Genomic DNA, 57,671 nt, shown 5'->3' with positions numbered 1-57,671 from the left:
TTTTTTCGGTGGACACAATTTTAAGGAGGGGAAAAGTGTTGGGATTCACTTGGAACCTGGACCAGATGGTGGATTGGTTATGATTGATGATACTACTGTTTTAGAGCGAGCTTTAAAAATTTTAGATGAAATGGCAGGTAAGACTGAAGAAGCTGTTCGAGCTTAAGAAGAGAAAGTTAGATAGAATCCCAATTGCTGACAACAATTGGGATTTCTTGTTTGTTTTAATCTCAAAATCAATGATATATGGAAGATAAATTAGTTACTTTGGCAATCTTAACGTACGCGAAAGCTCAAATATTGAAAAATGTTCTTGAAAATGAAGGTATTGAGACTTATATTCACAATGTAAACCAGATACAACCGGTTGTTTCTTCTGGCGTACGTGTACGTATTAAGGAGAGTGACTTACCTCATGCTCTGAAAATTACTGAAAGCTCTGCGTGGTTATCTGAAGAGGTAGTGGGGGGGAAGTCACCTAAACTGGAGAAGGTTAGTAATAAAGTGCTGATTCCAGTGGATTTTTCCAATTATTCTTTGAAGGCTTGCGAGTTCGGTTTCAATTTCGCTCAGAATATAGGTGCAGAAGTTGTTTTGCTACATGTTTATTTTACTCCTATATATGCAACTTCTTTGCCATACGGAGACGTATTTAACTATCAGCTAAGTGATGAGGAGAATGTAAGGAGTATCTTACAAAAAGTTCATGCTGATTTGAATGCATTATCTGATAAAGTAAAAGAGAAGGTAGCTTCCGGCGAGTTTCCAGATATTAAATATACTTGTGTTTTGCGTGAAGGTATTCCTGAAGAAGAGGTACTCCGCTATACCAAGGAATATCGGCCACGCATTATCATAATGGGAACTCGTGGTAAAAGTCAGAAGGATATTGATTTGATCGGCAGTGTAACGGCTGAAGTGATTGAACGTAGCCGTGTACCGGTATTGGCCATTCCTGAAAATACTCCATTCAAGCAATTTTCTGAAGCTAAGCGTATTGCATTCATTACTAATTTTGACCAGCGTGATTTAATAGCTTTTGATTCGCTAATAAATAATCTGAAATCATTTAAGTTTTCAGTGTCTCTGATACATCTTTCAGATGTTCAGAATACATGGAATGAAATAAAACTGGCTGGTATTAAGGAATATTTTCAAAAACAATATCCACAATTGGAAATATACTATGATGTGGTAAAGAACGATAATCTGCTTAGTAGTTTAGACAGTTATATCAAGAGTAATCATATTGATATTATAACATTAACTTCTTATAAAAGAAATATATTTTCGCGCTTATTTAACCCTGGCATTGCCAGAAAGATGATTTTCCATTCTGATACACCATTGTTGGTAATTTATGGAAGACCGAATTAGGTGTTGAATATGGATAATATGGTTTCTATTCAATATCAGCATTATGTTTAATATAGCGCTGGAATAATTTAATCTAATTTTAATTTCTTCTCTCCCTCACTTAAGAAATAACATTCTTTACTTAATGATATAACAATAATAAAAGCCTAATTAATAATTTAATTAGGCTTTTATTATTATGAAAGTATTACATCAACTTTTCAATTTCTTCGAATTCAGGGCCCATTTGCAAATTATAATACACTCTATACAGACCATTTAACCACAAATCTTTTTGATCAGGTTTCAGTTCTCTTGCCTTTTCATAATAAGGTTTTGCCTTTTCATAGAAAGTCTTCAGAGTAGCCTGGTCTTCTTTATACTTCGGATCATTAATATCTGTAGTTGCTTTTTCTGAGAAATCTTGTGCTTGTAAGCAGTAAATCAAGCCTAAATTAGAGTATGCTTCTGCATAATTAGGATCTACTTCTATAGTTTTTTTATAGAATTCAATAGCTTTATCATAGTCCTTCATATTGTGATAAAGGTAGCCTTTTACATACAAATAGAATGTATTGTTAGGATCTTTAGCCAACATATCATCAGCAAACTGCATAGCTTCGTCATATTTGTTGTTATTGCTATAATAATCAATCAAGTGACCGAAGAAGAATGAATGTTCAGGATATTTCTGGATACCTTCTTTTAAAGAAGCAATCCATTTAACAGTATCACCTTCAGCTTTCAATGCAGTAGAGATAAATTCCATTGCGTATTTCCCAACTTCTTTATCATCTTGCGCATAAGGAGCATACTTCAAAATACTAGGATAATCTTCCATCTTAGCAGCTGCTAAACTTGCATAATATGCTATTTGGGGTAATACAGTATCTGTTTGTAATAGATTTTCCTTTTCAAACATCGGGTTGATAGCAATATCAATGTATGTTGCAAAGAAATCTAATGCTTTTTTATTGTCTTCATTGGCTGCATCGCCTTCTTTCTGTGAGGCCAAATTAAAGAATTGGATACCGCCATTGATCAGATTACCGCGTTCTGCTAAAATTGTAGCAGAATTAGATTTTCTATATTTATTCTTGATTTTGCCCTTTTCATTGGGAATTTGTGCCAATTCGTCACATTTGAAGTAGAATTTACACATGTTCAATGCGCTATTATATACCTGAAGAGTGTCATAAGGTTTTCTCAGATAGGCATTTTCCATTTCTTTTTCACTTCTTTTTCTTTGGATAAGACCTGCTACATCCCACGTTTCGGCATTGTCCTTTGTTTCGGGATTGGTTAAAGCCTGATTTATCAGTTCCTCTGCTTTGGCAAAGTCAGGATTTACTCCGTTAGCAATACTTTTAGCCTCTTTTACGTTCTTTTCTTGGGCGAAAGTAAAGCTTGCGACAAGTAGTAAAACCATTGAAAATAATACTCTTTTCATGATTGTAGAAAATTTAAATTAATATTATGTCTATTCTTCATTTTCATTGTTTACCTCGTTCTGAGGGCTTTCAAGGGTATTTTCTTCCCCCTCCTCTATAAGTTCCTCTTCATTTTCTGAAGTGACTTTACATACAGAGCCGATTTCGTCATTACGTTTCTCAAGGTTGATTAGACGCACACCTTGTGTAGCACGTCCCATGATACGAACATCGGCGACTTTCAGACGGATGGTAATACCGGATTTATTAATAATCATCAAGTCATTTTCATCTGTAACAGACTTGATAGTTACTAATTTACCCGTTTTATCGGTGATATTCATTGTTTTCACACCTTTACCTCCACGATTGGTCTTGCGATAATCTTCAATATCCGAACGTTTGCCATATCCTTGTTCCGATACAACCATAATTGTTTCCGCTTCAGGATCTTTGATGCATATCATACCTACTACTTCGTCTTGACCGTCTTCATCCAATGTCATACCACGTACACCGGTGGCAGTACGTCCCATAACGCGCACAGCACTTTCATGGAAACGAATGGCACGTCCGTTACGGTTGGCAATGATGATTTCATTGTCGCCGTTTGTCATACGCACTTCGATTACACGGTCGTCTTCACGGATAGTGATAGCATTTACACCATTTTGGCGAGGACGTGAATACTGCTCAAGCAATGTTTTCTTAATGACACCATTCTTAGTACAGAACAATACATAATGGCTGTTGATAAATTCTTGGTCGTTCAGGTTCTTCACGCGCAAATAGGCGTTTACAGCATCGTCAGAGTCGATATTCAACAAATTCTGGATGGCACGACCTTTCGAATTCTTAGTACCTTCGGGGATTTCGTATACCTTCAGCCAGTAACACTTACCTTTCTGTGTAAAGAACATCATGGTATTATGCATGGTTGCAGGATAAATATGCTCTACAAAGTCTGCATCGCGGGTTTCGGTACCTTTGGAGCCTACCCCACCACGGTTTTGCGCACGGAATTCGCTCAGCGGTGTGCGTTTGATGTATCCCATGTGCGAGATGGTGATAATCATTTCATCATCTGCATAGAAGTCTTCCGGATTGAATTCTTCTGATGAATAGACAATTTCCGAGCGACGTTCGTCACCATACTTCTCTTTTACTTCAATCAGTTCATCTTTAATGACTTTGCGGCAGAGTTCGTCATTGACAAGGATTTCTTCCAAATAAGCAATCTGCTTCTGAATTTCCTCATATTCGGCGTGCAGCTGGTCTTGCATCAATCCTGTGAGCTGACGCAAACGCATTTCAACAATGGCACGTGACTGAATTTCACTGAGTTGGAATCGCTCCATCAAACCTGATATAGCATCATTCGGGGTTTTAGCAGCACGGATAATCTTGATTACTTCGTCGATATTATCAGATGCAATGATTAATCCTTCCAGAATATGTGCACGTTCTTTGGCCTTGCGCAAATCATACTGAGTACGGCGGATGACTACGTCGTGTCTGTGCTCAACGAAGTGTTTTATCAAATCTTTCAGATTCAACAGACGTGGACGGCCATGTACCAATGCAACATTGTTCACACCAAAAGATGTCTGCAGCATTGTCATCTTGTAGAGCTTGTTGAGTACAATGCTGGCATTTGCATCACGTTTTACATCAATAACGATACGCATACCTTCACGGTCGGATTCGTCATTAGCATTGGCAATACCTTCAATTTTCTTTTCGTTGGCCAGATCGGCTATATTCTTAATCAATTCAGCTTTGTTGACACCATAGGGAATTTCTGTCACAACGATTTTATCGTGCGTCGAACCAGTCTCAATTTCGGCTCTAGCACGCATTATGACACGTCCGCGTCCCGTGAGATAGGCTTCGCGAACACCGCTCATACCGTATATATAGCCTCCGGTCGGGAAATCAGGAGCTTTGACATACGTCATCAGCTCTTCTATATCGATGTCATTGTTTTCAATGTATGCAATACAAGCGTCAATAACCTCAGATAGATTATGGGTCGGCATATTGGTAGCCATACCTACGGCAATACCAGATGCACCATTTACCAAAAGATTCGGAATACGGGCCGGCATGACGGTAGGCTCTTGCAAAGAGTCATCGAAATTGTTCTGCATGTCAACAGTCTCTTTCTCAAGGTCTGTCATCATGTCTTCACCAATTTTTCGCAAACGACACTCTGTATAACGCATGGCAGCAGCACTGTCACCGTCTACTGAACCGTAGTTACCTTGTCCATCTACCAACATGTAACGCATTGCCCAAGGCTGAGCCATACGTACAAGAGCTCCGTAAACGGACGAGTCGCCATGAGGGTGATATTTACCTAATACTTCACCTACAACTCTGGCTGATTTTTTATAAGGTTTGTCGGAGGTATTTCCTAATCCCATCATTCCGAAAAGAATTCTTCGGTGAACGGGTTTAAAACCATCTCTAACATCCGGAAGGGCACGTGAAACAATGACCGACATAGAGTAGTCAATGTACGATGACTTCATTTCCTCCTCGATGTTAATCTTTATAATTCTGTCTTGTTCAAGCATTTAAAAAGATTATTAATTATACATTTTCGGGTTCGTGAAAAACCACGCTAAAGTACTGCTTTTTTACGATATACAAAAGTTTTCCTCCATAAACTTTGTTGCCTGCAACATAAATATGGAAGTACTCCCTCCCTTCCTCACCAAATTGCTATTAATATATAAGGTATAAAGTGGAAAAACAGATTTGAAATTTATGGCACGGGATTTGTATACTATTAAATCAGTTAAATATGATACGCTGAATTAATAAATGCGTATCTTTGTCGTGGATAACCTTTTTAATTGAGGAGAATTATAAAATATGAACAATCAATTTTCACAAAGAGTTTCAGACATAATTACTTATAGCAAGGAAGAAGCCAATCGATTGAGAAATCGCTATATTGGTCCGGAACACCTTCTGCTCGGCATGCTGCGTGATGGCGGAGGAAAAGCTATTGAAATATTGTTGAAACTTGATATAGATTTAAAACGAGTAAAAAGTCGTCTGGAGGGTTTCCTAAAGGATGCCGAGGACGATACTCTCTTGCCGGACGCTGAAGTGCCCTTGTCCCCGATGACGGCTAAGATATTGAAGATGTGTATGCTTGAAGCGCGTTTGCTGAAAAGTGCAACTGCCGATACGGAACATGTATTGCTGGCTATCTTGAAAGATGGCGACAATCTTGCTGCAACTGTTTTGGAAGAACACCGGGTGGATTATCAGGCTGTATTTGAACAGCTTTCGATGAAATCGACCAATCCGAATGCGGGAATGGGATTCACCGAGGATGATGAAGAGGATGAAGAAGATATGAATATGTCCCGCTCCTCCCGTACTGGGGGAGCTGGTTCGGCTTCGGCTGCACAGGCTGCATCCAGAAAGCCGTCCAATGATACTCCTGTGCTGGACAATTTCGGCGTAGACATGACGCGGGCTGCCGAAGAAGGCAAGCTGGACCCGGTTGTGGGTCGCGAACGCGAGATTGAACGTCTGGCGCAAATCTTGAGCCGCCGTAAGAAGAACAATCCGGTGCTTATCGGTGAACCTGGAGTCGGAAAATCTGCCATCGTAGAGGGTTTGGCATTGCGTATTGTGCAAAAGAAAGTTTCGCGCATTTTGTTTGAAAAGCGCGTGGTGATGCTTGATATGGCCTCTGTGGTGGCGGGAACAAAATACCGTGGTCAGTTTGAGGAACGTATCCGCTCTATCATCAACGAGTTGCAGAAAAATCCGAATGTCATCCTTTTCATCGATGAAATCCATACGATTGTAGGTGCCGGTGCTGCTGCCGGTTCCATGGATGCTGCCAATATGCTGAAACCAGCTTTAGCGCGTGGTGAAATACAGTGTATTGGAGCTACCACTCTCGATGAATACAGAAAGAATATCGAGAAAGACGGTGCTTTGGAACGTCGTTTCCAAAAGGTGATTGTAGAGCCTACCACAGCTGAAGAAACGCTTCAGATATTGAAGAATATCAAGGAGAAGTATGAAGACCATCATAACGTGAGCTACACGGATGAAGCCTTGGAAGCATGTGTCAAGTTGTCAGCACGCTATATAACCGACCGCAACTTCCCGGATAAAGCTATTGATGCTTTGGACGAGGCGGGTTCGCGTGTGCATTTGACGAATATTAATGTTCCGAAAGAAATTGAGGAACAGGAAAAGCTGATTGAAGAGGCACGTAGCCTGAAGGCTGAAGCTGTAAAGTCACAGAATTTTGAGCTGGCTGCCAGCTACCGCGACCGTGAGAAGGAACTTTCTGTCCGCTTGGAGGAGATGAAGGTTGAGTGGGAAGCCCGTTTGAAGGATGACCGCCAAACGGTAGGTGAAGAGGAAATAGCCAATGTTATTTCAATGATGTCCGGTGTACCCGTACAGCGCATGGCGCAGGCAGAAGGACTTAAACTGGCCGGAATGAAGGAAGAACTACAGGCGAAGGTGATAGCTCAAGATGCTGCGATAGAGAAACTTACCAAAGCAATCTTGCGTAGCCGTGTAGGGTTGAAAGACCCGAACCATCCCATCGGAACTTTTATGTTCCTTGGCCCTACTGGTGTGGGTAAGACGCATTTGGCAAAGCAATTGGCAAAATATATGTTTGGCTCTGCCGATGCCTTGATACGTATCGATATGAGCGAGTATATGGAGAAATACACCGTATCTCGTATGATTGGTGCCGCTCCGGGATATGTGGGCTATGAGGAAGGCGGCCAGTTGACTGAAAAGGTGCGTCGCAAGCCGTATTCCATTGTCTTGCTGGATGAGATTGAGAAAGCCCATCCGGACGTGTTCAACATCTTGCTCCAGGTACTGGATGAAGGTCGTTTGACTGACAATTATGGCAGAACCATCGATTTCAAGAATACGGTTATCATTATGACCTCCAATATCGGTACGCGGCAGTTGAAGGAGTTTGGCCGTGGCGTAGGTTTTGCGGCGCAAAACCGCACGGATGACAATGAACATTCGCGCAGTGTGATACAAAAGGCTCTGAACAAGACTTTTGCTCCCGAATTTTTGAATCGTTTGGATGAAATCATTACTTTCGACCAGCTCTCCTTGGAGGCTATCACAAAGATTGTGGACATTGAGCTGAAAGGCTTGTACGAACGGGTTGAAGCAATTGGTTACAAGCTGGTTGTGGAGGATGATGCAAAGACATTCCTTGCTTCGAAAGGGTACGATGTACAGTTTGGTGCGCGCCCATTGAAGCGTGCCATTCAGAACCACTTGGAGGATGGACTTTCCGAGCTGATAGTGGCGGCAGAGTTACAGCCGGGTGATACGGTAAATGTATCAGTAGACAAAGAAAAAGATGAGCTGAGCATCAAGAAGGCATAAGCAGTTCTTTATAAAAACCGTCAAAATGTCAGTCCTTATGGGCTGGCATTTTTTTTGTGCTATATCTGCCGGAATAATTAAAAATATAAATCTAAAAAATATAAATGTAGTATGCAAAAAGGTAATATTGGGGTAACTACTGAGAATATCTTCCCCGTCATTAAAAAGTTCTTGTATAGTGATCATGAAATTTTTCTCCGTGAGTTGGTTTCTAACGCGGTTGATGCTACACAGAAGCTGAAAACACTCTCCTCTATCGGTGAGTTCAAGGGTGAAGTTGGCGATTTAACCGTACATGTCTCGCTGGGAAAAGATACCATTACGGTGTCCGACCATGGTATAGGTCTTACGGCTGAAGAAATAGACAAGTATATTAACCAGATAGCTTTCTCTGGCGCCAATGACTTCCTTGAGAAATATAAAAACGATGCCAACGCCATCATCGGCCATTTTGGATTGGGTTTCTATTCGGCTTTTATGGTTGCCAAGAAAGTCGAAATCATCACTAAATCCTATCGGGAAGGCGCCCAGGCTGTAAAGTGGACATGCGATGGCAGTCCGGAGTTTACGATTGAAGACACTGATAAGGCAGAACGTGGTACGGATATCGTTCTTTACATAGACGATGACTGCAAGGAATTCCTTGAAGAAGCGCGCATTTCCTCTTTGTTGAAGAAGTATTGCAGCTTCCTCCCTATCCCGGTTGCATTCGGCAAGAAGAAAGAATGGAAAGACGGCAAGCAGGTTGAAACTGCCGAGGATAATATCATCAATGATTCCAACCCGTTGTGGACGCTGAAACCCAGCGAATTGAAAGATGAAGATTATAAGAAGTTCTACCGTGACCTTTATCCTATGTCCGACGAACCTTTATTCTGGATTCATCTGAATGTGGATTATCCGTTCCACCTTACCGGTATTCTGTACTTCCCCAAAGTGAAGAGCAACATCGAGTTGAACAAGAATAAGATTCAGCTCTATTGCAACCAGGTATATGTGACGGATTCGGTGGAAGGTATTGTTCCCGACTTCTTGACCCTGCTGCATGGTGTGCTCGATTCACCGGACATTCCATTGAACGTTTCCCGTTCTTATTTGCAGAGCGATGCCAACGTGAAGAAGATTTCTACATATATCACGAAGAAGGTGTCAGACCGTTTGCAGTCTATCTTCAAGAATGACCGTAAACAGTTTGAGGAAAAGTGGAATGACTTGAAAATCTTCATCAACTACGGAATGCTTACGCAGGAAGATTTCTATGATAGAGCCAAGGATTTTGCCCTTTTCACCGATACAGACAGCAAATATTATACTTTCGAAGAGTATAAGACGTTGATTAAAGATAACCAGACGGATAAGGATGGAAATCTGATTTATCTGTATGCCAACAATAAAGATGAACAATACAGCTACATAGAGGCCGCTACGAATAAAGGATACAATGTGCTGTTGATGGATGGACAGCTGGACATTGCGGTGGTGAGCATGTTGGAACAGAAGTTCGAAAAGGTTCGCTTCACTCGTGTAGACAGCGATATTATTGATAATCTGATTGTCAAGGAAGACAAGAAGAACGAAGCGTTGGAAGCCGGCAAGCAGGAAGTTCTTTCTTCCATCTTCAAGAGCCAGTTGCCCAAGATGGATAAGACGGAGTTCAACATCACGGCGCAGGCTTTGGGCGAAAATGCCACTCCTATCATGATAACTCAGAGCGAGTACATGCGCCGTATGAAGGAAATGGCGAATATCCAGGCTGGAATGAGCTTCTATGGCGAAATGCCGGATATGTTTAACCTGGTATTGAATTCAGACCATAAGCTGGTAAAAGAAGTTCTGGCAGATGAAGATAAGGAATGTGCTGCTGCCGTTGCTCCGGTTCAGGCAGAGATGGATGAAGTGAACAAGCAGCGTACTGACCTGAAAAAGAAGCAGGAAGGCAAGAAAGATGAGGATATACCGACTGCCGAAAAGGATAAAGTGAATGAGCTGGATAAGAAGTGGGACGAACTGAAAACACAGAAAGAAGGCATCTTCGCCGATTATGCTGCCAAGAATAAGGTTGTCCGTCAACTGATAGATTTGGCACTGCTGCAGAATGGTATGTTGAAAGGTGAAGCTTTGAACAACTTTGTCAAGAGAAGCATTGACCTGATAAAATAAGCCCCTTTAAATTTGCATTTAATATATGCAAGGGTATTGTGATTCTTCGGAGTCGCAATACCCTTTTTTTATTCATTTTCACCAATTAGGGTGTGATTTTCTTCGTTGAATACGGCATTTTTAGAAACTATTGTTTATATTTGGGGCAATGAACATTTATCTTACTCGGAATAGCATAGTTATGAAAAGAGTTTTATTGTTTTTTTCGTTTCTTCTATGTGGCTTTATTTTACAAGCTCAGAAAGTGGGGCTTGTACTGAGTGGCGGTGGAGCAAAAGGCATGACTCATATAGGCATTATCCGGGCTTTGGAAGAGAATAATATCCCCATTGATTATATAACCGGAACCTCTATGGGAGCTATCATCGGTTCTCTGTATGCTATGGGGTATTCCCCGGACGATATGGAGGCGCTGTTGCGCTCTCCCGACTTTAAGCGTTGGTATTCGGGCAAAGTGGAGCCTAAATACGAGTATTATTTTAAGAAGAATCGTCCTTCACCGGAATTTTTTAATATCCGTTTTGCTTTTAGGGACTCGCTGCATATAAAGCCCCAGATACTTCCCACAAGCATGGTCAACCCCATACAGATGAACCTGGTATTTGTGGAATTGTTTGCACGTGCTACGGCTGCATGTGGCGGTAATTTCAACAAACTGTTTGTTCCTTTTCGCTGTATAGCATCCGATGTGTACAATAAAAAGCCATTGGTATTGAGTAAAGGGGATTTGGGAGATGCGGTACGTGCTTCCATGAGCTTTCCATTTGTCTTCAAACCGATAGAAATAGACAGTACGCTTGCTTATGATGGCGGCATTTACAATAATTTCCCTACGGATGTGATGCGGGAGGATTTTCATCCGGATGTCATTATTGGCAGTGTGGTAGCGGCCAATCCCGGTAAGCCGAAGGAGAATGACCTGATGAGCCAATTGGAGAATATGATTATGCAGAAGACCGATTACTCCATTCCGGACTCGTTGGGTATAGTCATGACCTTCAAATATGATGATGTCAACTTGCTGGATTTTGACCGTCTGCAGGAATTGCACGATATAGGTTACAATCGTACCCTTAATATGATGGATTCCATCAAAAGCCGTGTTCATCGTAGGGTGAATGCTGATAATGTGCGTTTGAGGCGTCTTGTCTTCCGGAGTAACCTGCCTCAATTCCGTTTTCGGGATATTATTATTGAAGGGGCGAATGCCCAACAGCAAGCCTACATCAAAAAAGAGTTCCATGATGAAGAGCATGAAGTCTTTACTTATGAAGACTTGAAGCGCGGGTATTTTCGTTTGCTGGCAGATAATATGATTTCGGAAATAGTTCCTCATGCTGTGTATGATTCGGAATCCGATTTGTATGAGCTGCATTTGAAGGTGAAGATGGAGGATAATTTTTCCGTGCGTCTGGGGGGCAGTGTCTCTACCACGAGCTCAAATCAAATCTATTTGGGAATAGGATATCAGAACTTGAATTATTATTCCAAGGAAATCACTTTTGACGGTCAGTTGGGTAAGATTTATAATAATGCCCAGTTGATGGGTAAGATTGATTTGCCTACCAACATACCTACGTCCTTTCGTTTTATTGCTTCAATCAGTACCTTCGATTACTACAAGAAGGACAAGCTGTTTTCCAGGAATGACAAACCTTCATTCAATTCAAAGGACGAACGTTTTGTGAAGTTGATGGTTGCCTTGCCGTTTTTGGCCAATAAGCGTGCGGAGTTCAGTCTGGGATATGGCCAACTGGAAGATAACTACTTTCAATCCAGTGTAATAGATTTCGATAAGGACCGTTCGGACAGAAGTACCTACAAACTTTTGGGAGGTTCCATCGGTTTCTATGGGAGCACCCTAAATACGCGGCAATACGCGACAAAAGGTTATCTGGAGAAACTGATAGCCCAGGTATTTACCGGGAGGGAAAGATTTGAACCGGGGAATCCGCAAGAAGGGTACAGTCCTTCTCCGCAAGAGCGGCAATCATGGTTACAAATCTCTTATATGAAAGAGGCATATCACACGATGGGGCCGAAATTCACCCTGGGATGGATGGCAGAAGCACTGTATTCATCGAAGAATTTCTCTGAGAATTATACGGCAACCATGATGCAGGCAGGAGAATTTGCACCGACTCCGCATAGTAAACTGATGTACAATGAAGCTTTTCGTGCCAACCAGTATGTGGCTGCCGGTATCAAACCCATATATGTTTTGAACGACATGTTCCAGTTCCGGACAGAATTTTATGGCTTTACACCGATTTTTCCGATAAAAAAGAATGCATTGAATAAAGCATATTATGGAAAAGCATTCTCCCGCTTTGAGTATATGGGAGAAGTTTCTGTTATTTGTCATTTGCCCTTCGGAGCCATCTCTGCTTATGTAAATCATTATAGCTCACCGAGAAGGGAGTGGAATGTGGGGATGACCATCGGCTGGCAGTTGTTTAATTATCGCTTTGTCGAATAAATTTCTTCAAAAAAAGTTTGTATATCGTTTGCTAATTCGGAAAAAGTACGTATCTTTGCACCCGTTAAACAAAGAGGCCGCGTAGCTCAACTGAATAGAGTAGCTGACTACGGATCAGCCGGTTACAGGTTTGAATCCTGTCGCGGTCACAAGTTTTCATAATTTTTTTAAGGGTCGCGTAGCTCAACTGAATAGAGTAGCTGACTACGGATCAGCCGGTTACAGGTTTGAATCCTGTCGCGATCACAAAGAACCTCCGCAAGTTTTCTTGCGGAGGTTCTTTGTTTTTACAGCAATGGCATATAGTTGATGTTCTCCCCTTGTATGGCACTGGCGCGTGTTCTCTATAATGAAACAAACTGTTTCCCTTAACTAAACACTTTGTTTCATTATGGAGAACACTTTGTTTCCCTTGACAGAACACTTTGTTTCCCTTGACAGAACACTTTGTTCCATCATATAAAAACAAAGTGTTTTTCTCTGCTGAAACAAAGTGTTCAGTGTTGTGAACTAATAGATTAGCTGAAATAATAGTCTTGTCTTGATTGAGCTAGAGATGTCTTTTTCTCGATTTAACCAGATGTCTTTTTGCTTTATAACGTAATCAGTAGACTGTTTTGGGATTATTGTACTGATAAATATAGTCACATAGGAAAAAAAGAAGGAGTTAATTCCGTGTTTCCACAAAATTAACTCCTTGCATATCTGATATTAATATGTTGTATACTGGAAATTAATATCCTATAGGGGCGGTATAAGACCTTAGCATTTGATGTTCAATTCATCCAGAATCTTGCGCATGGCTTCGAAAGTAGTGATTCTGGTCGGCACCAATGGCAGGCGGAGCTTGTTCTCAATCATTCCCATTACATTCAGCATGGCTTTTACTCCGGCAGGGTTGCCGTCTACAAACAGAAGCTTGAATAATTCGGCAAATTTGTGGTGAATGGTCAATGCATTGGCATAGTCCCCTTGCAGTGCCAGACGTACCATACGGCTGAACTCACGTGGGAACGCGTTTCCGATGACCGAGATAATGCCGACGGCCCCCAGGGTAATCAGAGGGAAGGTGATGCCGTCATCGCCCGAAATAACGTCGAAATTGGCCGGTTTGTTTTTGATGATGTCATCCATCTGCGTGATGTCGCCCGAAGCTTCTTTGACGGCTATCACATTCTTGAAATCACGTGCAATGCGCAGGGTTGTTTCTGCCTTCATGTTCACGCCGGTACGACCGGGGACATTATAAAGCACAATCGGCAAATCCGTTGCTTCAGAAATGGCCTTATAATGCTGATATATACCTTCTTGTGAGGGCTTGTTATAATATGGAACAACGGAGAGAATGGCATCTACTCCGGTGAAATCGTCATTTTTCAGTGTTTCCACTATGGCCCGGGTGTTGTTTCCACCTACGCCCAGCAGGATAGGAATTCTTCCGTTCACTCGCTCGATGACCATTTTCTTGATTTTCTTTTTCTCTTCTTCAGTCAGAGTCGGAGTTTCTGCCGTGGTGCCGAGCACACATAAAAAGTCGGTATTGTTTTGAAGTTGATAGTCTACCAAACGCATCAACGCATCGTAATCAACGCTTTCATCCTCTTTAAATGGAGTAATCAGCGCTACCCCCATTCCTTTCAATCTTGTCTGTATCATGAGTATTATAAAGTAATCTCTAATTAAATGACTCGCAAAAGTACGAATTTTTTCGATTTACCCTACAAATATAAGCCATAAAAAAGCTTTTTGTGGAAATTTGTTAGGATAGCAATGCCAAAAACTCATCTTCGCTCATAATCTTTACTCCCAGTTTCTGCGCTTTCTCCAGTTTGGCAGGTCCCATATTTTCTCCGGCCAGGATAAAGCTGGTTTTGGAGGAGATACTGCCGACGTTTTTCCCACCGTTCTTTTCAATCATCTCTTTGTATTCGTCCCGTGAGTGGTGGGTGAATACGCCGCTGATGACAATGGACTGGCCCGCCAGTTTGTCGGTGTATCCGCTGAGGTCTTCTTCCGTCCGGTGGAGTTGCAGACCGTTCGATTTCAGCCGTTCCACCAGCTCTCTGTTGGCAGGATTGGAGAAGTAGGTTATAATGCTCTGCGCTATTTTTTCACCGATTTCATCGATGTTTTTCAGCTTTTCGAGGTCTGCGTTTTCCAGTTCTTCGATGTCCGTAAAGGACTTGGCTATCTTCTTGGCAACCGTTTCTCCCACGAAGCGTATGCCCAGTGCAAAGAGCACTCTTTCGAATGGCACTTCTTTACTTGCCGCAATACCGTTGACTATGTTTTCTGCCGATTTTTCGCCCATCCGTTCCAGGTTCTTGATGTCATCGGTTTTGAGCTGGTATAAATCTGCAGTATCCTTTATCAGCCCCAATCGGTAGAACATATCTACTGTTTCAGGTCCCAGTCCGTCTATATTCATGGCTTTGCGGCTGATGAAATGCTCTATTTTCCCTTTAATCTGCGGAGGACAAGCGGTTTCATTGGGGCAATAGTGGGCTGCTTCTCCTTCAAAACGTATCAGTTTGCTGCCGCATTCGGGACAATGGGTGATGAACTTCACTTTTTCACCGATAAGCATACTGCGGGCATCCTTATCGACACCGGTTATTTTGGGGATGATTTCACCGCCTTTTTCCACATACACCATGTCGCCTATATGCAGGTCCAGCCCCTCGATAATATCTGCATTGTGCAGGGAGGCACGTTTCACAATGGTGCCGGACAGTTGTACGGGGTCCAGATTGGCAACCGGAGTGACTGCGCCGGTACGTCCTACTTGGTAGGTAACCCTATTCAAGCGTGTCAGTGCACGTTCTGCCTGGAATTTGTATGCGATGGCCCACCGGGGGGACTTGGCTGTGAATCCCAAATTCTTTTGTTGTCTCAAGCTGTTGACTTTTAGTACAATACCATCAGTAGCTACCGGAAGGTTCTTACGCTCCGTGTCCCAATAATTGATGTATTCGAAGACTTCTTCCAGGCTGTGGGCTTTTCTGGTGTGCTCTGATGTTTTAAATCCCCAGCTGGCGGCGGCTTGCAGATTCTCGTAATGGCCGTCGCAGGGCAATTCCTCTCCCAATAGATAGTAGAGATAAGCATCCAGCTTTCTGGATGCTACGATGGCGGAATTCTGCAACTTCAAGGTACCGGAAGCAGCGTTGCGCGGATTGGCGAAAAGCGGTTCCTCACGTGCTTCCTTTTCCCGGTTCAGTTCTTCGAAAACCACCCAGGGCATCAGGATTTCCCCTCTGATTTCGAATGATTTAGGATAATCCCCATGGAGGACCAGTGGAATCGTTCGGATTGTCTTTACATTGTCCGTCACGTCATCGCCCTTTTCGCCGTCGCCACGGGTGACGGCACGCACCAGTTTGCCATCCTCGTAAGTCAGCGAGATGGAAGTACCGTCATACTTCAGCTCGCAGCAGATTTCAAAATCCTCATTCAACGCTTTCTTTACCCGTTCGTAGAAGTCGGTCACTTCACTTTCGGAATAAGTGTTTCCCAATGAAAGCATGGGATATTTGTGTGCCACTTGTGTGAAGTTCTTATTCAAATCACTTCCTACACGCATCGTGGGCGAATTATCATCTTGGTATTCAGGATGTTCTTTCTCTAAGTCTTGTAGCTCGCGCATCAGGTCGTCAAACTCCTTGTCGGATATTTCAGGAGCATTCAGCACATAATAATTGTAGTTGTGCTGGTGTAATTCCGCACGGAGCTGGTCTATTTTTTCTTTTACAGTCATAGGGTTTTCGGATTGTTTGAACGCAAAAATACGGGTTTCTCCCCGAATATTTGTACTTTTGCAGCTTGAAATAGCTAAAATAAAGTTATATGCGCATTGACATTATCACAGTTTTGCCGGAGATGATTGAGGGATTCTTTAACTGCTCCATTATGAAACGTGCTCAAAATAAAGGGCTTGCAGAGATACATATCCATAATCTTCGTGATTATACGGAAGATAAGTACCGTCGTGTAGACGATTATCCGTTTGGCGGCTTTGCCGGAATGGTCATGAAGATAGAGCCGATAGAGCGGTGTATCAACGCCTTGAAGGCCGAGCGGGATTACGACGAGGTTATCTTTACGACCCCCGATGGTGAGCAGTTCAATCAGCCGATGGCAAATACTCTTTCCCTTGCCCAGAATCTCATCATTCTCTGCGGGCATTTCAAAGGGATAGATTACCGGATTCGCGAGCATCTCATCACCAAGGAAATCAGTATCGGCGACTATGTGTTGACTGGCGGAGAACTGGCGGCGGCTGTCATGGCAGATGCCATCATCCGTATCATTCCGGGAGTGATTTCTGATGAGCAGTCTGCACTTTCAGATTCTTTTCAGGACAATCTGCTGGCCGCACCGGTCTATACACGTCCCGCTGATTACAATGGATGGAAGGTTCCGGATATTTTACTCTCCGGACATGAGGCCAAGATTAAGGAATGGGAGCTGCAACAGTCGTTGGAAAGGACCCGTAGATTGCGTCCGGATTTGTTGGGAGAGTAAGTTTACTGATGTAAATAAAAAGAAAAAGGACATTCGTCAATGAATGTCCTTTTTTATGAATATATATTGCGAATGGCAATCTCTTGTTATTCTTTATACCTCGAGTGCACCGATAATATCCTTTATAGACTGATAACCGTGTCTGTCAAGATAGTCATTTATTCCTTCTACCACTTTCACTGTAACCGCCGGATCAATGAAGTTTGCCGTACCAATCTGGATGGCAGAGGCACCTGCAAGCATGAATTCCACAGCATCTTTCCAGTTCATGATACCTCCCAAGCCTATGACGGGGATTTTTACCGCTTTGGCTACTTGCCATACCATACGTAAGGCAATGGGTTTCACGGCCGCACCGGACATGCCACCGGTTACAGTGGAGAGTATCGGACGCCTGCGTTCCGCGTCTATAGCCATTCCCAGCAGGGTATTGATGAGGGAAACACTGTCTGCACCGCCATTTTCGGCTGCGCGGGCTATTTCAGTGATGTCGGTAACGTTCGGGGAGAGCTTTACGATAAGTGTCTTTTTGTAAACTGAGCGCACGGCTTTCACCACTTCTTCTGCTCCTTTGGCAGTAACACCGAATGCCATTCCTCCTTGCTTCACGTTGGGGCAAGAGATGTTCAATTCTATGGCAGGAATTTTGTCAAGTTCATTAATGATTGCGGCTGTTTCGGCATAGTCTTCGATGGCAGAACCCGAAACATTTACAATCATGTTGGTCTGAATGTCCTTGATGCGGGGATAGATGTGTTCAACAAAGTAATGAACACCCTTATTTTGCAGTCCCACAGCGTTTAACATACCCGAAGGAGTCTCTGCCATGCGCGGATATGGATTGCCTTCACGTTTGTGAAGAGTGGTTCCCTTTACAATAATACCGCCTATTCGCGATAGTTCGATGAAATCGGCGAATTCTTCACCATATCCGAATGTTCCGGATGCAGTCATCACCGGATTATTCATTTGTAATTCACCAATATTTACACTTAAATCTGCCATAATAGTTTGTTTATATTAAAAACCGGACCTTCTTTACATACGCACAAATGACCTTCCGTGGTATTTTCTACACAGCATAGACAAGCGCCTATGCCGCACGCCATCATATTTTCCAAAGATACTTCGCAACTGATGCCTTTACTTTTGGCATACTTTGCTACTGCCATCATCATCGGTTTGGGGCCGCAAGTATATATCTGCTCAAAGCACACCTTATTTAATATGGAGTGTTGTGTTACGTATCCCTTCTCTCCGTGGCTGCCATCTTCGGTGGTGGTATACACCTCGCCATAGGCGGCAAATTGTTCCAATTGAAGCAAATCTTTGTCACTTCTGGCACCCAGCAGGAATGTTGGCTTGCAACCTTTCTTGGCGAGCTGTTCGCCTAAATATAACATAGGAGCTGTACCTACACCTCCGCCTACCAATAAGAGCTTGTCTGAGGGCTTTTCAGGCATTGTGAAGCAGTTTCCCAACGGAAGCACTACATTGATTATATCGCCTGCTTTTGCTTCGCCTAATCGCTTGGTTCCGTCGCCTACAAGTTGGATTAAGAACCAGACCTCGTTCCGTTGTCTATCTACATAATTGATGGAGATGGGGCGGCGCAAAAAAGTGGTAGGTGAGCCGTCCACGCGAATCTCTGCAAATTGTCCCGGAAGCATTTCCGGAAGTGGGGATGGAGAAGTCAGCTTCAACAACACGTAGTTGGCATGCAAGCGGAGGTTCTCTGTCACTGTCAGATCTAAAATATACTTTTTCATATCTATAAAGAGGGATGTTTTTCTTTCGGGTGCAAAGATAGTGTAAACCGAGTGCAGAATAAAATGAACCCATTTCTTTTTTATGCCGGGGCGTTAGTCTATTTCCATTCTCATTCCTTAATTTTCCGGTTTGAAAGTCTCGTAGGTATTGTCATCAAAGAAAATTCTTATTTCTGTGATTTTTCTGGGAGGTCTTTCTTTGTAGATAATCTCTTGTTTTACAATCTCTTTAGGCGATTTTAGGGCTGTCTCTAATGCAATTTCCTTGCGATTTTTAGATTCTTCCGGCCCGTTGGACAGATTTTCCGGATTCTCGGCGAATAAAGGATAGTCGAATCCATCGTTTTCGGGTGAATCTGGATTATTACTCATATTACCTTTTCCGGTAAGCAGCCACTCCAAGTTTATGTCGTTGTATCGTTGATGCAATCGGAGAATGACTTCCGTACTTGGATATTTGTTACGCGGACCCAAGATGTGAGAAATGGTGGCTTGGGCCACGCCGATACTCTCGGCAAAAGCTCCTGCTGTCAGTTTCTCCCGGTCCATAACCATTTTGAACCTGTCTTTTATACTCATGGTTTATGTGTTATTACAATTGTACATGTTATTTATTGGATTACAAAAGTAAAAAAATGACATCACAAAAGCAAATTAAAAATGTAATATTTTAAAGTTTACAAATGAAATGCTGTTATTACAATATTCATCATTACAAATGCTATAATACAAATTACGAGTAAAATAGGTGTTTATCGTAAGTTTAGTAAAATAATATATTTGTCTAGTTATTAGCATATTATATGGTTATTTTTTGATGGTAAATGCTGTATTACATTTGTTTGTCGCTCATTTTATATAATATATAATTTAATAATTTGATTAATCGTCGTATGTAATTGATATATACATATTTATTGCTTACAATTATATGGGTTAACCCCTACTCTATTATTTTTGTAAACCATCAGTTTGCGATATTAAATATTACTTATTACATTTGTGTTTTTCAAGTGTAATATCACATATATTATAGTGCACCCGTCATATAGATATTTATGTAATGTATTAAATTCACAATAGTCAATTATCCTAGTTGTGTATTACAACTATTGTACTCTTGAAAAGTGTAACAGATTTCATATATGACGATTTAAAGCTGAATTGCTCCATCTCTTCTTTTTACTAAAGGAGAAAAGATGTGACATAAATAAGAAAATAAGATGCTTTATTTATTTTCTAGTCTTCAAGACTTAAATCCTTGCTTTATTTCTGTATAATTGGTCGATTCGTTATAAAAACACGATTCTCAGAGCTTATAAATGAACGTAATTTACTGTAAATATGATTATTATCTCCTATTTTACTGTCTATGCTAAGGACCGAAATAGAAAAAAGGGGGATAAATCCCCCTAAAAATGACATAATGATATTAAATCAGTCTGTTTTATGCTTTTCCCCTTTTATGGAAAAGGATGCTGTATGGAAGTTAATGTAGAATCTTAAAGACCAATTCCCGGAGGATATCTCCATCGCTTAGGGAGGAATTTCCTACTCCTTTGGATTTGGCATCTGCATATCGAATTTCTCCGATTATCTGCATGGTCTTTACTCCGCTGTAACGGCGCATGGCACTTAGGTATTCGCGCGACTGCCAGGGAGTCTTTAATCCTATGAAACTGGCAATACCCTGCTCCGTCTTTTCGGGTGCATAATAAGCCAACATCAAGTTGGAGAAGAAGCCGAAAAGTAAAGATAAAGTCATCTGGATAGGGTTTGTTTTCGGATTTTCTTCAAAATATTTTATTATTTTATTGGCCTTTAGTATGTCTTTTTCTACAATGGCACTGCGAAGTTCAAAGTTATTATAATCCTTACTGATTCCGATGTTACGTTCTATCTGTTCGGGGGTGACGCGTGTCTGACCTTTTGGAAGAGTTATAATCAGTTTTTCCAGTTCTCCTGTAAGGCGGCTGAGGTCCGTACCTACGAAATCGGCAAGCATGGAGGTGGCTTTAGGATCCAAGTCTACACCTTTGCGCTTCATGTATGAGGTGATGAATGCCGGTAACTGGGCATCCTTCACCTTCTTGGATTCGAATAGAACTCCCACCTTCTCTATTTCGGCCGCCAGCTTCTTTCTTCTGTCCAGCACCCCATGTTTGTGGCATAGAACAAGAATGGTGGAGTTCAACGGTTTTTGCAGGTAGTATGAAAGCTCCTCCATGTTGCGGATGGCCTGCGCTTCCTTTACGACTACGACCTGGCGTTCGGACATCATCGGATAGCGCTTGGCCGCATTGATGACAGTGGCTATATCGACATCTGCACCATAGACTACGGTCAGGTTGAATTCCTTTTCGGTGTCAGTGAGAACGTTGTCTACAATATAGTCGGAGATGAGGTCTATGTAATACGATTCCTCGCCCATGAGATAGTAGACGGGGCGGTATTGCTTGGCTCTCAACTCTTTTAGAATATCATCACAGGTTGTTTCTTGTTTTGCCATATAATAAAGTAAGTGCTATACGAGGGATGTCCCGTAACGGATTACCAGTCGAACTTCAAGTGTTTTACGGTTTTCTTTTCATCAATAATCATGCGCAAGGATGCGATGCCGATTTCAACATGCTCCTTTACATAATTCTGGGTCACCAGATTGTCGCTTTTATCGGTTTTTACACCTTCCGGAATCATCGGTTGGTCTGAAACCAGCAGAAGAGCTCCCGTGGGAATATGATTGGCAAAACCGCAGCTGAATAGGGTTGCCGTTTCCATATCGACAGCCATGGCACGGGTTTTCTTCAGATATTCTTTGAATTCCTCGTCATGTTCCCAAATGCGGCGGTTGGTGGTGTATACGGTACCGGTCCAGTAGTCACGGGCATAATCGCGGATGGCAGAAGAAACGGCACGTTGCAGCATAAATGCCGGGAGTGACGGGACTTCAGGTGGGAAGTAGTCGTTGGAGGTACCCTCGCCACGGATGGCGGCAATGGGAAGGATGAGGTCCCCTATTCTATTTTTCTTGTCTATACCGCCGCACTTACCCAGAAACAGACATGCCTTGGGCTTGATAGCACTCAGCAAGTCCATGATAATGGCGGCATTAGGACTTCCCATACCAAAATTAATGATGGTCATTCCTTCTGCACTGGCAGATATCATGTTGGCATCTTTACCGAGAATGGGAACATTGAACTTTTCTGCGAAAATCTCTACGTACTTGTTGAAGTTGGTCAACAGAATGTACTCTCCAAAATCCTCCAGGTTACGCTTTGTGTAACGGGGCAGCCAATTGGCTACGATTTCTTCTTTTGTTTTCATAAGATTTCATTAAATTTGTGTTCCCAAAAGACGGGAACCATTATTTAACTTACAAATGTAGTAAATGTTATCGTTAAACCTACCAGCATTCGATGCTAAAATTGCCGCAAGGAACGGAAAAAATGTTATTTTCGATGTAATCCGTCGTCGTTATGTCGCCTTGACCCCTGAAGAATGGGTGCGGCAGCACTTCGTCCACTTTCTTCTTGCTCACAAGGGGTATCCGCAGGCGCTTATGGCAAATGAGGTGCAGGTACAGCTGAACGGTACAAAGAAACGCTGTGATACAGTGCTCTATCGACGCGACCTTACCGCCCGGATGATTGTGGAATACAAGGCGCCTGAAATAGAAATCACCCAAAAGGTTTTCGACCAGATTACCCGCTACAACATGGTGCTGAAAGTGGATTATCTGATTGTCAGCAACGGGCTTCAGCATTATTGTTGCCGCATAGATTACGAGCACAACAGCTATACTTTTCTGCAGGATATACCCGAGTATCAAAACTTATAGGAGGAGCTACCAATAGCCCCCTTGCCTCTCTCATCTCATCGCATCATATACCATGCGTGATATGCGGGCGATGATGTTCGCATTGTCCTCATCCGTCTCGTATGAGTCCATGACGAAGGCGGCAATGTAGTATTTCCGGCCGTCGGGAAGGATAACGAGGCCGGCATCATTATCTGCAGTTTTCATACCGTCGGCATTGCGGTCGGAAGAGCCGGTCTTGTGTCCTACTACGGTTTTGGCTGGCAACATACCTTTCAGTTTGTTGGCACCGGTTTCAGTATCTATCATGGTCTGCCACAAGAAGTCTTTCAGCTCCTTGTTGGAGAACAACTCTTTTTCATCAGCCGTTCTCAGTAGTCGGACCATAGCGGAAGGAGTACTCCAGTTGCGGTATACAGCCTCGAAGCTGGAGTGCATGCCGTCTTCTGTTTCCGAGAGGTTGAAGGAGTCGATACTCAACCGGTGGATATAGTCATTGATATGTTTGATGCCTCCTGCATATTCTATCAAGATGTCGCAGGCATTGTTGTCGCTTTGGGAAATGCTGTATTGCATCAGTTCCCTAAGCGTAATCGTGAAATCCTGGTCGGGAAACTTCTTCCGCAGGGGGCTGTAGGTATTGGGCGGCATTTGGGATGCCTTTATGGAAACAATGCTGTCCAGACTGATGCTTTGCTTATCCATCTTGTCCAGTACGGCCAGTGCCACATGGAATTTGAATACACTGAGCAAGGGGAAGTGTACATGGTCGTTATACCGGAGCATGTCTCCTTTGTCTGTCCATACGGCTATACCAACGGTGGCTTTCTTGCCATTGAGCAGACTGTCAATCCGGTTTTCAAGTTCAGACATTTGCTGCGCCCGGACGACGGTAGCTATACAAGTGAATAAGGTAAGTATGGCGATGAAATATGCTTTCATAACTTCAATTTCTTTAAGAGGCAATTCGCACGCAAAGATACAACTTTTAGCAGCAAGTTGCTAAAATGAGTTATGGATTATGAGCTATAAGTGTGATAGCCTATAACCCATAATCCATAACTTGTAGCTCATCCTCCCTATTGTTTCTTACTGAACTTCTCCTGCAACTTCTGCATCAATTCGTAGAAATTAGGAATATAGACCGTGGCAAGCAAGGTATTCAGTGCCATACCGAACACTACGGCGGCTCCCAGTGCAATACGGCTTCCCGCCCCTGCTCCGGTTGCAAAAAGCAGCGGCATAACCCCGAATACGAATGCAAGCGATGTCATCAGAATAGGTCGCAGGCGGATATGTCCGGCCTGGAATGCCGCATCGCGGATTGAATTGCCTTGTGCACGAAAGTCACGTGCAAACTCCACAATCAGAATACCGTTTTTGGCAGACAAGGCGACAAGCAGAATGATTCCAATTTGTGTGTAGATGCTGACCGGAGTCCCCATGACATAGCATCCCAGCATGGCACCGAGCAGTGCAACCGGAAGTCCCATTACGGCAGCTACCGGACTGGTCCAGCTTTCGTATTGTGCGGCGAGTACAAGGAAGGCAACCAGCAGTGCCATGACGAATACGACAGTCGTCGTGGTTCCCGCCTGCGTCTCCTGATAGGCTACCGAAGTCCATTCATAGCCGAACTCGTCTCCGAGATGCTCTTTGATTAGACTTTCCATTTGCCGGATACCCTCTCCCGAACTACTGCCCGGAGCCACATTGCAGGTCACGGCTGCTGTGGAGTACATGTTATATCTGTTTATCTGGTCCATGCCTAACTGCTCTTCCACCCGGGTGAAGGAAGAGAAAGGTACCATTTCTCCCGATGCATTGGGAACGCTCAATTTCAGAACATCGTCGATGACACGCTGGGCACGGTCGCCCGCCCCCAATTTCACTTGGTAGATGTGTCCGAACTGTACATAGTCGTTGACGTAGGCCTCCCCCATATAGTAACCCAAGGCGGTGAATACACTGTTCAGCGGGATACCCATCAACTGTACCTTGTCGCGGTCTATATTCAAAAAATATTGCGGTACATTGGCTTGGTACTGGCTGCTGACCGATGCCAGTGCCGGATAATTGCGGTAATGCTCCATCAAGGTCTCTACAGCACGCTGCATCTCGGTGGCGCCGAGGTTGTGGCGGTCTTCCAATTGGAGTTGCAGGCCTCCGGTAGCTCCCAGTCCGGGGATGGCAGGCGGGACCATGGCAAATATCTCTGCTTCCTGGATGCCATATACTTCCATATTGAAGCGCTGTACTACGGCTTCAGCCGTATGTTCCTTTCCCTTGCGTTCATTCCAGTTTTTCAGTACGATGAAGTAAGTGGCCGCATTGCTTTGCTCTCCACCTCCCATCACGGAGAAGCCGGATATGCCGATGTAGTCCTTTATTTCGGGGTAAGAATCGAGAATCTTATTTATCTGCTTTCCTACGGCTTGGGTGCGCTCCAGGCTCGATGCAGGGGGAAGCTGTACCACTGCGAGGAAATAGCCGTCATCTTCTTCCGGAACAAATGTGGACGGCCATTTGACAAACAGCAGGACAGCAATCAATGTGAAAACCGCATATGAAACGATGGAAGCGACAGGGCGTTGGAGCAGGTACTCCACTATCCGGTCGTAGACTCCTTGTGTCTTGTCGTACAGATGGTTGAACCCCCGATATAGGGGATTTTTGGAAGGCCGGGTAGGTTGCAGCATCAAGGCACAGAGTGCCGGAGTAAGGGTCAATGAGTTGAATCCGCTAAGTACGGTGCTGGCTGCAATGGTCAAGGCAAACTGTTTATACAGTTGTCCTGATATGCCGCTGACGAGTGTTGTCGGGATAAATACGGCAAGCAGCACCAGCACTACCCCGACAATGGGGCCGGTAATCTCTCCCATCGCTTCGGTCACAGCCTGGCGGGAGGTGTAGCGCCCCGTGTCCAGCAGACGCGTGGAGTTCTCCACCACCACAATGGCATCATCTACCACGATGGCCACGGCAAGTATCAGTCCGAATAGTGTCAGCGTATTGATGGAGAAGCCGAACAAGGACATGACGGCCAGTGTGCCGATGAGTGATACCGGAATAGTGATGCAGGGAATGACGACCGCCCGCCAGTTCTGCAGGAACAGGAAGATGACGAGAACTACCAGCAGGGTTGTTTCAAGGAACGTCACCATCACTTCGTCTATGGAAGCATGAATGACATCCGTAGTGTCCAGGGTTACATTGTATTGTATGCCTGCAGGGAAATTTTGCGAGAGTTCCTGCATTTTTGCCTTTACTCCTTTGGAAACGTCCAGCGAGTTGCTGCCAGGTTGCTGATAGATAGCGATGGCAGCGGTGGGTTTCCCGTCCAGTTGGGATACTACGCTGTAAGAGGCCGAGCCCAGGTCGATATGCGCCACGTCGCGCAGACGGAGTATCTTCCCTCCGGTTTCGGTACGCAGGATAATGTTGCCGAACTCTTCGGGTGAGGTAAGGCGCCCTTTTACGGTCAGGCTGTATTGATAGGCATTTTTATTGTCTGTGCCGATGGGTTGCCCTACGTTACCTGCGCTGACCTCCACATTCTGTGATTGGATAGCTTGGTATACATCGGCCGGCGAAAGATAGCGGATGCGCATGGCGGCAGGGTCGAGCCAGATACGCATGGAGTAGTCCCCTGCTCCCATCACATTGACGGCGCCTACACCGGGCACGCGTGTTAACTGGTCTACGAGATTCAGCTTGGCATAGTTGCTGAGGTAAAGTCCGTCGTAGTCTTTGCTGTCCGACGTCATCGTGAGGAACATCACGATGTTCGATGACTGTTTCTGCACAGTGACGCCTTGCACCACAACGGGAGTAGGCAGTGACGACTGGGCCACGCTTACCCGGTTCTGGACCTGCACGGTAGCCATATCAATGTCTGTGCCTACGGCAAAAGTAATGGTAAGAGAGTAAGCGCCCGATGAGCTGGAGTTGGAGGACATGTAAAGCATTCCGTCCACTCCGTTGACTTGCTGCTCGATGGGGATGCCGACGGTTTGTGCCACCGTCTGCGCATTGGCTCCGGGATATACGGCACTGACCTGCACGGTGGGTGGTGTGATGTCCGGATATTGGGCAATGGGCAGGATGCCCAGTGTGACCAGTCCTGCTACGACGATGAGCAGCGCCAATACGGTAGCAAAGATAGGACGGTCTATGAAGAATTTTGAAAACATAGGCTTTGGTATTAATCAATTCATATTAGTTGTCAATGGGATGTACTTTCATTCCATCCCTTACCTTCATCAGTGCTTTGGTGACGTAGCGCTCCCGGGGAGTGATGCCTGCCCTTATCTGGCGCAGGCTGTCCCCTATCAGTTGTCCGGTTTCTATATGGCGGTAGCGCACTATATTCGAATCGTTGACTACGTATATGTATTTCCCCAACTGGTCGGTACCGATGGAGGCGTCCGGCAGCAGGATGGCCTGCTGTTGCTCTCCGTAGGGCAAGGTGATGCTGACGTAGAGGCCGCTTTTCAACAGTCCTTTAGGGTTGTCGAGACGGGCGCGGATGTTCAAAGTTCCGGTGTTCAAGTCTACGTTGGGCGAAAGATAGTCCAGCTGTGCGGGATAAGTGAGGAGTTCGTCTTTACCCAGGCTGACACTCACTTGCCGGGGGATACTGTCTCCCTGCTGCATCAGCATGGAGAGCCATTGGTTGTCTGCCACATTGAAGTAGGTGTACAAATGGTCGTCTTTGTAGATGGTTGCCAATGTGACGGGCTGCACGCTGCCGCCTACATAGCCTCCGGCATCCACCAGGTTACGGCTTACGGTGCCGTCGAAGGGAGCACGGACGGTGCAGTAGCTCAGATTGGTGCGTGCTGTGTTCAGGGCTGCTTCCGCATTGCTCACTGCAGCCTGCGAAGTTGCCACGTTGGATTGTGCTTGCAGCACTTGTATACGGCTTACAGCATCGCTTTTCATGGCTTCCTGCATACGTGTGTAGTTGTTTTGGGCGTATTCCAGGTTGGCGCGGGCAGTGTTGAGTTCTGCTTCTGCCTGCCGCACATTGTCTTGATAGACTGTCGGTTCGATGACAAAAAGTACTTGTCCCTGGCGTACCCGGCTGCCGGGAGCGTAAGCGATGGTCTGTAAGGTTCCGCTGACTCTGCCTACCAGGTCTACGGTCTTTTCAGAAGTCAGGTAGCCCGGATATTCTTTCGTCAGCGTAATGTTCTGCACTGTCGGACGGGCCACGCTTATCTCGGGAACGGGCATCGTTTGTGCCGTTTCTTTCCTTCCCCCGCATCCCGTTGCCAGCAATGGCAGGATGAGCAGGGTGATGTACATTTGATTTTTCATATACGGTTCGGTTTAGTTTATATTCTTATTTCTGATTCATTTCATATCCACCTCCCAATGCCTGGTATAAGGCTATCAGATGCAGCAAGGAGCTGCCTTGTGCCTGCACCAGCTGATTTTCGTATGTCAGGAGTGAGCGTAGTGCGTCCAGTACGTTCTGGAAGGGAGTAAGTCCTTGTTTGTACAAATCGAGGGAGAGTTTCAGAGTTTCTTCTCCCTGGTTGCATACTTCGCGCATGGCAACAATCTGTTGGATGGAGTTGCGATAGGAGTTCATGGCATTATCCGTTTCCTGCACGGCGGTAAGCACTGTCTGGTTGAACTGGTGAATGGATTCATCGAGCTGGGCACGTGCCAGACGGGTGGCATTCACCAGTTTGGTACCGCTGAATAAGGTCCAGCTGATGCTTGGAGCAATTTCAAACGTCATACTGTTCCGTTTAGTCAAGTCCTTCAAGTCATGGGAGGAATAGCCGATGGAACCTTTTAGGAACACTTGCGGCAGCCAGTCACTTTGAGATGCGCCGAGTGTTGCCGCCTGCGCGTTGACTTGGCGTTCGGCTTGCCGTATATCGGGGCGGCGGAGCAGCAGGTCGGCAGGAACACCGATGCCTATGGGTTCCATATAGTCGGGCAGTTTGCCGGGCTTCTCCAATATGGGGCGGATATGCTGGGGGTAAGTACCGAGTAAGATTGCGAGCGTCGTGATGTATTGGTTGATGCCTGCCTCCAGTTGTGGGATGGAGGCTTTGGTACTGTAATATACGGATTTGGCTTGTGAAACGTCCAGTTTGGACACCAGTCCGGTTTTGTAGCGTACTTCGGTAATGTTAAGTACGGCTGCCTGGGTATGGCAATTGTGGGTCACTACACTTAGCTCTTGCTGCAGTTCGCGGAGTCCGATGTAGGCAGAAGCTATCTGGGCACAGAGGGATACCATGACAGAGGTATATTCCTCCTTGCTTGCCATGAAGGTTTCCCGCTGTGCCTTTACCCGTTGGCGGATACTTCCGAATACGTCCAGCTCCCAACTGGCGTTGAGCGAGGCACTGTATGCACCGGTAATGGATTGTGGAAGTGCGTTGACATTGCCGCTGCTTTGCTGCCGTGCCCATCCTCCGTCCAATGAGATGGAAGGGAAAAAGCTGCCGCGTTCTATCCGCAGGTTGGATTTAGCCATATCCATACGGGCCATGGCAGAAAGTACGGAATAGTTTTGAGTGGAGGCTACCGTAATCAATGAATCCAGCATCGGGTCATCGAAGGCTTTCCACCACTTGTCGTCAATGGGTGGTATCTGTCTGCTGAACAGATTGTCATCTCCGGGAATGGCATGGGAGACATCCTTTCCCCAGCCTTGTGGGAGTGGTTTCTCAAGATAGCGGTTGGCTTTCTGTGCCATAGCCGCAGGACATAGGCATAATATGAGCAACGCGGTGCTCCAAGCTTTTATATTCATAAATAAAGGTTTAGGTGGTTATCTTTTTATGGGATTGATAACAACCTAAACCTTTATTTGTTTATGAGTATTTACTCGGTATACCCGAGTATCTTAGAAGGCATACCCGAAACCCACATTCAAGTAGATGGGATACATGGCAAAGGTAATTGTATTGAAATCTTTCTTGAAAATATCATTCAATCCCCATGTAAGGTCGGCAAATACACTCAGATGTTTGAAGGCACGCCAGTCTACACCAGCTTGCACGCCCCAGGCAAACTTGCGCAAATCATCCGAAAAGTCGTAAGTGGCAATGGCACCGTCGGAGAAGTTGACTTTCTTTCCGGTAGGGTTACCTTCACGCAGATAACCTTCATATACATATCCGGAGAATTCCTCATCCATCAGGTAGGATACATATGCACCTGCTTTGGCTCGCAATCGTGAGTTGATTTTATATGCTCCAAGTACGGGGACAGTAATGTAGGCATTGCGTACTTTGGTTTTTACTCCTCCCGTCCAGTTACCTTTCAAGCGGTTACCGTCATTTCCTATGATTTCCATGCCATAGTTCTTTACTGTCGCTTTGGTAATCATATTTTTGGTTTCCAGTCTTACCCCGGTTATTACTCCCCATTTTTTAGTTTTTCCTAACCACTTGATGGCATTTCCTTCCAGCATAAGAGCTAAAGTAGGATTGTAGGCATCGATACTCCGTATTTCTACGGGCAATGGAAGCGGGGAAGTACCACCGATGCTGACACCGGCCCTTATCTCATATTCCCATCCGTGCAGGGCAGCGTTTATAAGCGTACGATTCTGATTCTCTTGAGCGTATAGGGCGGTTTGCATGTAAACTGCCAATGCGATAAATGCTACTATTTTCTTTATCATGTTGTATTCCAATTCTACAGGGTTCTTATTCGAAAATCAGTTCCACATCATCCACTAAAAGGGTACTTCCGGGCGCACCCTCGAAAGTTGCACCGTTCTTGCTGGATGCAAAAATGATACTTAGTTTATATTTTCCTTTTGCCAGTTTGGTTTCATCTATTTCTTTTCCATATCTCTGATAGTCAAAAGGAATGTCGAAAGCTTCCCAATCATCGGTTTCGTGGGGATTGGATATTAGAGCTAAAGCTACCATACTGGGATGTTCATAGTTCTGGTTTGGCAGATTTCCATCCAATATTACTTCCGTAACTTCTCCTGCTTCGTTGTAACTTTCGCCTTCATAAAAGATTGCATAGATGTTCATCACATCTTTACGGTCGGTGTATCCACCGTTTTCATAAAAACGTTCACCGGCTTTGTACTTGTACCAACCTTTTAGACGTGAGGGCTTATAACAGAAAGGAGTGCCGAAATGTGTGGCTTTCAATGGGCTGGTGAGAGCATTCGTCATATCAAACTCACCGATAAACAAATTTCCAGCAGCTATCGGCATACCTACCATTGCTCCCAGAGAGCCGGTAAGCCGAGTTTCTAATTTGGCACACTTTCCGTTTTTACCATTGTCATATTGTGACGTAGGGTAATTTTCAGTAGCTGATGAACTGGCTGCCCAGTTGAATCCTTCATTTCCACTGGCCCATGTCAGTTCCAATCCGTCTTGTTCTTCATAGAACTCCTGATATTTGTATTTGGGGTTAATTCCATTGATAAGTCGTATGTCTTCAAAATGGAATTCATTTGGGATGTCTGATACCGATTGTTCGCGTACACCGATGGAATATACTCGCTGCCAAGCCTTGTTCTCAGAAGTTACGGTATACTTTACCCTTTTTCCGTCAGAGAAATCGTGTTCACTACCACTTTCCGGACTAATGGTAGCGCCCGGCGTCAACTCAAACAGGGGGGATAGTTTGTTTAAAGGAGTGCCCTCTTTTACTTTTACTAATATGGGGTAGGCCTGCAGATTATCATTGTAAGACGGATTTAAATTGAAACGAGCGCTTGCCAGTACATCTTCTTCAAAAGAGATGCCTGTTATATCAGCTTCAGCATTGGGTGCTTCATCTTTTATGCACGATGCCATCAATATTCCGAAAAGTGAATAGAGTATGAATAATTTGTTTAGTCTCATGCTTTTTAATTTAATTCTATTAATTTTTCAAGCAACAAAACTACTTCTTTTTTCTCTAATAGCAGGTTTTTATGAGCTTATTTAACAAAAAAACGGCAATAGGTGCTTTACTATTGCCGTTTTATATATAGAAAATGTTCTATTTTTAATTATCTGAGCCGATATGTACGATTTTTCTTTTGGCTCTTACTGGCTTTTCCTTTACAACTTCCACTTTCTGTTCGGGAGTTATACCTGCTAATTCCGGGTCAATCATGATACGGCCACAATATTCGCAAACGATAATTTTCTTGCGTGAGCGGATGTCCAATTGTCTCTGGGGCGGAATCTTGTTGAAGCAACCACCGCAAGCATCACGCTGTACGTATACAATACCCAGTCCATTGCGTGAATTCTTACGGATACGTTTGAAGGACTGAAGCAGACGGGGTTCAATCTTTGTTTCCAGTTCTTTGGCTTTGTCTCTCAGCTTCTCTTCCTCTTGCTTGGTCTCGGAGATGATTTCGTCCAGTTCGCTCTTCTTTACGTCGAGGTCTTTTTGTCTTTCTTCCAGAGCAGCAGTGCTTTCTGCTACTTCTTGAGATTTTTCTTCCTCTTGTGCGGCAAATTCCTTGATACGCTTTTCGCAGAGTTCGATTTCCAATGTCTGGAATTCGATTTCCTTGCTTAAGAAGTCATATTCGCGGTTGTTGCGTACGTTGTCCTGCTGGTCTTTATATTTAGCTACAGAAGCCTTTGCGGTTTCAATTTCAACTTTCTTTCCTGCAATGGAGGATTTCAACTCGGCAACTTCTGCCTTGATTCTGTCTATACGGGTACTCAGACCGGCTATTTCGTCTTCCAAGTCCTGTACTTCCAGTGGAAGTTCACCTCTCAACGTCTTGATTTCATCGATTTTGGACAGCATTGTCTGCAATTGGAACAAAGCTTTCAACTTCTGTTCTACGGTTAATTCCTGAGGATCTTTTTTTGCTTCTTTAGCCATTTTACTTACATGTATTTTATGGGGTTTGTATTCACTTTGGTCATTTGGACCTCAAAATGAGGAAACAAATCCCGGATTATTGTATAAAATATTTCTTTCGTATATTGCTCACTTTCATAATGCCCTATTTCAGCCAATAATATATCGGTATCATGTCCGAAATAGTCATGGTATTTTATCTCGCCGGTGATAAAGACATCTGCACGGTTGCGGATGGCAAGCGGCATTAGGAAAGCGCCGGCGCCGCCACATAATGCAACAGTCTGTATTTCCCGCCCGAGGAGTTTGTTATGTCTGAGACACCCTACTTCGAAGGTTTTCTTTATCCGTTTCAGGAATTCAAGTTCTGTCTCCGGTACTTCCAATTCGCCAATGACACCGGCTCCGGCTTGTGGCCATGAGTTTTGCAAGGGATAAATATCATAGACCGGTTCTTCATATGGATGTGCCGCAAGCAGTGCCTTGACAGTTGCCGCTTTTTTGTAGGCGGGTATGATTGTCTCAATACGTACTTCACGTTCGGTATGCAGCTCCCCTATCGCTCCACAGTATGGGGTGGCACCTTCCCGGGCTCGGAATGTCCCCTCGCCTTCCATGTTATAACTGCACAAATCATAGTTGCCGATATTGCCGCATCCAGCGTCGAACAAGGCTTTCCTCACGTCTTCCGCTTGGGCGGTCGGTACAAATGTGGTCAGCTTTACCAGCGCATTTTCCTTGGCTTCCAGGATACGGACATTCTTCAAACCGATTTTCTCGGCAATCTTGAAGTTCACTCCTCCCGGTGCATTATCCAGGTTAGTGTGCGCAGCATAAACAACGATGTCATTCTTGATGGCTTTCAAGATACAACGTTCCACATAATCCCTGCCCGTGATGGATTTATACCCTTTGAAAATGAGAGGGTGATGTGATATAACCACATTATATCCCAATGCAATGGCTTCATCCAGTACAGCTTCAGTAACGTCAAGACACAACAAAGCCCCTGTTGCTTCCGCATCTGTCAATCCGATTTGCAGGCCGGCATTATCAAATCCGTCTTGCAATGGCAGAGGCGCGAACCGTTCAAGGGCGCTTACTAATTCCTTAATTTTCATTGTGAACAGAAAATTTGGTTGCAAATATAGTAAAAAGCAATGGATTGAGAATGTTTTTTATTCTTTTTATAAAATATCAGTAACAAATTTGAGTAATAGACGGTTTTCTTCCAACAAAAACTCTTATCGAAAAATGTTTTATCACGAAAAAGACTATCTTTGCGAGCGATTATTATAAAACTAAATCTATGAAAACTAAAAAACTATTCGGAATTTTATCGCTCTTGATTATAATTGGTGTGACCTCTTGTAACAGTGATACTCCACAAGACAATGTAGAAAACATTAAAATGAAGGTCTCTTCCGAGATTGGCACTTACCAGCCTTGGGGAAGTGATCATTTCATTGATTGTATGTTGGTAAAGGAGGAAGGTAAAAATGAATATGAAGCGTTGGACTTTTTAGGAATTGCCGGGTTTGATTATAGCAAGGGGTATGAATACACCTTATTGGTGAAAAAAACAACTTTGCTCAACCCTCCCGCCGATGCCAGTAATATTGCATACGAACTGGTCGAGGTGTTATCAAAAGTCGGAGTAGAATATGAATATACAATAGAGGTTGATGGACCCAATCCTTTTATTCTTTCTCCTGATGGAGGAAAATATGAGATTCCTTTTGCATGCAAAAGAAAAAAATATGTAGCAGGCGAGTTTACTGAAGAAGAATATGCTCCTTTAAAAGGATTGAGATATAATATGGGGACCAATTATGGAACCTATACAAGCATTATAAAAGATGGTGATACAGTTGGATTATATAAGTTTGTAATCGAGGGTATTGAGCCTTATAATATGGAAGGAACTCCCTGGTGGTATTATGGTATTTATCCTGCTGATGCAGATTTTTTCTCTGAAACAGAGCCGGAACCTATCTACAAACAATTGTTTGAACAACCGCAAACGGAAGGTGAAGAACATTTTATATATCCGATAATATATGCTTCATCGGGTACGTTTGATTAGTTGGACACATTAATCTCCTTTATTATGAAAACATTACTTGTTTTGTTTCTTTTCCTTTTATCGTTATTGTCTTGTCAGGATACGAACCGTTCCGGTAAAGATGTATCTGAGGATATGGAGGAGCCGGTAGATACTACTCCCAAGGCTACGGCTATCTTTTGGGTAGACAAGGATAAAGATTATCAGGCTAAGAAAAAAGACGGTCCTCTTTCTCTACGCACCGTCAAGGCAAGGGTAGAGATTGATTCGCTGGGAAAAGTTAATCTGTTGGCATATACCAAGCCGCAAAGTCAACGCATCAAAAGTTACCTGCAGTATAGGCTTGAAGTATTCCGTGTAAAGAAAGTGATGTTGGACAGCGGCTTTGTGAAACCGGGCGTACAATATGTGCAGCTACGCTATCTCCCCGGAAAACTGGATGCCCATCACCGTTGAAGTTATTTATGCTCCTTTTTTCCCTTCTTCTCTACCATCACCGGCAGTAGCTTGCCGTAGGCATCGAACGACTTGCGGGAAGCCAGAGAGATTGTAATCATCAGTGACAGCATGGAGGCGGTAAAGGTGATGACCATAATCATCATCTGATATTTGATGGCCACATTCGGGCTGCTGCCACCCAATATCTGGCCAATCATGGTTCCCGGAAAAGCAACCAGCCCCATCACGGATATATTGGCAATCAGCGGACTGAAGGATTTGATGATGGCTTGGCGGATGAAAGGTGCCTGTGCTTCCGCTTTTGTAGCACCATTGCCGAGAAGATACCGGTAAAGCTGTTGTTCCCGTTTCAGTCCACTATAATAGGTGTTGAGGGCTATGACGTTACTGGATAGCATGTTGCCCATCAGTATGCCGAAAATAGGGATGAAATACCGGGCGCTGAATACGTTTTCCACTCTCAGTACTATTCCGATAAAGTACAAGCCTACACATACTACACTGCATAAGAAACCTGCGGATATGGGCAGGAGCAGAATCTTCCTCTTCAATTGTGTTCGTGCCAATGCCGTCTGCGATGCTACAAATATCATGACAATTACCCATAGAAAGTTTATCCACGGGTTATCCCATAAAAAGAGGTAGTTCAAGTATATGCCGATGAAGAACAACTGGACAATCATGCGTGCCGTACCTATCACAGTAGCGCGCAACAGTCCGGTCTTGAACTTCCAGATGTAAAACAGCGGTATTAATAATAGCAATAATCCGATGCCCAGGCTGAGGTATGATATATCTATGGTTCCCAATAGTGTGTATGTTATTTCATGATTATATGTCGGTCACATCCGTTGGCGAATCTTTTGTCATGGGATACGGTCAGTATGGCACTTCCATTTTCTGTCTGCCTGCGGAAGAAAGAGAGTACTTTTTCCGCGGAACCGGAGTCGAGAGCGGAAGTCGGTTCATCGACAATGGTCAGTGGTTTGCCAATCATTGAGGCTACGGCTATCATCATCCGTTGGCGTTGGCCTCCGGATATTTCGTTCACCCGTTTGTAATATAACTCTTGTTCCAGACCCAAATCCTCGAAACATGCAAATAAACGGGTTTCAGAAAAGGGTGTACTCCGGTTTGCCTTTAAACCGAAGGGCAATTGTACCATGTCCTTTACCCATTCCAGCGGCAATGCCAGTTCTTGTGGAATCCATGCAGTCTGCTTACGGACAACGTCGACGTTTCCTTTATCCAGCAGAATGCCGTTCAAGACGATGCGTCCTTCTTTTAACGGAGTAAATCCAAGTATGGCATTCAGCAGTGACGACTTTCCGCATCCCGAAGGGCCGGAGATACTGGCTATCTCTCCCCTTTCCAATTGCAGGTTGAAACCCGAGAAAAGTATATCGTTGCCGTAGGCGATACTGGCATTTTCTATTTGCAGCATGGTGTTCCTTTAATCTTTCTGTATCGCAAAGATAGTGCAAAAAAATATTTGTGCTATCTTTGACGCACTAATTAATTCAGGAAAGAAAGACTATGATACAGAATGAACGGGATTGCCGCCACGAACATGTGCTTGACGTGGCAAGGCAAATGCTGACTGCTGCGCGCACGGCACCGAAAGGAAAAGGTATTGATGTGATTGAAGCTGCGCTGGTTACGGGTGAAGACATTAAGAAGCTGTCTGAAAAGATGGTCGCTATGGTTGAAGAGCACGGTATGAAGTTCTTTCTCCGTGATGCGGACAACATTTTGCAGGCTGAATGTGTAATTATAATAGGTACGCGCGAGCAGACGCAAGGTTTGAATTGCGGACACTGCGGTTTTCCCACTTGTGCCGGTCGTCCGGAGGGAGTACCTTGTGCCTTGAATACGGTGGATGTAGGGATAGCTGTAGGTTCGGCTTGTGCCATGGCTGCCGATTTGAGGGTGGATACCCGTGTGATGTTTTCTGCCGGACTTGCCGCCCAGCGTTTGGATTGGCTGAAAGAATGCAAGACAGTCTTTGCCATTCCGGTGAGTGCATCCTCCAAGAATCCGTTCTTCGACCGGAAACCGAAGGAAGATAAGTGATAATTGACGAGTAGAGGTTTACAATCATAGAGTAGAGGTTTAGAAGTCTGAAGTAGAGGTTTGGCAATTCTAAACCTAAGGTTTATTCTCCCTCTCTCTGCTAACTTAAAAAGTAACGAATTAGAAAAGATAAATAATATGGGATATTTTGTAGGACTGCCGCTGGGTGGTGCCGCAGAGAAGGACTGTCAGGTGCGTTTTGGCAAGAATATGACTTTTCAGGTAGAGACACGTGCTCCCCACTTGCCTGCCGAATGGGCTTTGCAAAGCGGCATACAGCTTACATGGCCCCATGCGGGTACAGACTGGACCTATATGTTGGACGAAGTGCAGGAATGTTTTGTAGCCATTGCCCACGAAATAGCCGCCCGGGAGACATTGCTGATTGTAACCCCAGAACCGGATGAGGTGAAGAAACAGATTCTCGGCAGGGTGAATATGGAAAATGTCCGTTTCCTGAAGTGTGAGACGAATGATACTTGGGCACGCGACCATGGAGCCATCACCCTACTGGATGCTGACGGTGTATCTCTGCTCGACTTTAAGTTCAACGGGTGGGGATTGAAGTTTGCATCCGATAAGGATAATTTGATTACGCGTCGTGCGGTGGAGTCGGAAGTGATGAAAGGAAAGTATGTAAATCGCTTGGGGTTTGTCCTTGAAGGCGGTTCCATCGAAAGTGACGGCATGGGTACGTTGCTCACCACCTCCGAATGCCTGCTTTCGCCTAACCGGAACGGACAGATGAACCGGGTGGAAATTGAGGAATATCTTCGTTCCGTTTTTCACCTGCAACGTGTTCTTTGGCTGGACCACGGTTATTTGGCAGGTGACGATACGGACAGTCATATAGACACGCTGGCCCGTTTCTGCCCTGCCGACACGATAGCCTATGTACAATGCAAGGATGCGGATGATGAGCATTACGAAGAACTGCATCGCATGGAGGAGCAACTGAAGACTTTCCGTACGTTGAAGGGGGAACCTTACCGTTTGCTGGCTTTGCCCATGGCCGATAAGATAGAAGAGGAAGGGGAACGGCTTCCTGCCACTTACGCTAATTTCTTGATTCTGAATGATGCAGTGCTTTACCCCACCTATCGCCAGCCGGAGAATGATGCCCGCGCGGGGGAAGTGTTGCGGGAGGCTTTTCCCGGTTATGAAATTATCGGGATAGATTGCCGTGCTTTGATTAAGCAACACGGCTCTTTGCATTGTGTTACCATGCAATATCCCGTAGGGGTGTTGAAGTAATGTCGATTATACATAGTAAAACAATAAACCATAGAATAAGATGACAAGAAAAATAAAAGTAGGTATTATCCAGCAGGCCAATACCAAGGACCTCAGGACTAATTTAATGAATTTGGCCAAAAGTATAGAGGCATGTGCGGCGCATGGGGCTCAATTGGTTGTTTTGCAGGAGCTGCATAACTCTCTGTATTTCTGTCAGACGGAAAACACGCAGTTGTTCGACTTGGCAGAACCGATTCCCGGTCCTTCTACGGGATTCTATTCAGAGTTGGCTGCTGCCAACGATATTGTGCTGGTCACTTCTCTGTTCGAGAAACGCGCTCCCGGATTGTATCATAACACAGCGGTTGTTTTTGAACGTGACGGCAGCATTGCCGGGAAATACCGGAAGATGCATATTCCTGATGACCCCGCCTATTATGAGAAATTCTATTTTACTCCCGGTGATATAGGCTTCGAACCTATTCAGACATCTTTGGGCAAATTGGGAGTTTTGGTGTGCTGGGACCAATGGTATCCGGAAGCGGCACGTCTGATGGCGCTGAAGGGAGCTGAAATACTGATATATCCTACGGCTATCGGTTGGGAAAGCAGTGATACGGATGATGAAAAGGCGCGTCAGCTCAATGCTTGGATTATCTCCCAGCGTGGACATGCTGTGGCCAACGGCTTGCCGGTTGTTTCAGTGAACCGTGTGGGACATGAGCCGGATCCTTCCATGCAGACCAATGGTATCTTGTTTTGGGGAAATAGTTTTGTGGCCGGACCGCAAGGCGAGTTCCTGGCCCAAGCAGGAAACGAACGGCCGGAAAATATCGTTGTAGAGGTGGACTTGGAACGTTCGGAAAATGTACGCCGTTGGTGGCCTTTCCTGCGCGACCGCAGAATTGATGCCTATGCCGGATTGACAAAACGATTTCTTGACTGATAACGACGGGGATCTCTGGGGGAGAACTAACGGAATGTCACCCGTTTGTTCATCAGGAAATTGACACTTCCGTAGATGAATAATCCCAGGAACTGGGCAAGGTATTCGTTGCAGTCCAGTCCCTCCACCAGCCCTATGAGGAAAAGGAATTGCGCTCCGTAAGCCATTCCGAAAGCTATAGAAAAGAGCAGCACTTGTCGCCAAGCGTTGCTCTTTTTTTCTGTAGGGAATATCCAATACTTGCACCAGATGAAGTTGTGTATCTGTGCAAGTATATATGCGGTTACATTGGAGAGCATATAGTTGATGTCCAGTTCGTCCATCATTACCCAAACGGTAACAGCCATAATCAAGGCATTCAGCGTGCCGATTACCGCAAAACGAAAAATGCGTGCAGACTCTTTCACTCTCCTACTCCGTACCTGCTTTTACTCTTTCACTTCAACAATCAGATTCAGTTCATCCAGCTGCTTCTGGTCAATAGCCGAAGGTGCATCCAGCATTACATCGCGTCCACTGTTGTTCTTGGGGAATGCAATGCAGTCGCGGATACTGTCGAGACCTGCGAAGATGCTGACCCAACGGTCCAGACCGTATGCCAGACCACCGTGAGGAGGTGCACCGTATTTGAAGGCATTCATCAGGAAGCCGAACTGCTCCTGAGCCTTCTCCGGAGTGAATCCGAGAATCTCGAACATTTTTGCCTGCAACTGTGCATCGTGGATACGGATGGAACCTCCACCCACTTCAATACCGTTGCACACCATGTCGTATGCATCTGCACGGACAGCTGCCGGGTCTGTATCCAGCAAAGGAATATCTTCGTCTTTCGGATGGGTGAACGGGTGGTGCATAGCCATCAGGCGGCCTTCTTCATCGCTCCACTCAAACATCGGGAAGTCAACCACCCAAAGGCAGACGAACTTGTTCTTGTCGCGCAATCCCAGTTGGTTACCCATTTCAAGGCGCAACTCGTTCAGTTGCTTGCGGGTCTTCATGGCGTCGTCACCGCTCAGAATCAGAATCAGGTCACCCGGCTTGGCGTTGAAAGCAGCCTTCATTTCCTGCAATACTTCCTGCGCATAGAACTTGTCGACACTTGATTTTACGTTGCCGTCTGCCTCTACGCGCGCGTATACCATACCTTTGGCACCGATTTGCGGTCTTTTCACGAATTCGGTCAGTGCATCCAGCTGTTTGCGTGTATAGTGTGCGGCGCCTTCTGCGCAGATACCGCCGATGTAGGCGGCATTGTCGAATACCGGGAATCCGTGTCCCTTCATGATGTCCATCAGTTCCACGAACTTCATGCCGAAACGGAGGTCGGGCTTGTCGCTGCCGTAATATTTCATGGCGTCTGCCCATGGCATGCGCATGAACGGCTCGTTCATCTCTACGCCACGGATTTCCTTGAACAGATATTTGGCCATGCCTTCGAAGAGGTTGATGACGTCATCCTGCTCCACAAAAGACATTTCGCAGTCAATCTGTGTGAATTCCGGCTGGCGGTCGGCACGCAGGTCTTCGTCACGGAAGCATTTGGCTATCTGGAAGTAACGGTCGAAACCGGAAACCATCAACAACTGTTTCAGTGTCTGCGGGCTTTGAGGCAAGGCATAGAATTGTCCCGGGTTCATGCGTGAAGGAACGACGAAATCGCGTGCACCTTCGGGTGTGGAGCCTACCAGAATCGGAGTTTCCACTTCGATGAATCCCTGGCTGTCCAGGTATTTGCGTACTTCAATTGTCATTTTATGGCGAAGCTCCAGATTGCTGCGTACATTGGCACGGCGCAGGTCTAGATAACGGTACTTCATGCGGATATCGTCGCCACCGTCCGTATTTTCCTCGATGGTGAAGGGAGGGGTCAGCGATGAGTTCAGAACATCCAGTTCCGATACGATGATTTCAATGTCTCCCGTCGGGATATGCTGGTTTTTGCTGAAACGTTCGTTGACGGTACCCTTAACCTGGATTACGAATTCACGGCCCAAGCGGTTGGCACGCTCGCAAAGTTCGGCATTCACCTCTTCGTTGAACACTAATTGGGTAATTCCGTAACGGTCGCGGAGGTCAATGAAAGTCATGCCTCCCATCTTACGGCTGCGCTGTACCCAACCTGCCAGCGTCACTTGCTTGTTAACATCGGAGATACGGAGTTCTCCGCAGGTGTGTGATCTATACATCTTTTTATTTACTGTTTGACGATTTACTTATTTACTATTTTGAACATGCAAAAATACATAAAACATATTATATGGCGCATCAAAAGGGGAAAGTTATTTTCAGAAACTCCTTTAGTACCTTTTTTACAACATTACATTTTTGTCAGTTTCTTGAATTGCCTTTTGCCTTTATCCAGTATCATCTTGTTTTTATGGGCGATGTCTTCCACAAAAGCATCATTAATTTGTTTCAGTCCGTTGATATAGTCTTGTGCCCGCTGCAAGACATTCGAAGTGTCTTTTTCCGCATCCCGGGGAACAATGACCTGCAGTCCTTTCTTCATAATCTTTACATCTACATTCTCTCCCATCATCATCGGGTCGCCGTCAAAGTGGACTACCCCCGGTTTAGAACGGTGAATACGGAGTGTCTGGCAACGGAACGTCTTAATCCGGCTGTTCTGGTCAATGGTCTTGTTGAAGAGCTGGAAAGAGAGCGACGGTACATCGAGCACAGTGAACGGCTCGAGTATGGTGACGTCCAGCAGTCCGTCGTTCAAGGTGGCTTGTGGGGCAATATACGCATTGTTTCCATATTGCGATGCGTTTCCGCAGGCTATTAGGAACGCCTTGTATCGCAGGGTGCTGCCGTCCATTTCCAGTTCATAGGTTTCCGGACGGTACTTCAGGCTTTCGAGCAGAGTCTTTTCCAGATAAGTGAGTGGTCCTCTCCTTCCCGCCTTGGAGAATTGCAGGCTTACAAATGCGTCGAATCCCACGCCGCAGGTGCAGAAGAAAGGGACATCGTTGATTTTTCCGTAGTCAATGATGTCTATCAGTCCGTCATTGATGATGTCGATGGCCTTTTTCGGCTCCATCGGAATCTGCAGATGGCGGGCAAGTCCGTTGCCGGAACCGCAGGGAATGATGCCCAAAGCGGTTTTTGTATGTACCAGTGAGCGAGCTATCTCATTGATGGTGCCGTCTCCTCCTATGGCGATGACGGCATGTGCATCTTCTTGTGCCTTCTGTGCCGCTATCTCTACGGCATGGCCTGCCCGTTCGGTATAAATCACTTCTTGTGCATACCTTTCCTTATCCAGCTTTTCATCGAGCCACTTCAGTATCTGCTCCTTACTCTGAGTGCCGGATATGGGGTTTATGATGAATGCTATTTTCTTCTTGTTTTCGTTCATGCAAGGGTTGTTGCTATGCAGGTTTTCCAACTGGCAAAAGTAATATAAATATCTGAAAAATTAACCACATAATTCTTTTTAAAATAAGTATAAGTAGTTTTTTTAATGTAAATAGAACATATACCGACATATTTTGCTATCTTTGCCCCCTGTTTTTTAAGACTTGTATTTAATAGAATTAAATATTCATTATATAAAAGATATTTCATGGGTTTACTACAAGACAAATTTGCGAAATACGACCTGCCGCAGCAGTTTATGGCAAAAGGCGTATATCCTTATTTCCGCACAATTAACAGCCATCAGGATACAGAGGTAATGATGGATGGTAAAAAGGTTCTGATGTTCGGCTCTAATGCATATATGGGACTGACATATGACAAGCGTATCATTGATGCCTCGATAGCTGCCACAGAAAAATATGGCACCGGTTGTGCAGGTTCCCGCTTTCTGAACGGAACACTCGATATACATGTTGAACTGGAGAAGGAATTGGCTGAATTCGTAGGAAAAGATGAAGCACTCTGTTTTTCTACCGGATTTACTGTAAACGAAGGTATTATTCCTGCCGTTGTAGGCCGTGGGGATTATATTATTTGTGATGACCGTGATCACGCTTCCATTGTAGATGGCCGCCGTCTTGCATTTGCCACTCAGTTGAAGTACAAGCATAACGATATGGAGGCTTTGGAAAAAGAACTCCAGAAATGCGAACTGGATGCTGTAAAGCTGATTGTTGTGGATGGAGTATTTTCCATGGAAGGTGACTTGGCCAATCTGCCCGAAATTGTCCGCCTGAAGAAGAAATACAATGCCAGCATTTACGTGGACGAAGCTCACGGCTTGGGTGTATTCGGAAAACAAGGCCGTGGTGTGTGCGACCATTTCGGTGTTACCGAAGATGTAGACCTGATTATGGGTACATTCAGCAAGTCATTGGCTTCCATCGGTGGTTTTGTTGCTGGAGACAAGGCGGTAATCAATTGGCTGCGCCACAATGCCCGTTCCTATATATTCCAGGCAAGTAGCACACCTGCTGCTACGGCTGCAGCCCGCGAGGCGCTTCACATCATCAAGTCCGAACCTGAACGCATCCAACGTCTGTGGGACATCACTAACTATGCCTTGAAGAAGTTCCGCGATGCAGGCTTCGAAATCGGTGAGACAGAATCTCCTATCATTCCTCTCTATGTGCGTGATACAGAGAAGACATTTATAGTAACGAAGCTGGCTTTTGACGAAGGTATCTTCATCAACCCCGTTATTCCACCTGCATGTGCTCCACAAGATACACTGGTGCGTGTAGCGTTGATGGCTACCCATACGGTCGAACAAGTGGATTATGCTGTAGAAAAATTGACTAAATGTTTCAAGGAATTGGGTATCATCAAGTAAACTTGATTTAAACAGATATTCGGAAAACCGTTTAATAATGATTAGGCGGTTTTTTTTATAGACAAAGCGAAGTAGGATTAAAATTAAATCGTAAAGTACATGAAAAAGAACTTCTTCATCATTACTGCTGTAGTATGCGGAATGAGTTGTACCACCACTGCCTATGCGCAGTTCAAAATCGGTGGAAAGAAAATCAATGTGACCAAAGTTGTCCAAGCCGGTACAGATGCCGTCAAGGCCATTTCATTGTCCGATGCTGACATTGCAGCGATGAGCAAGGAATATATGGAATGGATGGATACGCACAATCCGCTGACAAAGCCCGATACGGATTACGGCAAGCGTCTGGAGAAGCTGACCGGAAATATCAAGGAAGTGGACGGCTTGAAGGTGAACTTCGGTGTTTATGAAGTAATAGATGTGAATGCCTTTGCGTGCGGTGATGGTAGTGTACGCATCTGTGCCGGACTGATGGACATCATGACGGATGATGAAGTGATGGCAGTTGTCGGCCACGAGATAGGTCACGTCATCCATACGGATTCCAAAGATGCGATGAAGAATGCTTACCTTCGTTCGGCTGTGAAGAATGCTGCCGGTGCGGCAAGTTCTACGGTATCCAAATTGAGTGATTCTGAACTGGGTGCCATGGCCGAGGCATTGGCAGGTGCTCAATACTCCCAGAAGCAGGAGACGGAAGCGGATGATTACGGCTTTGAATTCTGCATCAAGAATAATCTCGATCCGTATGCCATGTACAATGCTTTGAACAAATTGCTTGAACTTTCAGCGGAAGCACCGAAGGAATCCAAGTTCCAGAAGATGTTCTCTTCTCATCCGGATACAGCCAAGCGCGTGGCACGTGCCAAGGAGAAAGCGGATGAATATATGAAGGATAAGAAATAACTATCCGTTGCTTACTATGATGAAGTGGGATCAGAGGTTTCTCTGAATCCCACTTTTTTTGTGCCGAGACTATGATATGGGCTTCTGAGGGAGCTAATGGGATAATTCGTTAGTTCACAGTGCTGAACACTTTGTTTTAGCTATAGAAAACAAAGTGTTTTTCTATTTGAAACAAACTGTTCTTTTAAGGGAAACGAAGTGTTCTCTTTAATGAAACACACTGTTCGGTTAAGGGAAACACTTTGTTCTGTTTGGTAAAACTTCTTTTATTTACTTATTTGCTTTTAAATTAGAATAATTTTAGTATGTTTGCCACATTATTTATGAAAAACATGACTTTTGTATGAAAAAACAAGACTTCCTCTTTGTTTTTGTTCTGGTGATAATATTCCTGCCATTCTTTGTGAGTGAATCCATCTACGATTGGTATAAGTCTTTCAACGCTGCTCATGGCATGGTGATGAGTTTCATTAAATTTGGAATTCTTGCTACACTGGGTGAGATGCTGGGACTTCGTATCAGTGCCGGAGTCTATAACCGAAAAGGATTTGGCGTACTGCCGCGTGCCGTAGTGTGGGGACTGCTGGGAATGGGTATCAATGCGGCCATGATAATCTTCTCCAAAGGTGTGCCGCAATTTATGGAATATATGGGAATGGCAAATGCCGCCGCCATTATAAACGGAGAGTTCTGCCTGGACAAATTATGGATAGCCTTCGCCATTTCAGTTGCTATGAATACCATTTTCGCTCCGGTATTCATGACATTCCATAAGATTACGGATACGCATATCTTGGATTGTGGCGGTTCGCCTCGCAGCCTCCTCACTCCTATCCCGATGACCCGCATCATTACGCATCTGAATTGGGATGCACAATGGAATTTTGTCTTCAAGAAAACAATTCCTTTCTTCTGGTATCCGGCACACACCATCACATTCCTCCTGCCGGGAGAAATGCGGGTGCTGTTTGCAGCGATATTGGGTGTGGTGCTCGGGGTATTGCTGGCTATTGCGGCTCGGATGAAATAATCCGGCCTATATATTCTCGAATGATTTCAAGCAAGTCTTGCGGATAAGGTATAAAGAACTTCTCTATCATTTTCGGATACTGAGGTACAAAGGGTTTGGGTATCATTGTGACAAGGGTATCCAATTCTGCCTTCCGTTGCTCTTCAGTCTCTGAGACGGCGTAGCGGATAGTCCACCAGAACAAGAAAGTCTGGTTAAGATACCCTTTGGGGGTGATGACTTGCAGTTGCTTGTAGCGCTCGGACTGTAACATGATTTTAATTCTTTTCTCCTGTTCTTTCTCACTGATGGAACATAGAATGTCATACCATTCATCAAACTCCTGACGCAAGCAGGCGACAAATGCCCATTCGGCAATTCTATATTTGGCAAATTCTGGAATCTTCTTTAGAAGTACGAAGATATGTCCTATATTCAATTCGCCTTTATATAAACCTTTGACTTTTGTATAGTCTTCAATGGAAGTGATTGTGTGTAAAAGGGAGTAATATATTTCCGGACTCATCGGCACATGGTGTTCATCAATGAATTTCAGAGTATTCTGAAGCACCAGTTTTTTGTTTGTTCTGTTGTTGGCCATGCGGCTGATGACATTGTTCCAGTAGATTTGTGTGCGTGCAATGGAAATATGTAAATCATCTTCCATCTCTTTTATACGGCTTTCGGCTTCTTCGAAGGTCATGCCGCGTTCCCGCATTTGATAGCATATGTCCTTCATAATTGGATAATGTTCGACAAATAGGTAGGGTTTGGGAATGACGGCTCCTACCTTTTTCAACATACAATATGAATCGTAATTGATAAAAACCTTTTTACTGATTGCTTGCTCTTGCAGCCGTTGGGCGTTTTCCTTATCATTCTGACGGAGCAATGCCTTCATGCAACAGAAGATAATTCCTCCATCATATACGCCCACGTCCAGCAGACAATACACATATTCCAGAATAGTGCTTTCTTTAATTTTCCACCCTTCCGATGTATAAATGGGAAAAGGCTGCGGAACGTTGTCTTGTGCTCTTCCGGCATAGTATCGCTGGATAAGCATTTGCTTCAATACATCCTTTGGCGCATCCAGGCTTTTCATTATTTCCTCATTTATAATCAGTTGTATTTCTTCCGGAGGAAGTGAATCTTGGGTGTGGTTGGTCAGGTGATAGAGTAAATGTTTATGTGTATAACTGTTCTGTTGTACGGTGTATTTTTCGGACATCCGCTTTATCATGTCCACTTTTTGTTCATAATAGGGATATATGAACCGGTTATTGATAATGATATTCAAGATATTGGCATCAGGATGATTGAGCAGTGACTTGTCCAGCCGGTTCTCGAAGAAATCCCTTGCGACTCCTCCTTCTTCCGGAGTCTTTACCTTATTGAACATTTCGGAGACAACGTAGGGCGAATGATTCAAAATCTGTTGTTCTTCCGGAGTAATACAATCGGGAGTTTCTCCGAACAGTGCCTGATACGCCTCTTCATAATTTGATATTTTCAGAATGAATTGTACGATTGTTCTTATATTTCGAGATTCATCGCCGTTTTGGGGACGATGTCTCTTCATATGTGCCTTGATTTCCTTTAGGGTCATGCGTTGGTATAGGATACCTTGTGTGTGCTGGCTCGGGTAATCCAGTAAAGACTGGTCTGCTTCCAGTAAATGGTATTTATGGAACAGTTCCTCGCATTCCTTAATCCCGCTATAAGTGGAGGTCGTATCCAATAAGTCGTTCAAGTAGATTTCACCCACTTTCAGTTTGGTCTTGTTTTCTTCTTCTTGCTGCTCCAACCTTTCCATAAAAGTGTTGAAGATTCCTTTGGCTTGCTCAAAATTTTTAGCCTTTTGGAGCATAAAGTTCAATGAGTAGCCATCACAGTTATTCCCCATACGGTTCCATAAATCATAGGCATAAGAGGACGGTATGTTTTCGAGTGCTCCATTCAACACTTCGGTCTTGTTCAGGAACATACTGGTATCCTCTTTTTTGTCGACAGACAGTTCTGTCAGTTCGTTGAAGAATGCAACCAGCTTTTCCGGCTGGCTGAATCTTTTGAAAACTTCCAGCCAGGTGTAGGGAGCAATAAAGTTGAAGAAAAAGACTGCATCGTCGTGGGGAACTACCCCTTTATCATTCTTCTGCAAGAAGTTCTTGATGTCGTGTATGTCAGCCAGAGTCTGTGCTTTATGCATAAGCTGCCTGGCGAAATTACGTATTCTTTTCTCTTTCAGTTCTGTCAGATAAGTCTCATTGTTGCTTTCCTGCCCATGGGCGCTCTCTGCAGAATCGGAGAAGAAATCATCTATGTCGTCATCATCGGCACTTGGGGAAGCTTCGTATATAAAGGAAGCGTTGAGGTATATTTCTTTGGCTTCGTCCATGTCGAGGAACCATACCAATTCTGTCTGAAATTCAATATACGAGTTTTCTATATACTTGTCTTGCATTTGCCCTTGTTCATTGAGCAAATCCTTGTGTACAATGTCCTTATCTTGTTGTGTCTGCAGTCTGGGCAAAAGCCACCGCAGCACATTCAGCTCTCTCCTATTATATTTTTTTGTTAATTTCCAAATATGGATGGCCTCTGCATTGGTAGGAGCAAAATTGGCTATATTGCCAATATAGGCGTCCACCCAATCAATGGAAACGCCTTCCGGGTTTGTTCCCAGTTCCTTACTTGTATATAGCGTTTGTTCGTTTTTATAAATGCGGCTTACAACATCATTGATGATATACTGTTGGAGTTCGGGGGCATTTACCGAACAGTTTTTCACCCGATGCAGGATCTTGGTTGTATTTTTGAAAAAGTTCGGTCTGTCTTTGTAGTAGATATAGCGGAATATGCCCTTTATGGCTTTCTTTTCAGTTGCCAGTAGGTCATCGGACGGTTCACTGCTATAGTACTGGAAAACCTGGGTTACTATGATGTCTTCAACTTCAAATGTGTCCTTTTCAATGTCCTGATAATAAATCAAATCATCTACTTTGCCTGCCAATTCACAGATGGTGCTTCTGTCGGCCTTTTCGTAACTGTTCTCATAGGTGAATTTGAGGAAATCGAGCAATAGGTCTATTTTATTGCGGCTTCTCTTTTTCCACATCCACAAACATTTTATGGCGTGGCAGAGTTGTCGAAGCATGGATTTCTGCAGGTTGCTTAAATTGCTGTTCTGGAACTGGTTGTTATATCTGGTCTTGATTCTGTCTATGTCGAAAAACAAGGAACCGATAGTCATGCCGGCTTCGGGTCGGAGTTTAAGATAGCCGTATGTCCTAAGCTCGCGGGCATATTCATTTATTTTTTTGAAGGATAAAGGTTTGATGCCCACTTCGACTATGGCCGGAGGAACCATTTCATTGAAAGTAAGCATGGATTTCACTTCCTTGAAGCTATAGCTTGTAGTGGCAATAACCTTGAAGTCCGGATTGCCGATGTGAAGGATTTCCGATAACTTGCGAAGTAATTCTCTGTCAATGGGTATCGGCTTTTCATTCTCTTCTTTCCAAAACAACAGCTGCAAATCGTCCAGTAGAAGAATCTTTTTGCCATGCTGGAATTGGGATACAGAAAGCCGTTCTAACTGTTCTTTGGTCGTATCGGCATTCAAAATGACCACATAATATTCCTGAGGGAGCTTTTTCAGCATTCGGCAAACGGCAATAGTCTTTCCCGAAGTGGATTGACCGGTGACGATGATTGTCTTGTTTGTGCTGTCAAACTCCTCTTTAAGTTTGTTGTCTACTTCCGGACGGATAAAATAGTAGTCCAGGTTGCCTCTGCGACGGTTGGCTTGGCTGTTGGGAATAATTTTATCATACTCCATCTTATGACAAGAGATTGCGCAAAAGGGATTATTGAGAAAACTTTCACGATCCTTGACCAACGCGTCCCTTAGCTGCTCCAGCGTATTGCACTGCTTCTCATACCGCTCGATAACGGTATCGTCGTCCAGGTGCTTTTGCATGTATTCCGCATAGAAGTCTTTCCATAAAGTAGTGTTTGTCCAGTCTTCTTGGGTGTATTCCAATGTCGGATTCTGATAGAAATAGATATGTTTGTTGGATGCATTTTCGATGGCAACATTAAACTCTCCGATGGTCTTGGAGCGTATCCAGTTTCCGGCGAAGAAGATGATGACGTCACATTGCCTTATCTCTGAATTTATGATTTCCTGCGTATCGCCTTTAGCTAAATCGTTGTCTCCATTTTTTTCGTGCCGGTGCACTACAATATTGAGTTCGCTGTTGTTTCTTTCCGTCAGGACTTTTTCCATTAAATCCCTTTCTTTCTGAAAACTCAGCGAAGAGGCTATAAATACATGGTATGTTTTCATAATATAGTGTTGGTTACTTCCTATGTGTTGTTGTTTACGACTAGCGGAATACCGGCTGTGATACATCTGTCATACGCTTTTGAGCTTTCCTTCAATTCATCATACGGACGTATATCGGGATGCACAAAGCGTTTCTTTTTGAAGATGTCTCCCATTTCCTTGCTGCCATAGATTAACTCTTCTTCTTCGGCGGTGGGTTTACGGAAGCCAAGCAGCAGCTTCTCCATGTTCCAACGGTTATGTTCGACTTCGGCAAGCAATGTTATCTGGTCGTTGTCCAGTTTCACGTAACCATCCGTAATGCCTATGGAGCGTAGCTTGGGACTAATGGAATATGCACTGTACAAATTGGACCACTGAAGGGATACGGACAGTTTGTTCCATGAGTCTTTCAGCTCATTGTCAGGTGGGCATGATTGAGGCACATTTCCATATTTATTCTTGAAATCGTATATATAATTGATGATTTGTCCCTCCCTCCGGCTTTTTTTGTCCAAGTCGTAACAGTTGTCCAGCATTCCAAAAGGAAAAACATGGGAATATTTATGAATCGCTTCATCTTTCTTTTTACTGTTAAGCATATTGAGCAGTGCACTGGAGGTTTCCTGACGGACAAAAACTGGGATGTTTTCATCATATACATCGTCCGGCAGATATAATCCCATTGCCATGCTTTGAGGAGGATAATTGAGACAGACGGCAATCGTCAATACCTGGCCTGAGTCATGTACCCATTCTTTAATTAGGTTCTGGATGGCAGGAGTTTCCGCACGGCCTTTGATAAATTTGAATTCCACATCCAGAAAGTCTGCATCTTTTCCTTTAAAACGGGTGGGAAGGACAAATCTCTCGTGCCTTTCGTCCTTGCTCATGTCGTAATAATGGGTAGACGATATCTCGAAATAATGGCGGTATCGTCCACAAAAGAAATTCATTTCCCGGTCGGCATTTTCATCAATGAAGGTAATGACACTTTTTATGTTCTTGTCCCGGCAGAAGTTTGGAAAATGCAACAGATGGGCAGCTTCCACTCCTATTGCCACTCCCATACGGCTCATACCGATGATAACAAGATGAACATGTTTTTCGCTTTCGTAGGTTATTGCCTCACGGTCGAGAGGAGGATATTCAATGCAGTTCTCCCCTTTTCCGTATTGCCGGCTTACCAATATCTTTTTGGCCCAGCCCTCGTAGAAGTTAAAGGGATGGAATTCTATATATTTTCTCCATTCGGCAGACAAATCGGTCAGTTGGAAAGCGGCAAAAGTAGTCTGATATTCGAAAAGAACGGTGAATGGTATGAGGGAACATTTATTGCATCGTTTATGAATGTCAACTATCTTTTTCAGGCAGTCTATGTTCAGTGAGTCATGGTCATGTTCGTCTCTCTCTCCGATAAGGAATACTTCGCGCGCTTTGGTAGTATAGAGTTTTTCCAACTCCTCGATAGAGTCGCGCCGGGTACGCAGCACCACAATTCTTTTTTCGTTTTTGGCATCCAGTTCCGTATGGATTTTGCTACGGATTTCTTGTGCCGGTTGGGTACTCTGAATCAGAATATGGCAATTCCCATAATGTGTGTCATCGCAAATTTGCTGGATAAGAGTGGGGACCATGTTGTCAAAACCGATAATGACGATGTGGTTTTGCAAAGGGTAAACGATATCGCCTTCACGATATCGCTCAACTCTGCGTTCCAGCATATTGGAGATTACGGATATCAATAATCCGCAGAACAAAATTAATCCCAGCACTACGACCAATAGAGAGAACCAACGCAGATAAGGTGGTACTTCCACAATATTCCCCGGATCGATGAACAGACAAATCAACTGAAGCAAACGCCCCATAGGTACGTCTTTATCAATACCGGTCCATTCTTCAAGAGACGGCTCAGGAAAGATAAATGCAAAACTTACCAGATATATCAATAAGAAAACAGTTACTATGACTCCGAAAAGCCAAGCAAGCTGCCTCCATCCTTTTCCGGAAAAAGAGCGGTCAAAATGAAGGGCAAAAAGTCTTGTTAGCAGATTCATATTTGTTTTGTCATTAGACAGTTTCCTTTTTTTCAGTTTCTTGTTTCAATTCTTTTCTGATATTCTCTTTCAGTTTATTGATTTCTTTCTCATCGTTATTGATAATCTCCCGTTTTTCTTTTTCCTGGTACAAGGATGCAAGAATGTTTCTTTCTTGTTCCAGATTCAATGAGAATACATCTATTAATCTCTTGATACATAGAAAAAAACAGATGCATACGCTAAGGGAAATGATGGCATGGAGTGTCATCAGGTAGGTCATTCCACGCGATGGAAAGAATTGAATAAGGTTTTGGAATGTAGTGCATGTCACAATCAATGCTGCAACCAGAAAGAGAATGATAAAGGCAGGAATCACGAATTTCCACCAGTGCCGGATAGGATAATACTTGTTCTCACTCGTCCTCATAGTACTATAATAGATATTGGATTATTATTTCTTCTGTATGTCGAATCCCAGTTTCATAATCAGTTTCAGTGTCTGTATGGCTGTTTGCCGGTCGTATTCTCGTTCTGAGTCCGGTAACTCTTCGTATGGTACAAGTCCGGGATGTGTCTTTAATTCATCATTGCGTGTCTCTCCGTATTTCCATCCTTCTTTCACTCTTCCCAAAGCCCATACTTCATGTACATTGCGTGCCATGGCTTCTGTGAGTTCCGTCAAATTATCCGGTAAAGTGATATTTTCTGTGTTCAAAGGGGACGGTGTGTATGTTTTCATTTTCTGTTATTTAAAATGTGGAAGTAAAAAGTTTATTGGTAGCAATATTAGGCATTTCGGACGACAGAAACAAAAAAAAGGAAAGCTATTTCCAAAAAACATGCAGATTACAATGGAAAAAACATTGCAACCTGCATATAAATCGGGAGAAGCGGGAATTATAAGTTAGCTTCCGTCACCACCTGCCCGTCAAACAGATTGATGATACGTCCGGCAAATCCGGCATCATGTTGTGAGTGTGTCACCATGACAATCGTAGTACCTTCCTTATTCAGTTCATTCAGTAGTTCCATTACCTCTTTTCCGTTCTTTGAATCGAGGTTACCGGTAGGCTCATCGGCAAGTATCAGTTTAGGGTTTGATACGACTGCACGGGCGATTGCCACGCGTTGCTGTTGTCCGCCGGACAATTGTTGCGGGAAGTGCTTGCTGCGGTGCATGATTGCCATACGCTCCATAGCGGTTTCCACCCGGCGCTTGCGTTCGGTGGCAGGAATGCCCATGTAGAGTAACGGCAGTTCGATGTTTTCGTATACATTCAGCTCATCAATCAGGTTGAAACTTTGGAATACAAAGCCGATGACTCCTTTACGCAAGTTGGTACGTTGGGCTTCTGTATATTTGGATACTTCCGTCCCATTCAAGTAATATTCTCCGGATGTAGGATTGTCCAACAGACCGAGGATATTCAGTAAAGTGGATTTTCCGCAGCCTGAAGGTCCCATGATAGCAACAAACTCCCCTTCTTTCACTTCAATGTTTACGTCGTTCAAAGCCAGAGTCTGTACTTCCTCGGTCTTGAAAATCTTCTGTAAATTTACTGTCTTAATCATAATGCTTTGGTTTTTATGGTTTATAAATATTTCATTTCTTACTCGGATTTGATGCAGTCAATCGGATTTGTTTTGTTCAGCAAATAACTTTGCAGACACACTGTGACGGCAGATATTATCCAGACAATACATAGTGGCAATAGAAAGTCCATAACGGTGAAGGGGGCTTTATAGGCAAACTGTTCATGCCAATGGTGCATGAGCCAATAGACAATGGGGACAGCTAGAATATATGCAAGCAGAATTTGCAGGCAGAATGGTTTATTCAGCAACAGCACGATTTGTCGGGATGTTGCTCCATGAATCTTGCGAATGCTGATTTCGCGGATACGCTGGCGAGTGGCATACCATGAAATGCCGAATAAGCCGAAGCAGGTCAATATCAAGCCAATCAGAGAATAGGCGATAAGGAGTTTGGAGAGAGACAAGACTTTACCATTGCGTTTCATAAAGTCTTGGTGCATGTCTGTGTATTGAAATATCTCCCCTTCATTCATCTTTTCCCATATTTGGGCTATTTGATGTAGTGTTTCTTGTTTATTGCTTTCAATCAGCTTAATCTGCAGATAGTTGGCACCCGACATTCTCTCTGTAGGTGGAAGGTAAAGTATGACCGGGGTAATTTCATTTTCCAATGAACTGAACGGGAAGTCCTCTAATACACCGCCGATGATGTATAAAGAATCGGCAGACTGGTCAAATTCTTTCAAAGGTTTTCCAATGGCATTTATTCCTGCTGGAATCAGCATTCTGACATAGCTTTCGTTGACCAGTGCAGGATAGGCATATTGTTTTTGCAGTTGTTCGGGAGCGTTACCGGACAAGAGTTTGAACCCCATCGTTTTTACCAGATTGGCATCACTATACAGCATTAATAGGTAGGAACTTTTTTCCGTACCGTCGGCTTGTTTGATGGATAGCTCACGTATCCATGAATTCAATATGGAGCCTTGTGACAGGGCGATGGACTCTATTCCTTGTACATGTTTCTCCAGCTCTTCTTTAAGTATTGTAGCCGGTGCGGCATTGAAATCTCCTATTTCAATCCGATTTTCGTAACAGTAGGCCCGTTCCTTGATGAGATTGATTTGTTCATTGGCAACGAGAGTAGCGAATATCAGCCCTATAGAAATGGAAAACTGAAGAATGACCAGCAAAGCTATGAAACGTTGTTTCTTTTTACCTCCGTAAAGTGTCTTGTATTCGCTGAATGAGAGTTGTGAAAGTCTATGGCTGATATACCAAGCAGGGACAATGGACATAACTAGTACAAAGAGCACTAACAAGGGTAGCATCTGTAGGCTGAAAAAGAAATGTACGTTTAAATGGGATGCAAATAATCCATTGAAAAAAGACAGACAGTCGTTGATGATGAGTAAAGATAATCCGAATGCCAGCAGCACAGTGAGGAATGCATCACCAAACAGTTGGATGCGGATATCCTTCAAGCTGCTTCCCATCAGTTTCTCCACATGTATCATTTTGAGCTGTTGCAATACACGGCTCAGGCTCATGTTGGTATAGTTGCAGCAGGCTATGATAAGTACCAACAAGGCGGCAGCAAGGCTGATATACAATAATTGCACATTACTTTGATTGATATACGGCAGAGGTTGTTGTGTATCGTAGTCCGGTGTAGTAAAGTAGATGTCGGACAGAGGGTCGACGTAATATTGTGTCTTTTCCGGAATCAAAGTGGGAATTTTGTCGTGGTTGATTTTTTCGGTAAACTGTTGGGCATCGGTATTTGGAATTAGTTTCAGAAACGTCATTCCACCCCAAAAGTCTTTGTTATTCCCGGTAATCATGTCGAATTGGAGCAATGATTGTGACCGTGACTTTAATATGGCTGCCACTTCATAACTTTGGGTATCAGTCATGGTTTTTATTTCCAGCAATTCTCCTAATGGATTTTTATCTCCAAACAGTTTATGTGCAAAAGCTTCACTGAGTGCTACTTTGCCCGGTTGTTCCAATACTTGCTTTAAACTACCGGCAATGGGATGATAGTGGAAGAAATGTTGCAAAGTAGTATCGGCAGATATAAAGGTTATATCGTGGTAAATCTCCCCTCCATATTTACAATATTGTGGAACCAGAGAATTGATACGCAGGTAGTCTTCCACTTCTGCATATTTTTCTTTCAGCATAGGGGGAATATTGGCATCAGCATAGGCCACCTTGCTTCCGTCCTGCATCGGATTATCCTGACGCAGACAGAAAATACGGTTCTTGTCCCGATTGCCACTCTCTATATTGTAATCATGTACATAATAGGTGAACAGCAAGTTTGTACATGCTAGCCCTATAGCCAGACTGACTATAGAAATGAAGAAGAAAACTTTGTTTCTCCACCAACTGCGGGTAATTATTTTTAGGATTGTAAGTATGGTCATAATCTTTAGGTAAATATATTTTCTTATTCGTTTTTAATGACTTCTGCCGGATTTGTCCTTGCTATTTTCAGAATACGGAAAATAATAGTCAGAGTAGTAATGACAGCTACGATTATGAAGATTGAAATCCAAAATAGCGGGCCATCATTAAAGAATACGATATACATGTTTTTCCATAACTGCAGTATGGCATAACATAAAGGAAATGCCATTGTTGCCGAGAGTACAAGCTGATAAATATACGTACGGGCAAACAATATGATAATCTGTTTCAATCCTGCACCATTTACTTTACGGATTGCCACTTCCTTTTGTCTGCGTTCCGTATCCAGTGTGATTGCCGAATAGACGCCTAATAAAGTGATTATAAGGCTGACAAATGAGAAGAATAAGATTATCCCTTTCATGTTGTTCTCGATGGCTTGCGCTTGGTGAATGTCTTCCTGCAAGGTCGAAATGTGTAATTGTATACTCGGTGGAAGATTCTCTTCCAGCATTTTCTTAACGAAAGCCTCTACTTCTTCTGCTTTTCCGGGTACACACTTCAAATAGCAATGACCTACATAATATTTGAAATCACAAGGCAGAAAGACGAAGCCCTGGCTCTGATTGTAAGTGTCGGCTACAAAATCGGAACAAATGCCGCATACCGTGTAGCTATCTTGATAATTGTACAAGGTGGTTCCCAGTAAATCCTTCTTTATACGTTCTACCAATTTACGGTCTGCTACCATGTCACTATTTGTCTTCAGGACATGCCCGGAGAGAATGGGGATATTCATAAACTCGAAAAAGTTATTAGGAACATTCATTATATTGACTTCAAGGCTACTTTCCCGGTTATCTTTTTCTGTCTGCATGCTTGTTCCCGAAATACCTTTCAGATAATTAATATCTGTCAGCATTTTATCTTTTATATCCGGATGTTGACTGATGCGCTCTATGAGAGCAAGCTTTTCGTCATTTTTCATAAAACGGTAATCCATAGGAATACTGATGATTTCGGACTTTTCTTTTTCTGTCAGTGTGTTGAACAGTGTGGAACCGGTCTTGTTAGCCTGCAAATATAAAGCGACTGTAAAGACTATGAATAACCAACAGATGAAAAATTGGATACCCAA

At 44.0% G+C, this 57,671-nt stretch carries 44 protein-coding genes and 2 tRNA genes (2 of these 46 cut by a window edge); 17 read left to right on the top strand and 29 right to left on the bottom strand.

Annotation, left to right across the window (positions count from 1 at the left end):
* Together DW039_RS08420 and DW039_RS08415 are read left to right on the top strand one after the other, a co-directional pair.
* Positions 1 to 166 carry the 3' portion of a DNA-binding protein gene (locus tag DW039_RS08420; protein WP_085929906.1) on the top strand. 110 nt of this gene lie to the left of the window's left edge, so only the last 166 of its 276 coding nucleotides appear in the window; its start codon lies off the left edge, out of view; the stop codon is at positions 164 to 166.
* 80 nt (positions 167 to 246) lie between these two features.
* Positions 247 to 1,377 (top strand): universal stress protein, encoded by a 1,131-nt coding sequence (locus tag DW039_RS08415; RefSeq protein ID WP_005827758.1) that lies wholly within the window; start codon positions 247 to 249, stop codon positions 1,375 to 1,377.
* A gap of 187 nt (positions 1,378 to 1,564) precedes the next feature.
* Here DW039_RS08415 and DW039_RS08410 read toward each other — a convergent pair whose 3' ends face one another.
* The gene (locus DW039_RS08410) at positions 1,565 to 2,806 is read right to left on the bottom strand and encodes a M48 family metallopeptidase (protein ID WP_005837195.1); all 1,242 of its coding nucleotides are present in this window, start codon (positions 2,804 to 2,806) and stop codon (positions 1,565 to 1,567) included.
* Between the two features lie 30 nt (positions 2,807 to 2,836).
* Entirely contained in the window at positions 2,837 to 5,365 is a 2,529-nt protein-coding gene (gyrA, locus tag DW039_RS08405; RefSeq protein ID WP_005827761.1) for a DNA gyrase subunit A, read from the bottom strand.
* Positions 5,366 to 5,666: 301 nt separating this feature from the next.
* Here gyrA and DW039_RS08400 point away from each other — a divergent pair, with 301 nt between their 5' ends.
* The 5 genes from DW039_RS08400 to DW039_RS08380 all read left to right on the top strand — a co-directional run bounded on the left by DW039_RS08400 (position 5,667) and on the right by DW039_RS08380 (position 13,080).
* On the top strand, positions 5,667 to 8,195 hold the full coding sequence (locus DW039_RS08400; RefSeq protein WP_005827762.1) for an ATP-dependent Clp protease ATP-binding subunit: 2,529 nt from the start codon (positions 5,667 to 5,669) through the stop codon (positions 8,193 to 8,195).
* A 111-nt stretch (positions 8,196 to 8,306) separates the two neighbouring features.
* Positions 8,307 to 10,355, top strand: a complete 2,049-nt coding sequence (gene htpG, locus DW039_RS08395) for a molecular chaperone HtpG (RefSeq protein WP_005837191.1) — start codon at positions 8,307 to 8,309, stop codon at positions 10,353 to 10,355.
* Between the two features lie 181 nt (positions 10,356 to 10,536).
* Positions 10,537 to 12,834 (top strand): patatin-like phospholipase family protein, encoded by a 2,298-nt coding sequence (locus DW039_RS08390; protein ID WP_057097898.1) that lies wholly within the window; start codon positions 10,537 to 10,539, stop codon positions 12,832 to 12,834.
* Positions 12,835 to 12,909: 75 nt separating this feature from the next.
* Positions 12,910 to 12,983, top strand: a tRNA-Arg gene (locus DW039_RS08385).
* A gap of 23 nt (positions 12,984 to 13,006) precedes the next feature.
* Positions 13,007 to 13,080, top strand: a tRNA-Arg gene (locus DW039_RS08380).
* Between the two features lie 516 nt (positions 13,081 to 13,596).
* On the opposite strand, the gene dapA is transcribed toward DW039_RS08380, so the two are convergent.
* Together dapA and ligA are read right to left on the bottom strand one after the other, a co-directional pair.
* Positions 13,597 to 14,490, bottom strand: coding sequence for a 4-hydroxy-tetrahydrodipicolinate synthase (gene dapA, locus DW039_RS08375; RefSeq protein ID WP_005827769.1), 894 nt, complete (start codon positions 14,488 to 14,490; stop codon positions 13,597 to 13,599).
* Between the two features lie 103 nt (positions 14,491 to 14,593).
* Entirely contained in the window at positions 14,594 to 16,591 is a 1,998-nt protein-coding gene (gene ligA, locus DW039_RS08370; RefSeq protein ID WP_057281047.1) for an NAD-dependent DNA ligase LigA, read from the bottom strand.
* Positions 16,592 to 16,680: 89 nt separating this feature from the next.
* Between ligA and trmD the strand changes: the two genes are divergently transcribed.
* Positions 16,681 to 17,358 carry a tRNA (guanosine(37)-N1)-methyltransferase TrmD gene (trmD, locus tag DW039_RS08365; RefSeq protein ID WP_005827773.1) on the top strand — a complete coding sequence of 226 codons (678 nt, stop codon included), beginning with the start codon at positions 16,681 to 16,683 and terminating at the stop codon, positions 17,356 to 17,358.
* Between the two features lie 93 nt (positions 17,359 to 17,451).
* Here trmD and DW039_RS08360 read toward each other — a convergent pair whose 3' ends face one another.
* The 5 genes from DW039_RS08360 to DW039_RS08340 all read right to left on the bottom strand — a co-directional run bounded on the left by DW039_RS08360 (position 17,452) and on the right by DW039_RS08340 (position 22,454).
* Positions 17,452 to 18,363, bottom strand: coding sequence for a dihydroorotate dehydrogenase (locus DW039_RS08360; protein WP_009038379.1), 912 nt, complete (start codon positions 18,361 to 18,363; stop codon positions 17,452 to 17,454).
* Positions 18,351 to 19,127 (bottom strand): dihydroorotate dehydrogenase electron transfer subunit, encoded by a 777-nt coding sequence (locus tag DW039_RS08355; protein WP_005827777.1) that lies wholly within the window; start codon positions 19,125 to 19,127, stop codon positions 18,351 to 18,353. Before DW039_RS08355 ends, DW039_RS08360 begins: the two co-directional genes overlap by 13 nt.
* A 117-nt stretch (positions 19,128 to 19,244) precedes the next feature.
* Positions 19,245 to 19,706 carry a helix-turn-helix domain-containing protein gene (locus DW039_RS08350; protein WP_005827779.1) on the bottom strand — a complete coding sequence of 154 codons (462 nt, stop codon included), beginning with the start codon at positions 19,704 to 19,706 and terminating at the stop codon, positions 19,245 to 19,247.
* A 910-nt stretch (positions 19,707 to 20,616) separates the two neighbouring features.
* Positions 20,617 to 21,636 carry a DNA polymerase III subunit delta gene (gene holA, locus DW039_RS08345; RefSeq protein ID WP_005837183.1) on the bottom strand — a complete coding sequence of 340 codons (1,020 nt, stop codon included), beginning with the start codon at positions 21,634 to 21,636 and terminating at the stop codon, positions 20,617 to 20,619.
* 41 nt (positions 21,637 to 21,677) lie between these two features.
* The gene (locus DW039_RS08340) at positions 21,678 to 22,454 is read right to left on the bottom strand and encodes an AMP nucleosidase (RefSeq protein ID WP_005827785.1); all 777 of its coding nucleotides are present in this window, start codon (positions 22,452 to 22,454) and stop codon (positions 21,678 to 21,680) included.
* Between the two features lie 64 nt (positions 22,455 to 22,518).
* Between DW039_RS08340 and DW039_RS08335 the strand changes: the two genes are divergently transcribed.
* Positions 22,519 to 22,968, top strand: coding sequence for a type I restriction enzyme HsdR N-terminal domain-containing protein (locus tag DW039_RS08335; RefSeq protein ID WP_005827787.1), 450 nt, complete (start codon positions 22,519 to 22,521; stop codon positions 22,966 to 22,968).
* A 30-nt stretch (positions 22,969 to 22,998) separates the two neighbouring features.
* Here the strand turns inward: DW039_RS08335 and DW039_RS08330 are convergent, their stop codons facing one another.
* The 8 genes from DW039_RS08330 to DW039_RS08295 all read right to left on the bottom strand — a co-directional run bounded on the left by DW039_RS08330 (position 22,999) and on the right by DW039_RS08295 (position 33,881).
* Entirely contained in the window at positions 22,999 to 23,889 is an 891-nt protein-coding gene (locus DW039_RS08330; RefSeq protein WP_005827792.1) for a CblA family class A beta-lactamase, read from the bottom strand.
* A 137-nt stretch (positions 23,890 to 24,026) separates the two neighbouring features.
* The gene (locus DW039_RS08325; protein WP_005827794.1) at positions 24,027 to 27,140 is read right to left on the bottom strand and encodes an efflux RND transporter permease subunit; all 3,114 of its coding nucleotides are present in this window, start codon (positions 27,138 to 27,140) and stop codon (positions 24,027 to 24,029) included.
* 25 nt (positions 27,141 to 27,165) lie between these two features.
* Positions 27,166 to 28,269 carry an efflux RND transporter periplasmic adaptor subunit gene (locus DW039_RS08320; RefSeq protein ID WP_005827796.1) on the bottom strand — a complete coding sequence of 368 codons (1,104 nt, stop codon included), beginning with the start codon at positions 28,267 to 28,269 and terminating at the stop codon, positions 27,166 to 27,168.
* A 25-nt stretch (positions 28,270 to 28,294) separates the two neighbouring features.
* The gene (locus DW039_RS08315; protein ID WP_117887844.1) at positions 28,295 to 29,728 is read right to left on the bottom strand and encodes an efflux transporter outer membrane subunit; all 1,434 of its coding nucleotides are present in this window, start codon (positions 29,726 to 29,728) and stop codon (positions 28,295 to 28,297) included.
* 93 nt (positions 29,729 to 29,821) lie between these two features.
* Positions 29,822 to 30,604 carry a porin family protein gene (locus DW039_RS08310; protein WP_005827800.1) on the bottom strand — a complete coding sequence of 261 codons (783 nt, stop codon included), beginning with the start codon at positions 30,602 to 30,604 and terminating at the stop codon, positions 29,822 to 29,824.
* A 25-nt stretch (positions 30,605 to 30,629) separates the two neighbouring features.
* Positions 30,630 to 31,796, bottom strand: a complete 1,167-nt coding sequence (locus DW039_RS08305) for a PCMD domain-containing protein (protein WP_005827802.1) — start codon at positions 31,794 to 31,796, stop codon at positions 30,630 to 30,632.
* Between the two features lie 145 nt (positions 31,797 to 31,941).
* On the bottom strand, positions 31,942 to 32,781 hold the full coding sequence (locus DW039_RS08300) for a zinc ribbon domain-containing protein (protein WP_005827804.1): 840 nt from the start codon (positions 32,779 to 32,781) through the stop codon (positions 31,942 to 31,944).
* A gap of 5 nt (positions 32,782 to 32,786) precedes the next feature.
* The gene (locus DW039_RS08295) at positions 32,787 to 33,881 is read right to left on the bottom strand and encodes a Nif3-like dinuclear metal center hexameric protein (protein WP_005827806.1); all 1,095 of its coding nucleotides are present in this window, start codon (positions 33,879 to 33,881) and stop codon (positions 32,787 to 32,789) included.
* 188 nt (positions 33,882 to 34,069) lie between these two features.
* On the opposite strand from DW039_RS08295, the gene DW039_RS08290 reads away from it, so the two are divergent.
* Together DW039_RS08290 and DW039_RS08285 are read left to right on the top strand one after the other, a co-directional pair.
* A complete protein-coding gene (locus DW039_RS08290; RefSeq protein ID WP_005827810.1) occupies positions 34,070 to 34,846 on the top strand; it encodes a DUF4377 domain-containing protein in 777 nt (258 codons plus the stop codon).
* Positions 34,847 to 34,870: 24 nt separating this feature from the next.
* The gene (locus tag DW039_RS08285; protein WP_005837172.1) at positions 34,871 to 35,281 is read left to right on the top strand and encodes a DUF4891 domain-containing protein; all 411 of its coding nucleotides are present in this window, start codon (positions 34,871 to 34,873) and stop codon (positions 35,279 to 35,281) included.
* 2 nt (positions 35,282 to 35,283) lie between these two features.
* Here the strand turns inward: DW039_RS08285 and DW039_RS08280 are convergent, their stop codons facing one another.
* Both DW039_RS08280 and DW039_RS08275 read right to left on the bottom strand, forming a co-directional pair.
* Positions 35,284 to 36,093 (bottom strand): ABC transporter permease, encoded by an 810-nt coding sequence (locus DW039_RS08280; protein ID WP_005827813.1) that lies wholly within the window; start codon positions 36,091 to 36,093, stop codon positions 35,284 to 35,286.
* 11 nt (positions 36,094 to 36,104) lie between these two features.
* Positions 36,105 to 36,728, bottom strand: a complete 624-nt coding sequence (locus DW039_RS08275) for an ATP-binding cassette domain-containing protein (RefSeq protein WP_022402407.1) — start codon at positions 36,726 to 36,728, stop codon at positions 36,105 to 36,107.
* Positions 36,729 to 36,820: 92 nt separating this feature from the next.
* Between DW039_RS08275 and DW039_RS08270 the strand changes: the two genes are divergently transcribed.
* The 3 genes from DW039_RS08270 (at position 36,821) to DW039_RS08260 (ending at position 39,539) form a co-directional block, all read left to right on the top strand.
* Entirely contained in the window at positions 36,821 to 37,357 is a 537-nt protein-coding gene (locus DW039_RS08270; protein WP_022402408.1) for a ferredoxin domain-containing protein, read from the top strand.
* A gap of 138 nt (positions 37,358 to 37,495) precedes the next feature.
* Complete coding sequence (locus DW039_RS08265; RefSeq protein WP_005837171.1) at positions 37,496 to 38,611, top strand: agmatine deiminase family protein; 1,116 nt, start codon at positions 37,496 to 37,498, stop codon at positions 38,609 to 38,611.
* A gap of 40 nt (positions 38,612 to 38,651) precedes the next feature.
* Positions 38,652 to 39,539 carry a carbon-nitrogen hydrolase gene (locus DW039_RS08260; RefSeq protein WP_005827821.1) on the top strand — a complete coding sequence of 296 codons (888 nt, stop codon included), beginning with the start codon at positions 38,652 to 38,654 and terminating at the stop codon, positions 39,537 to 39,539.
* A 26-nt stretch (positions 39,540 to 39,565) separates the two neighbouring features.
* Here the strand turns inward: DW039_RS08260 and DW039_RS08255 are convergent, their stop codons facing one another.
* The 3 genes from DW039_RS08255 to DW039_RS08245 form a co-directional block, all read right to left on the bottom strand.
* A complete protein-coding gene (locus DW039_RS08255; RefSeq protein WP_120381858.1) occupies positions 39,566 to 39,946 on the bottom strand; it encodes a GtrA family protein in 381 nt (126 codons plus the stop codon).
* A 21-nt stretch (positions 39,947 to 39,967) separates the two neighbouring features.
* Complete coding sequence (gene aspS, locus DW039_RS08250) at positions 39,968 to 41,725, bottom strand: aspartate--tRNA ligase (RefSeq protein ID WP_005837170.1); 1,758 nt, start codon at positions 41,723 to 41,725, stop codon at positions 39,968 to 39,970.
* A 131-nt stretch (positions 41,726 to 41,856) separates the two neighbouring features.
* Complete coding sequence (locus DW039_RS08245) at positions 41,857 to 42,900, bottom strand: diacylglycerol kinase family protein (protein ID WP_005827827.1); 1,044 nt, start codon at positions 42,898 to 42,900, stop codon at positions 41,857 to 41,859.
* A gap of 207 nt (positions 42,901 to 43,107) precedes the next feature.
* Between DW039_RS08245 and DW039_RS08235 the strand changes: the two genes are divergently transcribed.
* The 3 genes from DW039_RS08235 (at position 43,108) to DW039_RS08225 (ending at position 46,231) form a co-directional block, all read left to right on the top strand.
* Positions 43,108 to 44,295, top strand: coding sequence for a pyridoxal phosphate-dependent aminotransferase family protein (locus DW039_RS08235; protein ID WP_005827830.1), 1,188 nt, complete (start codon positions 43,108 to 43,110; stop codon positions 44,293 to 44,295).
* 99 nt (positions 44,296 to 44,394) lie between these two features.
* Positions 44,395 to 45,201 carry a M48 family metallopeptidase gene (locus DW039_RS08230; RefSeq protein WP_009038390.1) on the top strand — a complete coding sequence of 269 codons (807 nt, stop codon included), beginning with the start codon at positions 44,395 to 44,397 and terminating at the stop codon, positions 45,199 to 45,201.
* A 343-nt stretch (positions 45,202 to 45,544) separates the two neighbouring features.
* Positions 45,545 to 46,231, top strand: a complete 687-nt coding sequence (locus DW039_RS08225) for a hypothetical protein (RefSeq protein ID WP_119957887.1) — start codon at positions 45,545 to 45,547, stop codon at positions 46,229 to 46,231.
* On the opposite strand, the gene DW039_RS08220 is transcribed toward DW039_RS08225, so the two are convergent.
* From DW039_RS08220 to DW039_RS08185, 7 genes are all read right to left on the bottom strand, one after another.
* Entirely contained in the window at positions 46,209 to 50,561 is a 4,353-nt protein-coding gene (locus tag DW039_RS08220; RefSeq protein ID WP_120381857.1) for a hypothetical protein, read from the bottom strand. The genes DW039_RS08225 and DW039_RS08220 overlap by 23 nt on opposite strands.
* Positions 50,562 to 50,581: 20 nt before the next feature.
* Positions 50,582 to 52,600, bottom strand: coding sequence for a hypothetical protein (locus DW039_RS08215; protein ID WP_057256501.1), 2,019 nt, complete (start codon positions 52,598 to 52,600; stop codon positions 50,582 to 50,584).
* A gap of 13 nt (positions 52,601 to 52,613) precedes the next feature.
* Positions 52,614 to 53,009: a hypothetical protein gene (locus tag DW039_RS08210; protein WP_034529763.1), complete on the bottom strand. Its 396-nt coding sequence runs from the start codon at positions 53,007 to 53,009 to the stop codon at positions 52,614 to 52,616.
* Positions 53,010 to 53,033: 24 nt separating this feature from the next.
* Entirely contained in the window at positions 53,034 to 53,321 is a 288-nt protein-coding gene (locus DW039_RS08205) for a RyR domain-containing protein (RefSeq protein WP_008664544.1), read from the bottom strand.
* 158 nt (positions 53,322 to 53,479) lie between these two features.
* On the bottom strand, positions 53,480 to 54,154 hold the full coding sequence (locus DW039_RS08195; RefSeq protein WP_005837161.1) for an ABC transporter ATP-binding protein: 675 nt from the start codon (positions 54,152 to 54,154) through the stop codon (positions 53,480 to 53,482).
* A gap of 38 nt (positions 54,155 to 54,192) precedes the next feature.
* Positions 54,193 to 56,550, bottom strand: coding sequence for an ABC transporter permease (locus DW039_RS08190; RefSeq protein WP_005837160.1), 2,358 nt, complete (start codon positions 56,548 to 56,550; stop codon positions 54,193 to 54,195).
* Between the two features lie 23 nt (positions 56,551 to 56,573).
* A protein-coding gene (locus tag DW039_RS08185; RefSeq protein ID WP_008664546.1) for an ABC transporter permease crosses the window boundary here: on the bottom strand, positions 56,574 to 57,671 show its 3' portion. It continues 1,302 nt past the right edge of the window; only the last 1,098 of its 2,400 coding nucleotides appear in the window; its start codon lies beyond the right edge, outside the window; the stop codon is at positions 56,574 to 56,576.

It is taken from the genome of Bacteroides sp. AF39-16AC, assembly GCF_003602735.1.
In the GTDB taxonomy this organism is placed as follows: domain Bacteria; phylum Bacteroidota; class Bacteroidia; order Bacteroidales; family Bacteroidaceae; genus Bacteroides; species Bacteroides uniformis.
The sequence above is the reverse complement of the archived record's forward strand: the minus strand, read 5'-3'. Positions and strand labels throughout refer to the sequence as shown.

What these genes read in the sequence shown, in the direction of transcription:
- DW039_RS08415 (WP_005827758.1), top strand. Translation starts at nt 247, where the DNA reads ATGGAAGATAAATTAGTTACTTTGGCAATCTTAACGTACGCGAAAGCT.
- DW039_RS08410 (WP_005837195.1), bottom strand. Translation starts at nt 2,806, where the DNA reads ATGAAAAGAGTATTATTTTCAATGGTTTTACTACTTGTCGCAAGCTTT.
- gyrA (WP_005827761.1), bottom strand. Translation starts at nt 5,365, where the DNA reads ATGCTTGAACAAGACAGAATTATAAAGATTAACATCGAGGAGGAAATG.
- DW039_RS08400 (WP_005827762.1), top strand. Translation starts at nt 5,667, where the DNA reads ATGAACAATCAATTTTCACAAAGAGTTTCAGACATAATTACTTATAGC.
- htpG (WP_005837191.1), top strand. Translation starts at nt 8,307, where the DNA reads ATGCAAAAAGGTAATATTGGGGTAACTACTGAGAATATCTTCCCCGTC.
- DW039_RS08390 (WP_057097898.1), top strand. Translation starts at nt 10,537, where the DNA reads ATGAAAAGAGTTTTATTGTTTTTTTCGTTTCTTCTATGTGGCTTTATT.
- dapA (WP_005827769.1), bottom strand. Translation starts at nt 14,490, where the DNA reads ATGATACAGACAAGATTGAAAGGAATGGGGGTAGCGCTGATTACTCCA.
- ligA (WP_057281047.1), bottom strand. Translation starts at nt 16,591, where the DNA reads ATGACTGTAAAAGAAAAAATAGACCAGCTCCGTGCGGAATTACACCAG.
- trmD (WP_005827773.1), top strand. Translation starts at nt 16,681, where the DNA reads ATGCGCATTGACATTATCACAGTTTTGCCGGAGATGATTGAGGGATTC.
- DW039_RS08360 (WP_009038379.1), bottom strand. Translation starts at nt 18,363, where the DNA reads ATGGCAGATTTAAGTGTAAATATTGGTGAATTACAAATGAATAATCCG.
- DW039_RS08355 (WP_005827777.1), bottom strand. Translation starts at nt 19,127, where the DNA reads ATGAAAAAGTATATTTTAGATCTGACAGTGACAGAGAACCTCCGCTTG.
- DW039_RS08350 (WP_005827779.1), bottom strand. Translation starts at nt 19,706, where the DNA reads ATGAGTATAAAAGACAGGTTCAAAATGGTTATGGACCGGGAGAAACTG.
- holA (WP_005837183.1), bottom strand. Translation starts at nt 21,636, where the DNA reads ATGGCAAAACAAGAAACAACCTGTGATGATATTCTAAAAGAGTTGAGA.
- DW039_RS08340 (WP_005827785.1), bottom strand. Translation starts at nt 22,454, where the DNA reads ATGAAAACAAAAGAAGAAATCGTAGCCAATTGGCTGCCCCGTTACACA.
- DW039_RS08335 (WP_005827787.1), top strand. Translation starts at nt 22,519, where the DNA reads ATGTTATCGTTAAACCTACCAGCATTCGATGCTAAAATTGCCGCAAGG.
- DW039_RS08330 (WP_005827792.1), bottom strand. Translation starts at nt 23,889, where the DNA reads ATGAAAGCATATTTCATCGCCATACTTACCTTATTCACTTGTATAGCT.
- DW039_RS08325 (WP_005827794.1), bottom strand. Translation starts at nt 27,140, where the DNA reads ATGTTTTCAAAATTCTTCATAGACCGTCCTATCTTTGCTACCGTATTG.
- DW039_RS08320 (WP_005827796.1), bottom strand. Translation starts at nt 28,269, where the DNA reads ATGAAAAATCAAATGTACATCACCCTGCTCATCCTGCCATTGCTGGCA.
- DW039_RS08315 (WP_117887844.1), bottom strand. Translation starts at nt 29,728, where the DNA reads ATGAATATAAAAGCTTGGAGCACCGCGTTGCTCATATTATGCCTATGT.
- DW039_RS08310 (WP_005827800.1), bottom strand. Translation starts at nt 30,604, where the DNA reads ATGATAAAGAAAATAGTAGCATTTATCGCATTGGCAGTTTACATGCAA.
- DW039_RS08305 (WP_005827802.1), bottom strand. Translation starts at nt 31,796, where the DNA reads ATGAGACTAAACAAATTATTCATACTCTATTCACTTTTCGGAATATTG.
- DW039_RS08300 (WP_005827804.1), bottom strand. Translation starts at nt 32,781, where the DNA reads ATGGCTAAAGAAGCAAAAAAAGATCCTCAGGAATTAACCGTAGAACAG.
- DW039_RS08295 (WP_005827806.1), bottom strand. Translation starts at nt 33,881, where the DNA reads ATGAAAATTAAGGAATTAGTAAGCGCCCTTGAACGGTTCGCGCCTCTG.
- DW039_RS08290 (WP_005827810.1), top strand. Translation starts at nt 34,070, where the DNA reads ATGAAAACTAAAAAACTATTCGGAATTTTATCGCTCTTGATTATAATT.
- DW039_RS08285 (WP_005837172.1), top strand. Translation starts at nt 34,871, where the DNA reads ATGAAAACATTACTTGTTTTGTTTCTTTTCCTTTTATCGTTATTGTCT.
- DW039_RS08275 (WP_022402407.1), bottom strand. Translation starts at nt 36,728, where the DNA reads ATGCTGCAAATAGAAAATGCCAGTATCGCCTACGGCAACGATATACTT.
- DW039_RS08270 (WP_022402408.1), top strand. Translation starts at nt 36,821, where the DNA reads ATGATACAGAATGAACGGGATTGCCGCCACGAACATGTGCTTGACGTG.
- DW039_RS08265 (WP_005837171.1), top strand. Translation starts at nt 37,496, where the DNA reads ATGGGATATTTTGTAGGACTGCCGCTGGGTGGTGCCGCAGAGAAGGAC.
- DW039_RS08260 (WP_005827821.1), top strand. Translation starts at nt 38,652, where the DNA reads ATGACAAGAAAAATAAAAGTAGGTATTATCCAGCAGGCCAATACCAAG.
- aspS (WP_005837170.1), bottom strand. Translation starts at nt 41,725, where the DNA reads ATGTATAGATCACACACCTGCGGAGAACTCCGTATCTCCGATGTTAAC.
- DW039_RS08245 (WP_005827827.1), bottom strand. Translation starts at nt 42,900, where the DNA reads ATGAACGAAAACAAGAAGAAAATAGCATTCATCATAAACCCCATATCC.
- DW039_RS08235 (WP_005827830.1), top strand. Translation starts at nt 43,108, where the DNA reads ATGGGTTTACTACAAGACAAATTTGCGAAATACGACCTGCCGCAGCAG.
- DW039_RS08230 (WP_009038390.1), top strand. Translation starts at nt 44,395, where the DNA reads ATGAAAAAGAACTTCTTCATCATTACTGCTGTAGTATGCGGAATGAGT.
- DW039_RS08225 (WP_119957887.1), top strand. Translation starts at nt 45,545, where the DNA reads ATGAAAAAACAAGACTTCCTCTTTGTTTTTGTTCTGGTGATAATATTC.
- DW039_RS08220 (WP_120381857.1), bottom strand. Translation starts at nt 50,561, where the DNA reads ATGAAAACATACCATGTATTTATAGCCTCTTCGCTGAGTTTTCAGAAA.
- DW039_RS08215 (WP_057256501.1), bottom strand. Translation starts at nt 52,600, where the DNA reads ATGAATCTGCTAACAAGACTTTTTGCCCTTCATTTTGACCGCTCTTTT.
- DW039_RS08210 (WP_034529763.1), bottom strand. Translation starts at nt 53,009, where the DNA reads ATGAGGACGAGTGAGAACAAGTATTATCCTATCCGGCACTGGTGGAAA.
- DW039_RS08205 (WP_008664544.1), bottom strand. Translation starts at nt 53,321, where the DNA reads ATGAAAACATACACACCGTCCCCTTTGAACACAGAAAATATCACTTTA.
- DW039_RS08195 (WP_005837161.1), bottom strand. Translation starts at nt 54,154, where the DNA reads ATGATTAAGACAGTAAATTTACAGAAGATTTTCAAGACCGAGGAAGTA.
- DW039_RS08190 (WP_005837160.1), bottom strand. Translation starts at nt 56,550, where the DNA reads ATGACCATACTTACAATCCTAAAAATAATTACCCGCAGTTGGTGGAGA.